Consider the following 57,671-nt stretch of genomic DNA (forward strand, 5'->3'; position numbering starts at 1 on the left):
GGATTCATCAGACCGTAGGGTCGCCATTTATGGCGACCGATTTACGCTTACTTATTGGTCTTGGTGCTATTACTGAACTGCTCGGTGAGATAGTTACTGGTGTTATTCAACACGCTGACCATCTTATCCAGATTGGTGAACTGCTTTTTATACCGCGCGATAGTGTCATCGATACGTTTGCTGGCGGTATTGTACTGATCGGTCAACGTATTCAGTTTTTTACTGATGGTATCCGTCGCGCCCTGCAGCACGCCTTTACTGCTGAGGAATGCGGTGAACGTGGTGTTCAGCACCGTCGAAACGCCGGTTTTCTTGCCATCGCCGGCGAACATATCGCGAATCGCTTCCGGTTTTACCTGCAAGCTGGTGGTTAGTTTGGCGGCATCCAGATTAAGCTTGCCGCTGGTGGGATCGGTAGTCATGCCCGCCTGCGATAACGTTTTATAAACACTGGAACCGGAGCTGTTCGCCAGGATGCTTTTCATCTGCACCTGGATATTACGCAGCGTACCGTCGCCGATCAGCGCCCCATTCTTCCCGTCCGGATCTTTACCCGCATCCACCGGCGTATATTTGGTCAAACTCGCCATCGTATCCTGCAGCGAGTTATAGGCATTCACCCAATCGGTAATGGCGGTTTTCGCCTTGTTGGTATCGCTGCTCACCGTCAGCGTTTGGTTGCCGCTGGTTTCATCGTTTAGCTTCAGCGTGATGCCTTCTACCGCGTCAGCGATCACGTTGCTGCTGCTCTCAATCGCCACATTGTTCACGGTCAGCTTGGCGTTCTGCGCCTCAACGCTTTGCGCCATGCCGCTGCTGGCCGCATCTGACGCATCAAAACCGATAAAATCGTGCAAGGTATCATCGCCGGTCACGCTCAGCGATTTCACCGCATTGGCGGTGCCGGATGCCGATGACGTCAATGACAAACGGTATTCAGTGGCCGACACCTTGATCAAGCTGGCGGTGACGCCAACGTCGGATTTGTTGATGGTGTCGCGAATCGCCGAAAGCGAAGTCTGATCTTTGGTCAGCGTGATGCTCTTCTCTTTACCTTCGGCGTTAATAAATTTCAGGGTTCTGGACGCGGCATCGCTACCAATCGCCGCTTTGATATCGGTTTTAGTATCGCTGGTTAGCGTCTGCGATTGCGCCAGCTTCTGCACGCTAATGGTGTATTTGCCCGCCAGCGCATTGCCGTTGGAATCGGCGCTAAACGCGCTGGAGCTGGATGCAGTGGTGGTCGAGGTATAAAGCGCGGCATCGTTTAATTTATTGTTTGCCGTCTGAAAGGTCTGAATCGCGGTTTTAAGCGTGCCGTAGGCGGACAACTTCGCGGTCGCGGCGGATTGTTGTTTGGAAATCGGGGCCAGCGATTGTTTTTCTGCCACAGTCAGTTTGTCGAGAATGGTGCTTAAACCCAGTCCTGAACCGACGCCTAATGTTGAAATCCCAGTCATGTACGCAACTCCTGTTAAATTAACGTTACGGTACTATCGGCAGCCTTAACGCAAACTTTATAGAAATCTGATCATTTCCTTACGCTATCCTTACAATCGTTAAATTGAGCCTTTGACGCATCTGATTAATTGCGCTGGAAATATGATGCGTTTCACATTTAACTGTCGCTCTGCTTGTCGGGAAGGCACAGCCGATTATGATCTTGCGAGATTGTTACTGCGTTCAGCGCAGGCAAAACCTGACACGCCGTCCTTCCGGTGGGTCAGGTTTTTTATTTTCAGGGCAGATAAAAATGAAAATCGCGAAAATCCTCAACAATAATGTCGCGGTGGTGCTGGGCGACAACGGCAAAGAACAGGTTGTGATGGGACGCGGTTTGGCGTTTCAGAAGCGCGTTGGCGACGAACTGGATGCGCAGCAGATCGAAAAAGTGTTTGCGCTGCAAAGTGATACCTTAACCGGCCGGCTGAGCGAACTGCTGTCGGATATCCCGCTCGAGGTGATCACCACCAGCGAACTGATCATTGCCAATGCGCGTCAGCAGCTGGGCCAGCCGCTGCATGAAAGCCTCTCTATCGCGCTGTGCGATCACTGCCATTTTGCGATTGAACGCCACCAGCAAGGCATCCCGATTCGCAACGTGTTGAAGTGGGAAATCAAAACGCTTTATCCGAAAGAGTTTTCATTGGGTATCGAAGCGCTGGAACTGATTAACAAGCGGCTGGGCGTAGCGTTGCCGGAAGATGAGGCCGGATTTATCGCGCTGCATCTGGTGAATGCGCAGCTTGGTAGCGATTTCGCCGATGTTTCGCACATCACGCAATTTATGCAGGAGATCCTGCATATCGTGAAGTATCGCCTGCAGCTGGATTACCGCACCGAGAGCTTAAGTTACAACCGCTTCGTCAACCACCTGAAGTTCTTTGCGCAACGCATGTTGGGCAAACGCGGCGTGTGGAGCGAGGATGAATCTTTACATGATGTGGTGCGCGACAAATATCCGCTCGCCTATCAATGTGCGGTGAAGATTGACCAGCATATTCAGCAGAAATATCTGTATGAGCTCTCCAGCGAGGAACGCATGTTCCTCACCATTCATATTGAGCGGGTACGCAAAGAGACGCTGGCGTTGCAGGATGATGCGGATGAGGCATGACCAAATTTGTAACGCGCACGTTCCGTAGCGGCGCGATTCATCGCGCATTTCAATGGCGGCACCGTGCCCATCCCGACATTGCGCAATAAATTGCGCCGCTACGATATGTGCGGCGCTTAATTATTCACTGGCTATTTCAACGCCGCACCATGACTACGAATCACGTCCTGATACCAGAAGAAACTCTTCTTACGTGAACGCGCCAACGTGCCGTTACCTGCATCATCACGGTCAACGTAAATAAAGCCATAACGCTTGGAGAACTCGGCTTTTGACGCGCTGACCAAATCGATCGGTCCCCAGCAGGTATAACCCAACACCTCGACACCATCTTCAATCGCTTCACGCACCTGCACCAGATGATCGTTGAGATACTGGATGCGGTAATCGTCGTTAATTTGCCCGTCCGCTTCCACCACATCTTTGGCACCGAGCCCGTTTTCCACGATAAACAGTGGCTTCTGATAGCGGTCATACAGGATGTTAAGCAGAATGCGCAGCCCTTCAGGATCGATCTGCCAGCCCCAATCGGAACTCGGCAGATGCGGGTTCGGCACCATCGAGAGAATGTTGCCGCGCGCTTTCTGGTTCTCCTCTTCATTGGTGGTGACGCAGCCGGTCATGTAGTAACTGAAGGAGATGTAATCGACGGTGTTTTGCAGGTCGCGCTTATCGGCATCGGTGATCTCAATGCTGATGTCACGATCGGCAAAGAAGCGTTTCATATAGGCCGGATACGCGCCCCGCACTTGTACATCGCCAAAGAACAGCCATTCGCGGTTCTGCTGCAAGGTTTCCAGCACGTCCGCCGGACGGCAGCTCAGCGGATAGAGCAGCGCGCCCAGCAGCATGTTGCCGATTTTGCCGTCCTTAACGATTTCGTGGCAGGCTTTCACCGCGCGTCCACTCGCCACCAGCTGATGATGAATCGCCTGATAGATTGCCTGTTGATCGCTCTCTTCCGCCAGACCGACGCCGGTGAACGGCGCATGCAGCGACATATTGATTTCATTGAAGGTCAGCCACAGCTTCACCTTGTGCTGGAAGCGGGTGAACACCGCGCGCGCATAGCGTTCGAAGCAATCAATGGTGATGCGATCGCCCCAGCCGCCATACTTTTTGATCAAGCCGTAGGGCATTTCATAATGTGACAGCGTCACCAGTGGCGTGATGTTATATTTAGCCATCTCATCGAACAGGCGATCGTAATAAGCCAGGCCCGCTTCATTGGGTTCCGCTTCGTCGCCCTGCGGGAAGATGCGCGTCCAGGCAATCGAGGTGCGCAGCACGGTAAAGCCCATTTCGGCGAACAGTTTAATGTCCTCTGGGAAGCAGTTATAGAAATCGATGGCGGTATCTTTGATGCCAAAATCGTCACCGCTGCGCTCGACGCGCGCACCAAATATGCCTTTGGGTTGCAGGTCGGAGGTCGATAAACCTTTGCCGCCTTCCTGATACGCGCCTTCAACCTGGTTAGCGGCAACGGCGCCGCCCCATAAAAATCCGTCCGGGAAACGTTTAGTCATCTGTTTGCTCCTCTATTATTTCAGCACGGCCAACAACGGAGCGCCTTCGCTCACGGCCGTGCGGCTCAGGGTTAACACATCCACAAAGTCATCGCTATTACTCACCAGCACCGGCGTGGTGAGATCAAATCCTGCGGCTTTAATCGCATCAAGATCGAACTCCAGCAGCAGATCGCCCACTTTGACCGGCTGATCGTTCGCTACTTTCGGAGAGAAATATTGTCCATCAAGCTTCACGGTATCGAGCCCGACATGGATCAGCACTTCCGCGCCCTGCGCCGAAGTCAGGCCAATCGCATGGCCGGTGCGAAACATTGACGACACTACACCATCGATCGGCGAAACCACGCGGCCCTGCTGCGGAATAATCGCCGCGCCTTTACCGAGCAATCCGCTGGCAAAGGTTTCGTCTTTAACCTGATCGAGCGGAATGACATCGCCCGCCATCGGGCTGACCACGCTTTCGCGGCGCGTCAGGCTGGTGGGCGGAGCTGCCGCTGCCGGCGGCGCAACCACTTCGGCTGCGGGCTCGGTCAGACCAAACAGATAGGTGCTCACGCAAGCGAAGATCAGCGCCACCGCCGCACCGGCAAACGCCGCCAGCACGCTGGCATCAATGCCGCTGTTCGGCACCACCTGAATAAAGGTGAAAACACTCGGGAAACCAAAGGAGTAAATGGTGGTGTGCCAGAAGCCGAGGATTGCCGCGCCCAGGGCGCCACCGATGCAGCCGAAGATAAACGGACGACGACGCGGCAGCGTCACGCCATATACCGCCGGTTCAGTGATGCCGAAGATGCTGGCGGTAAAGGCCGATCCCGCCATCGCTTTAAGTTTCGCTTCGCGAGTGCGCAGGAAGATGCCGAGCGTTGCGCCCGCCTGGCCCAGCACCGCAGGCATCAGCAATGGCAGCAGCGTGTCGTGACCAAAGTTAGCGAGGTTGTTCAGCATGATTGGCACCAAGCCCCAGTGCAGACCGAAAATCACGCACACTTGCCAAATCGCGCCCATCACCGCACCCGCCATCATTGGGCTCAGGCTGTAAATCCACAGATAGCCTTCGGCCAGCATGCGGCTCAGCCAGGTCGCCGCCGGACCAATCGCCAGGAACGTTAGCGGCACAGTGATCAGCAAGCAGCACAACGGCGTTGTGAAGTTACGCACCGCGACAGGCGAACGCGGATGCACCCAGCGTTCAATCAGGCTGGAAACCCAGGCTGCAAAGATAATCGGAATCACTGATGAGCTGTAGTTCAGCACCTCGAGCGGGATGCCGATGAAGGTCAGCGCATTGCCCTGCTGCTGCTGTTGCAGCACCTCAAGAATCATCGGATGCACCAGCGCAGCGGCAATCGCCATGCTGACAAACGGATTGCCGCCGAATTTTTTACCGGCGCTGTAGCCGAGCAAAATCGGCAGGAAGTAGAACAAACCGTCGCTGGCCACAAACAGCACTTTGTAGCTGCCGCTGTCGGCACTCATCACGCCAAGCACCAGCGCCAACGCCAGCAACCCTTTGATGATGCCGGTGGCGATCATCACGCCGATAAACGGGGTAAAGATGCCGGAAACCAGATCGATAAAGCGTGCAAACAAACCTTGCGGTGCAGCGTTATCTGCGGCCTCGCTCTGATTATCCAGCGCGTGACGTGCCGTGAGTTCGCGATACACTTCCGCCACCTGATTGCCAATCACCACCTGATATTGGCCACCGCTCTCCACCACCATGATCACGCCAGGATTGTTTTTTAATGCCGCCGTTTGCGCTTTCTGACTGTTTTTCAGTTTGAAGCGTAAGCGTGTGGCGCAGTGCATCACGCTGATGATGTTCTCTTTGCCGCCAACACCGGCAACGATGTCATCCGCCAGTTCCTGATATTGCATCACTCTTTCTCCTGAACCATGCCCTGATGCTGATGAGTTGAACACTGCATTCCATCACCGCAGATTCCGTAGCGGCGCGATTTATCGCGCAATAAATTGCGCCGCTACGGAATCTGCGTTCTGAGGTTCGCCCCGAATTTCGTGCAAAAAAAAACCTGAGACGCGCCCTCTTCAACTGAAAAAGGGCGCGTCTCAGGTTTTGCCTGCCGAACAGTAACAATCCTCAACGGGCGCTATCATGCTAACAGCGCGGAAAAAGTGGCAAGCAGTTTTAGCGAACGTTGTGGAAAAGTGTGAAGCCGGTCACCGATTAGATCCGTTTGAGTGCCGCCAAAGCCAGCACGCTGAGCAGCGCACCAATCACCATCAGCAACAGATAACTCATCCACTGCAGCAGCCAAATCCCCAACACACCGCCGCCCAAAAACGCCAGCACGGTGTAAAAATGCAGCTTAAGCCGCTCAATATACAGCGGCGCATCTTTAGGCGATTCTTTGCGGCGCAGCACATCAAACAGCATCGCCAGCTCAATGCCGATATCGGTCGCGGTGCCGGAAACGTGCGTGGTGCGCACGCGGGCGTTGGAGATACGCGTCACGACGGCGTTTTGCAGTCCCATCAAAAAACTCAGGCTGAGCACCAGCAGCACGCCAGAGCCGCTAAAGCGGAACCAGCTTTCAATCACGCCGAGCAGCAGCAACGCGATACCTTCAATCAGGATATTGATGGCGTAAATGCCGCGAATCTGGCGCCGTCTGCCGGAGTTGATAATCAGCGTTGAGACCGACGACCCGGCGATAAACAGCAACACGATAAGCAGAAAAAACAGGCCGACGTGCAGATTGGCTTTCGCCAGATGGTCGGAAAGTGAGGAGACATTGCCGGTCATGTTCGCCGAGAAGAAGCCGACCGTTTCAAACGCTGCGGTGTTGAGTGCGCCCGCAACGGCGGCCAGCGTGCAGGCCAGACGAATGTCGGTATTGAAGGTGCGCGTGTTCTCGGCGGTGATTAGCATGGGAAATCCTGGCCCGGTGAAAGATGCGTATCTTCCTCCCGTGACCAGGAATTCTCAAGCATCGCTACGCGGTCTGCTGATCCTGCTCCTGCTCGCTAAACCGCTCACGCATCTCGTTTTCGATCTCTTCGAGTGATTTGCCTTTGGTCTCCGGCAGCATGGTGATCACGAAGATCAGCGAGCCGACGTTGATGGCCGCAAAGATAAAGAATGCGCCATTGCCGGTGGCGGAGAGCAGCGGCGGGAAAGCAAACGCCACCGCCGCGTTACAGATCCACTGGAACGAAACGGCAGCGCCGGTCAGCACGCCGCGCACTTTCATTGGGAACAGCTCCGACATCAGCAGCCAGTAAACCGGCGAAATGCACATCTGCATAAAGAACAGGAACACCAGAATCGCCGCCAGCGCGAAGATACTTTGCGTCATGTCTTGTGGCATCAACAGCAGCACGCAGCCGAGTGCCAGCTGCATGGCGATCACCACCGTCAAACCGGTCATCAGCATGGTGCGACGTCCAAAACGTCCCACCGCTTTGATGCCCACCATGGTGGCCAGCACTGAGACAATCCCGTTACCGATGGTCGCCGCAATCGAGGCGTTGGTGCCCATGCCGGTGGTTTTCAGAATCACCGGCGTGTAGTACATAAAGGCGTTCACGCCGGTGAACTGGATAACAATGCCGAGCCCCGCGCCCACCAGCAGCAGGCGAAGAATCCATTTCTCTTTCAGCAGCTCACGCGCTGACGGCCCCTGACGCGCCGCCTTCGCGTGCTGGCGCATTTCCGTCATCTCCTTTTTCACTTCGCGCGGCGTTTCACGCAATTTGTGAAGAATACGGCTCGCTTCTTTGATACGCCCTTCTGCCACCATCCAGTGCGGCGACGCCGGCACAAAGAAGGTGCCGATGAACAGTAAAGCGCCCGGAATCATTGCCATCGCCAGCATGTAACGCCACAGATGCGGATCGTTAAGCGTAAAACTCATCACCGCGCTGACCACATAAGCCAGCAGCTGACCGGAAACAATCATCAGCTCGTTGCGGCTTACCAGCGGCGCACGCCGTTTTGGTCCGGCAATTTCGGCAATAAACACCGGCACGGTGGAGGAACCGCCGCCTACCGCAATCCCCAGCAGAAAACGCATCGCCACCATTACGTGCAGGTTCGGCGCTAACGCGGTACCAATCGCGCCCAGTACAAAAATCAGCGCCAGAGAACGCAGCGTGATGCGGCGACCAAAGCGGTCGGAGAAATAACCACTGAGGAAAGCACCCAGCGCGGCACCAAAAATCAGTGATGAAGTGACTAAACCTTCGGTGAACGGCGTGAGATCGAGTCCGCCCTGATCAGGCGGCAAGGTCATGAACGGCAAGGCACCCGAGATAATCCCGGTGTCATAACCAAAGGCCAGCGCGCCCATGGTCGCCACTAACACCACGAAGAAGATGCGCTGTTTGACGGTGAGATTACTTAGCGCTGAATCGTCGTCACTGTTTTGCTGCGATGTGTCCATTCCTGTTCCCTGCATATTGAACGCGCCTTATAGCGCAAAGGTTGAAACCCAAAAGGCAGAAGTATAGTCAGGAATTGTAAAATGTGACGAAGGTCACGGTTAAATCGATAAACATTTAAAAAATTTTTTCATGATCGATTTCAATGATTGTCATTTGCGGCCTGGCTTTACCTAAAAGGCCAACTAAAATTTCAGCGTGACTAGCTAGTCCTCAAATCTAACGGAACATTGATAAGAGGTCTTCCTATGAACAAACAGAGCTACAGAGGCGGCGCAGGGAATTTTGCCAACGATCCAGAACGTGCGAAAGAAGCTGGCAGAGCGGGAGGCAAAGCCAGTGGAGGCAACTTCAGAAACGATCCTGAACGCGCCGTTGAAGCGGGAAGGAAAGGAGGCAAGATAAGTCGTCGTCCTCCAACAAAGTCTGAGTAAGGCGCCTTAGGATTTTGTCTGCCATGGATTGGCTTCACCCCTTTTTTGCATATCCCAGCCTAAAACGGTAACTTATATACATATCACATACGTTTCATATATAGGTTGCACCATGGGCATCGTAAAAATCTCTGACTTAATGCATGAGAATCTGCGCATCGCCAGCACGGCGATGAGCCGTTCCATCAATGCGCAGGCGGAACACTGGATGAAGATCGGCATGCTGGCCGAAATTTATCCGTCACTCAATCATCAGGAATTGACGCGCTTGCTGATGCGCGTTGAACGCGACAGCGGCGCAGATTTAGCGCAGCTGCTCGACCATCCTTTATTTACCTCGCAGGGAATCGCGTAATGAGCATCAAACTGCACACCGCTGAAGAGATCGAACTGGCGCGTGCCGCCGGACACGCCGCCGCTAAAGTGCTGGAGATCATCACGCCGTACGTCAAACCGGGCGTCACCACCGATGAACTGGACGCGATTTGTCATGATTACGTGGTAAACGTGTTGAAAGTCATTCCAGCGAATATCGGCTATCACGGTTACAGCAAAACCACCTGTACGTCAGTGAATCACGTGGTGTGTCACGGCATTCCGGGCGAAAAAAAGCTCAAGGATGGCGACATCGTCAATATTGACGTCGGCATCATCAAAGATGGCTGGTACGGCGACACCAGCCGCATGTATTACGTCGGTCAGCCGTCGGTGCGCGCTAAACGTCTGGTGGATATCACTTACGAATCGATGGTGGCTGGAATCAAAGTGGTAAAACCGGGCGCGACCTTAGGCGACATCGGGGCGGCCATTCAGCAGGTGGCGGAAAAAGCCGGTTTCTCGGTGGTGCGCGAATATTGCGGTCACGGCGTTGGCGAGGTGTATCACGGCGATCCGCAGATTCTGCATTACGGCACGCCGGGCGCGGGACTGGCGTTACAAGCAGGCATGATTTTCACGATCGAACCGATGATCAACGCGGGCAAAGCCGGCACCAGCGTGCTGTCAGATGGCTGGACGGTAGTCACCAAAGACCGCTCTCTATCGGCGCAGTGGGAACACACCATCGCCGTGACCGAAACCGGCTTTGATCTGCTGACGCCGTGGCCAGAAGGTACCGGCGAATATCCAGCAATCTAAAAAAAGATCCAGAACGCGCACATGCCGTTCTGGATCACCCTCGCATTAAGCGGTTTGACGCAGCGTAAACACGCTCACACTATTCACCATATTCGCCGCCTGCTCGCTCAGCATCGCCGACGCCGCCAGCGATTGTTCCACTAGCGACGCATTCTGTTGCGTGGTGATATCAATCTGGCTAATTGCGGTGTTGATTTGGCTGATGCCGTCCGCCTGTTCGGTGCTGGCCTGATTGATCTGCACCAGCAGCTCTTTCATCTCGGCCACGTTCGACATCATGCCGTTCATCAATTTATTGGCATCCGTCACCATATCGCGCCCATCGGCAATACGCGTGGACGACTCCTCAATCAAATTGCGGATCTCATGCGACGAGGTTGCTGTTTTCTGCGCCAGCGCGCGTACTTCCTGCGCCACCACGGCAAAACCGCGGCCATGTTCACCGGCGCGGGCGGCTTCTACCGCAGCATTGAGCGCCAGAATATTGGTCTGGAAAGCAATGGAATCGATCAGGTTGATGATGTCCGCCATACGGCTGGCTGAATCATTGATTTCGGCCATTTTGGTGGCGACGTTGTCCATCATGCTGGCATTGCGTCCCACCGTGGTTTCCGCTTTGGCGGAGAGATCGGCGGCAACATGGGTGTTATTACGCGTGTTGCTAATGGTGGCACTGAATTCCTCCACCGAGGCCGCCGTTTGCTCTACCGAGCTGGCCTGCTCTTCCGTGCGCGCCGCGAGGTCGTTGGTGCCCGACATTATTTCGCTGGCGCCGCCCGATATCTGTTCCGCGCTAATGCGAATATGGCTGACAATATCCGACATCTTTTCCTGCATCTGCTGGATGGCATTAATTAACTGCCCCATTTCATCCTTTCGCTGTTCATGAAAATCAGAGCTGAGATCGCCATCCGCCACTCGCCCAAGAAAGGCGATCACTTTTTTCAATGGCACCGTAATCGAGCGGATAATAATCCAGCCGATAAATGCTGAAAGCAAAATAGCCACCACAAAAATAATCAGCATGGAGATCTTGGTTTTGCTGTATGACGCCATGAAATTATTATAAGAGCCCTTCATTTGCTGCTCTTGCAGGGTAATAAATCCCTCAACCTCATCGATATAATTCCTTTGCGCTGAGGCTAATGAAGAAAAATAGAAATCCACTGCTTTTGTCACATCACTGTTCACTAAATCGAAAAATGTGTTTCGCTCTTTAAGGAACTCCGCTCGCTTCATTTCCACGCGCTTGAGAAAGGCAATTGATTCTTCATCCGTTGCCAGCTCACCTAATTGTTTATAGGTTTCGGTAATTTTCTTCGAGGCATCCTGAAGATTGCTCTGAATCGTTACCCGGCGTTGCGCATCAATCGGGCTCAGCAGCAGCGCCTGCTGCTGCACCGTCACGTTGATCTCATCAATTAATCGGTTGCCCAATGCAATAGTCGGGTAATCGTCTTTCATCATGCCGTTAACGCCGGTTTCAGCTAAGAACAGCGAATTTAGTCCGAGCAACGCCACCAGAAGTAGCATCGCGATATTGAGCACAGAGGATATTGTGAGTTTGGTTCGCAACTTTACATTACGCGAAAATCTTTGAACTACGTCCATTTAGAAACCTCAATGATTTTGATTGAAAAGCAGAGAAGACAACGGTGTTATTTTAAAAAAAGAACAGGCTCCGAAAGTTAATCGGCAGCATCCCTGCTGTTATCGTCAGCTATTTCATTAACATTAGAGGCGAGCGTTGATAGCGGCACATTGCAAATAATATTCGCGGCGTGTTATTTTCCTGAAATCGATTTCATTGATCAGTTTCATTTAATGATAGGAAATAACATACAACCCGCAATTTGGTTTTTTTGCTTAATTTATAATAAAGGTTCTCTCTGACCTTACGGATAGCGAAAGAATGATCTTAATTTTATCATTTGCAGCAATTTGACTCAGAGGAAACAGTTTATTTATCTGCAACGTTTGCAATCCACGCCAAATGTAGCGGTCAGCAGAGCCAGGCTGCTGACCGTTGACACTTATCCATTAAACTGCGGCTGTCGCGCTGTGCAAAATGGCTTCATTCGCCACGTCCGGCAGCTGATGCAGTAACCAATCCGCCATCAGGATTTCATGTTGCAGGATCAGCTGGAAAGTCTTGATGCCTTTGCTGTCCGCCGCCTGCTGCGCTGCAGCCAGCAATGCGGTGTACGTCGCCACTTTGTAGTTACAGAACACGTAGCAGCTTACCGCAATGCGCACGCCCTCTTCATTGCGCAACATATCGCTGGCGGCTTGCCCAACGATCGACAATCGTCCTAACGCGTCTTTAAGCGCTGACCAGTTACTGTCGTAGCGTTTCAAAACCTCTTTCACCCACTGCTGCTGTTCAGCAGTTTGCTGTGCGTATTGCTTCATGCGCGCCTGCAACAATGGGAACTCCTCCAGCCGCAGCGTAGCTGCCTGCAGCAAAGGCTCAGCATGTTTTTCCATCGCATGCGCATCGCGCAGCCAATCCAGATACACAAATTCCTTGGTCATCGATTTGCTCCGGTAGTGAGAAGAACATCGACAGAGCGGTTTTCGCGTAAAACACCGACTGTTAGCTGCCTGATGGGTTAAACATCAGCTCATTTAGGCTAATAAAAGAAAAATAAGCGAAGCGTTAATTTAGGCTAAATAAGAAGATTAATTAAACGTAGCAAGCAAGCGTGAAGCTGCAAGTAATGCGCGCAGGAATTGCGATTAAGGTTATAAGTAAACACGCTTACCGCTTCGCTTATTATCGGGCCCGGGAATCTTTCTTCTTAACGTTAAAAAACCCCACAACATAACTAATGGTAGTTACATTTAGCGACAAACGAAAATTTAACTGGAATTAACACAAGCAAGGCTCTTAGAATTAACACTTAAGATTACTCCAGGCTTGAAACTGGTAAAAATGGCACTACATTTATTTTGCATCAAGTTGGTATTTAAGAGAGAGAGGAGAACCAATGACGGACGCTAAGAAGCAACCCGATGAGGAAGAAAAAAAGACGCAACGTCGTGGTGGTGCTGGCAACTTCGCAGAGAATAAGGAACGCGCGGCAGAAGCCGGGCGCAAAGGTGGTCAGGCTAGCAGCGGCAACTTCAAAAACGACCCGGAGCGTGCCATTGAAGCAGGAAGAAAAGGAGGAAAAATCAGCCGACGCAAATAACATTCTGCCTAAAAGAATAAACGTTTAACGGCATTCTACTTCTGCACAACACTCTCCTGATACTGTATTTACGCTTCGCTTAAATACAGATTAATCCATGTCAGGAGGGTTATTCTTAGCGAAAATTCCGAATAATTGATTATTTCTTGATCAGTCTCAGTTTATTTGCCGCTTCGCTTATCCTGGTTTTCCCCTTCGCTTATTAACCAGAAAATTACATTTGCAGGCTAATAATAAATCCCGGACTTAAGGTTCTATTTGTACACAACTATTAGGATGCATCAGAACTGCATTTCCATAACTCATAATTGTTCTGAATCTCGTAGGGTCGCCATTTATGGTGACCAGGTGTGCATGAATGCGCACCCTACGATGTCAGCACACAGTTGCCTCACCGTTTGATCTCAGAAATTTCACATTTAGTCTTATCAATTATGATTTTGTTGTCGAAGCATCCAGGATTGCAGCACATTCACCTGCTTAAAAAGGATATTTTAATGAAAACTCTCTTTACCTCAGCCAGCGCCATCCTGATTGCTACCAGCCTGTCAGCAGGAGCAGCACAACCGGCAGCACCAAAAAATCCGCTCAGCGTACATGTATTGAACCTGCAGACAGGCTCACCGACAGCGGGTATTGAGGTTGAACTCGATCAGAAACAGAACAATAACTGGGTGAAATTAGCCAGCGGCAAAACCGACAGCAACGGCAGAATCAGCGCGCTGTTCCCGGAAGATAAAACCGCCAGCGCAGGCAGCTATCGCGTGGTGTTCAAAACCGGTGACTATTACAAAATGAACAACCAGAAAACCTTCTTCCCGGAAATTCCGGTCGAGTTCAATATGGAAAGCAACGGCGAGCACTACCATATTCCGCTGCTGTTGAGCCCGTTTGGTTATTCGACTTATCGCGGCAATTAAATTCAAATTGGTCGCCATGAATGGCGTAATGCACGTCAGTTAAGATATGAAAAACCCTAATTACCGAGAGCACATATTGTAGCGGCGCAATTCATTGCGCGATAAATCGCGCCGCTACGGAAGGTGCGGTGATTTGATGCGGCGCTTAACTGATCGGCATTACGCCATGAATGCCTGAAACTATAGCGTTATCCCTCTTTCACTAAATGCTTTGCGCCAGTTGGTCGGCGTGGTATTCAGCCGCTGTCTGAAGTGATGGCGCAAGGTTTCTGGCGAGCCAAATCCCGCCTGCTCGGCAACCTGGTGAATGCTCAGCTTGCCGCTCTCCAGCAGTGCGCAGGCTTTTTCCAGCCGCACGCTCAACATCCATTCTCCCGGCGTGGTGCCGGTGGCGTCATGGAAGCGGCGTAAAAAGGTGCGGCGGCTCATGCCAGCTTGCCGGGCGAGTTGATCAATCACCAGCGGCGTATTGAGGTGATTGCGCAAATCATCGAGCAGCGGCGAAAGATTTTTTGCCGCGCGCTGCGGCACCGGCTGCTGAATCAGCTGCGCCTGATTGCCCTCGCGCAGCGGCGGCGTCACCATGCGGCGCGCGGTGCGGTTTGCCACTTCAATACCATAATCGCGACGAATCAGATGCAGACACAAATCCACGCCCGCTGCGCCGCCCGCTGACGTAATGATGCTGCCCTCATCGACATAAATCATGCCGTGCTCAACCTGCACCTGCGGGAAGCGTTGCGCCAGAATCTCGGTGCTGTTCCAGTGTGCGGTCGCGCGCTTGCCATCCAGCAATCCCGCAGCGCCCAACACGAAACTGCCTGCGCAGATCGAAACAATACGCGTGCCGTTGCGATGGGCTTTTTGTAACGCGGCGATAAGCTGATCCGACGCTGGTTCGTGCACGCTGCGCCAGCCGGGAATCACGATGGTGCCCGCCTCTTCCAGCAGCTCAAGTCCGCCGTCGACCACCAGCCGCACGCCGCCTTGCGCGCCAAATACACCCTCTTCCACCGACGCCACGCTTAAATCATACAAAGGCTGGCCGAACTCCTCGTCGGCGCGTCCGAAGGCCTCAACGGCGATGCCGAATTCAAAAGTACACAGACATTCATACGCCAGCAAAACCAGTCGGCGGTTGAACGGTGCAGGCGAACGGGCATGAAGCGGAGCAATCATTTGCATTAAAGGTCACCGGAGAAATTGGCACGATCTTGACGATATATGGCATGCGGGCAGATTTCCACCTTCACGCCAATCTTTCATGCTGGCACGCTCTTAACGTATCGCAGGGATTGAGTATGAAGAACATGTTGGCGTTGATGGCGGTTTGTCTGGCCGCATTGATGTCGGGACTGGAAATATCCAGCGTACCGGTGATTTTGCCGGTGCTGGAAAGGGAGATGCACGCCAGCTTCCGCGAACTGCAGTGGATCATGAACGCCTACACGCTGGCCTGCACCGCGGTGTTAATGGCCACCGGCACGCTGGCCGACACCTATGGACGCAAGCGCATCTTCATTATCAGCATTATCGCCTTCGGCGTGACATCGGTGATGTGCGGGTTGGCGGGCAATGCGCTGTGGCTGATTGTCGGACGTTTGCTGCAAGGATTAAGCGGTGGCGCGATGTTAACCTGCCTGATTGCCATTCTGTCGTTCCAGTTTCCGCAGGGAAAAGCGCGCAGCCGTGCGTTCGCCGCGTGGGGCATTACTTTTGGCTTTGGGCTGGGATTCGGCCCGATCATCGGCGGGATGCTGGTCGCCTGGTTTAGCTGGCAATGGGTGTTTTTGGTACACGGATTTATCGCGTTGCTGACGCTGATCCTCGCGCTGAAAAATGTGGTGGAATCGCGCGATGCTGAAGCCAAAAAGCTCGATCTCGGCGGACTGATCACCTTATCGCTCAGCGTCGTCGGCGCAACCTACCTCATCACGCAGGGCAGCAGCCTCGGCTGGAACAGCATCGCGGCACAGCTGATTTTGCTGGCTACGCTGCTGAGCACGCTGCTGTTTGTGTGGATTGAGAAGCGCCATCCACATCCAATGTTTGATTTTTCGGTGTTCCGCATCCGCGCCTTTTCTGGCGCATTGATGGGCTCGATTGGCATGAACTTCAGCTTCTGGCCGCTGATGATTTATCTGCCGGTCTATTATCAGAGCGGTCTTGGCTACAGCAGCATGGCAACCGGTCTGGCGCTGCTGGCTTACACTTTGCCGACCTTACTGATGCCGCCGCTTGGCGAGAAACTGGTGGTGCGCTTTGGCGCGGCGCGCATGATTCCGCTGGGATTATTCACCATCGGCGCGGGCTTTATGTTGATGAAGTTCGCCGTCGCGCAGCAGATGAGTTTATTGCCAGGCGCGCTGCTTGCTGGAATAGCGCTCGGACTGACCAACACACCGGTGACCAACACCACAACCGGATCGGTGCCGGGTAATCGCGTCGGCATGGCATCGGGCATTGATATCAGCGCGCGCCTGATTACGCTTGCCATCAATATCGCGCTGATGGGCAGCTTGCTGGTGGCGGGCATCGCGGCGAGTCTGCAACGCATTATGCCGGGACAAAGTGATGTGCATGCGCTGGCCGAGCGCATCGCCGGCGGCGGCGAGGTTTCACTGACCCACGATATTGCCGCGCAGGTGCTGACCGACGGTTTTTCCGGCGTGTTGTTGTATGGCGCAGCAGGCGTTTGGGGATTGGCACTGGCGAGTTTTCTGCTGTTTAACGTCCGTCGCAAGGCGCAGCAACAATGCACGCCATAGCTACGGATGTACCCTTTTGCCGCTGGCAAGCACGCCGTCGGCGGTGTAATTCAGTAATGCTCTTTGATTGTTGTCCCGTGCCAGCAGGCACCAATCCAGTTGGGTAATTCGGATTAGCAAGACGCCGAAATTATCCTCGGCGTTAGCGACATCGTTGGATTGGTGGTCAATGTCACTTCCCGGCGCAGCGCCAGCATAGGTTTGCTGCGTCCGGGGCGATAATCGTTGCCACGCCGCTTCAGCCACTGCACTATGCGCGGCGTGCAGCTTAACCGTTCCCTGCAACCGCAGCTGGGTTTTCGCGCTGTATCCCAAAACCGTGACGTCTGGATTAACCGCCAGCGCCTGCCATTTCGGGCTGCGCATATCGGTGTGAAACTCCAGCGTGCGTTTTTCGCGGTCAATCGCGCGCAGCACCAGCGTCCTCGCCTGCGGCTTGCCTTGTTGATCAACCGAAGCAAGCGTTAAAAAGTGAAAACCGGCATCGGGCTGGTTTGCGCCGGTTTCCAGTTGTTGCCAGCAATCGCTATCAATCTCGCGTAATGACATCTGTTGCTCCTGTTGGCTGGATGAAAGGTTATTGGTGACGCTCCACCAGCGCCAGAATCAGCGCCTGAAGTTCCGCCAATCCTTGTTGCTGACTGATGTCACCGCACACCACCGCATTGGAAATCGCATCGGCGGCGCCTAACATTCCCCACATGCTGGCTTGCGGCAACGAAGCCTCCGCAAACCAGCTGCGGAATTTTTCAATGAAATCGAGCTGGTATTTGCGCTTCACTTCCGCCAGTTCTGGCGTGCTATCAAGTGCCGACAGCACATCCGGGATTTCACGTCCCTGCGTCAATACGCAATCGACATAACTCGACGCCACCACATTAGCGCGCTCAACCAAGCTGGAGCCTGCGGCATGCATCGCCGCCTCGATAATCGTGTTCTGGCGCAGATCAAAATCTTCATACAGCGCCGCAAGCAGGCCGTGGCGCGTGCCAAAATGATCGTAGACCACCGGTTTACTGACGCCCGCCTCTTCCGCCACGCGTCCTAACGTCAGCGCATCGCTGCCCTGCGCGCGCACCAGATTCCACGCCACGCCAATCAGTTGCTGACGACGTGCCTGATGCGTCATGCGCTGGCGAGTGGGTTGATTCATGCCGGTTCCTTAAGGTGAAAAAGTCGCTTTCCAAGTTGGTTTGCCAGCGCAAAGTGTGCGTCGGGATAATTTTCATCGGTTGGCAGCAGTAATTCGCTGGTCACCACCGGCGCGCCGCAGTAGCCAAAAATCCCCTCATCGATCTGCGTGCGCATGCTGCTGAAATAGCCGCGACGCACATAGGTGCGCTGACTCGCCGCGCCCAGCGCCAGCAAATGCACCTGCAAATGGCCGAGCTTTTTCACCACGGTTTGGCCGTCATCATCGTACGCCCAACCTTGGGTGAAAACGCGATCGATCCAGCCTTTGAGCTGCGCCGGAAACGACCACCAATAGATTGGATAAACCAGAATCAACGCATCGGCACGATCCAGCCGCTGCTGCTCGGCTACGACGTCGGCGGGCGACGGTGCGACACTTTTGAACTGATCAAAATCGGCCTGATTAAAGCGCGGATCAAACTGCTCCGCCGCCAGATCGGCAATTTCATAGCTGTGGCCGCCAGCGGCAATACCTTGTGCCACCTGCGAGACGATGTGGTGCGTGTGTGAATGTTGGTCCGGATGAGCAGTAACGATCAGAGCATGCATAGCGTCAACCTCCGCAATAGTTAAGCTACTAGTAGTAACTTACCATTGGTAGGTTGTCAATTTTACCGCGTTCGTAACACGTTAAAAAAGCCCGCCGTCAACTAAACCGGCGGGCTTGTGAGGGTAACCGTTTTATCAAAACACCCAGCGTACGCCTGCGTTGTAATTCCAGCCTTGCACGCCGTTGCCGTCGATCTCTTTGCGGTAATTGGCTTCTGCATACAGCGAGACATTGTTAGTGAAAGCCGCATTGCCGCCGATGCCGGCATCCCACATCTGGCCGAACTTGCCGCTGTTGAAGCTCTCGCTGACCTCGCTGTTACTGGCACCGACATTCACTTTCGCCGTGCCGCCCCAACCGCGATAGTAGTTAGTGCGCAGATACGGCGTATATTGCCCGCTGCCGCTATCGTTCCAGGTCCGCGCCAGACGTGCGCCGACGCGGCCAATGGTTTGGTCATAATCGTCGTAAGAGACTTTGGTTTGATCGTCGTCGGTGAAGTCATCCATCTTCAAATGCAGATGCAGCAGTTGCGCTTGCGGCTCAAGACGAATGCCGTTCGCCAGCTGGAACGGATAACCACTCTCCAGCGATGCGGTCCACCCTTTGCCTTTCAGCTTCGCCACCTCTTTCTGCCGAGCGATATCGGTGTCGCCACGATGCCAATCGAGTGAAAGTGCGCCATCCAGATAGAAGCCACTTTCGCGCTGCCAGGTGCCGTAAATCGCCAGGCTGTCGCTGTCGAAATCGGTTGAGCTGTAACCATCAGCTGCATTCGGTCGGATGCGTGCATTGCCGCGCGTGTAAGCCAGGCCGCCGCGCAGACTATCTTGTTCGCCGTCCAACCGCAGTAGGTTGCCGCCGAACTGCACCGCGCTGTAATCGAGGTCAAAGTCGTAACCATAATGCGCCGTATCAAGGTTAGTTTTGTACTTCTGGTTGGAGCCGGAATAACGGATGAACATCTCCGCTGATCCGTCTGGATTCTGCCTCAATTCGCCCAAGCGTTGATGCAAATCACCAATGGTTGCCAGGGTGTAATAAGCCAATCCGACCGGCGCCGAAATGTACGAAGGAAGCTGTGGAATTAGCGCCGGGCGCACCGCGCCGCTGCCTGCTGTCTGCGGCTGGCAAACGGAACCCTCTTCACAAACGTAGTTATTGGCCAGACGATAATCCCAGGTTGTATTGCCATTCGCGGGAGCAAAGCTGTAAAGCCCGTATTGCCACGGCCCTGCGGCGACATAACCCCGTTGCAGCGCAAAGCTATTGGCGCTGGCGCTACCAGCAACCTGCACCAGAGAAACGCCTTCATTGGCGGAGATCACGCCATCTCGATTGCTATCCGCTAGCGTGGCAGCACTCAGCGCATCATTGATAAAGGTAGTGCCGGTCACGTTGCCGTTAACACGTAAAGTGTCGCTTTGCGCGCCCTGTGTCCGCAACGCCAGCTTGCCGCCCGCCGACGCCAAATCACCGTTAATGGTCAACGTGTTGCCCGCCGCGCCGCTGCCGTTGGTGAGATCCAACGTACCGGCGTTATTCACCACCAGCGAATCATCAGTTTCGCCCGACAACACCGGATTGACCTGATCGCCAACCAACAGCGTTGAGCCGCTATCTACATTGATGGTGCTGTGCGCCAGCTTGAGATTATCGGTAAGGGTAAATTGCGTGTTGTAGAAGTTGATGGTGCTCCAACCCGCGCCGAGGTTGACGCCGCGTGCCAGATCATCGTTGCTGAACGAACCCCCGCGCGCGTTAATCTCACTAAAGTTCAGTGTGCTGCCGCTGCCGCCTGCGGTAGTGATGTGACGCGTGTTTGCCAGACTGACGTTGGCGATTGTAGCCACATTGTTAGCACCGGTTCCCATCGTCACGCTGCCGTCAATGGTTCCACCGATGAGTTCGACCACGTCGGTGCCGTTGCCGGTGTTCACATCGCCCACCACGTTGCCATCGACCAATGCAATCTGATCATTGGTAGCGCCACCCGCGACCACTACCGTTTCCGGGTAAGGCGCGGTGACGTTGCCTTCATTGATAAATACGGAGTTGCCGCCACGCAGATCGATAATGGGCGAAACCAGGCTGAGCGAAACGATGGTGCCACGGTTGATCACCTCGCTGGCGGTGCTGGTCACAATCGCCGAGCCGCCATCGGAACTGTTAACGATGATGTTACCGTTGGCGATCACGCGCCCGGTGGTGTTGGCGCGCACGCCGGTTGCCGGGCCATAGACAAAGAAGCTGTAACCTTGTGGGATGATCAAATCGTTGCTGGTGGTGGATCCATCTTCATTGCTGAACACGTAGCCCGTCGCGCCTGCGCCACTCACCGCACCCAGCATATAACCGTTGGGATCGAATGAGGTCGCGGAGCGAATTAACGTGCCGCCATCGGTGTTCATCCCGACATCTTGCAGCGAAATATTGCTGGTTTCCGCGCGATTGTTCAGTACAGTGCCGCCGCCAGAATTGTAGAGTCCGATGTTGCTGGCGGTTAACGATGCTGCGCCTTTATCCAGCAAGATGGTGTCTGCGCCAGCATTAGCGTTGATGGTGCTGTAGTAAAAATTCGGCCCGGCAGTATCGCCATTAATCGTTAGCCCGCCGTTATTGCCAACGCGCACCGCAGCGATACCACCCGCACTCAATCCGCTGTGATCGGTCCAATAAACGGTATTGCCTTCGGCGGTATCCAGCGCGACACCCGAGGCTATGTTGGTGCTGGACCCATCAAAGATATTTCCACCGCCGCGAATACGCACGCCGATGCTGTTTGGCCCGCTGAGATTTATGGTGCCACGCGGCGTTGACTGATAGATCACACCATCACGGATATCAAAGGCAGTAGCGTTGGCTCCGTTGCCGGTGATCGGCGCCACGTTGGCGAAGAATCCGCCTTGCCCGGTACCCGCAATCGTATTGTTGCCGTTCAGCTCAATCGGGTTGGTGATGGTCACGTCTGCACCCTCCGAGCTCTGAACCGCAATCGCCCCTTCGCCGTTAACGTGATAGCTGTCGGTGCCGTACAAGGTGGTGCCGTAAAGCCGTGAACCGGCACCTGACGCGACGATGCCGCGTGTGTTAGCACCGCTCAACGTCACATCGGCAGCCACCACCGGATTGAAGATCACGCCGTCACTCAGGCGATACAGCGCCGAACCTGGCGTGGCGACATCATAACTGCCGCCATTGCTATCGATGTGTGCATAGTTGGTGGCTTGATAACCGGTTTGATTCGGCGCGTAGAAGTGCAGCGAACTGGCATCGCTGATGGTTAATCTGGCATCGTCACGCACATCAACGCCAACCGCATGTTCGCCGTACAAATTGATTCTGCCATTCTGGGCAAAATTTGCCTGGCTGCCCGAAACGGCAACGCCCGTCGCGCCCTTGCCTTTGACATTGATGGTGCCGTTATTCTCACCGCTGGCATCCTCGAGACGGATACCGGTGCTGTTAATCGCGGTATTGATCACGCCATTATTGGTGAAGCGGCTGCCACCGTTGGCATACACGCCAGTGCCGCCCGCGCCAACCGTCGATAGATCGACGCCGCTGCCATCGGCATTATTGAAAAAGCCGCTGTTGATGACGCCGTTGTTAATGCCGGTGCTGCCGTTCAACAGTTCCAGTGCGTTGCTGCCAACGCTGGCCAGTTTGCCGTCTATCACCGCCGTCGCGCCGTTGCTGGCACGCATCGCCGCACTGCTGGCGTTTACCACTTCCAGAATGCCGCTGCTACCAATGGTTGCCCTGGCATTGGGGCCATCGGCGCTTAACACAATGCGTTCGCCAATCGGCTGCGTCACTTCGTCGTAATATTCGTCGGCATCGATCACATAGGCGATCACATCGCTGCGCAAGGAGAGTGCTTTATTAAACTCGCTGCTGTAGCTATCGGCGGCCAGGTTGCCGTTTTGCAATTGCTCAATCAGCCAATTGTTGTAGCTCTGCAAGCTGCTGACGTTGGAGACGTTGAATGAAGTGGTGGCGTTGTCCAGCGTGGTAACGCTAAACGCGCCGCGCCAGGAGACCACGTTGTCGAACCATTGCCCCAGTTGATAGGTATAGGGCGTATAGGAACCAAAAAAGGAGATGCGATTGGCGGAGTTCCAGTTCATGGTGCCGCTGCCGCTGGCAGTAAACAATTCGCTCTGTTTCGCCGCCATCGACCAGCCGTTGGTGCTGGCGGTGGTTGCTGCGCCCTTTTGCCCGATATCAACATTGATGGTGCCATTGCTGACCTGCGCAACGCGCGCGTTGATATATTGCCCATTATTGACGTTATAAAAATTGGGCAAGGTCGTCGTTTCAATGGCGCTAATCGCGGCGGAATTATACACCTGCACGCTATTATTGCCGCTGCCATTGGCGTCTGGCACGTTAATCACATAATTCTGCGCGCCCAGATCGACGCGACCTGAATCTTGCCAGGAATACGAAATAATTCTGCCGCTGCTGAGCAATTGTCCGATGGATATGGTGCCACCGCCGTCCTGACCGGGCGTAAACCGCTGATTACCACTTAATGTTTGAGTCGAGCCATTGCAAATACAAAACACTCCGGCGCGGTTGTCATTTAATTCCGGCGTAAAAGGCTGAAGCGTCGCCGCCCAAACTGGCGAAGCCGGATTAAACACACCGTAAGCGGCAATAAGGCTAATAAACAGCGGATGCAATCGAAACATCATCGTTCACTCCAGAGAAGCGTACAACGCTGCCGCGATGCGTAAAGACATCGCCAGCAATGGGTTTGGCTAATATTAATTTGTGTAATTGAACGTAAGGAAATTCTGCGTCGCGGCAATAACATCACTTTACGCGGAACAGTTCCAGCGCGACTTAAGCCAAATAGCGATGATTAGATAACTTTAAGAAAAAGTCGGGGAGTGAATACAATTAATCGTGGGACTGAAATAGTGGAAAGGGTGTTGATCGTGTTAACAACAATATAAAAATAAGAAGCCACGATTAAGTGGCTTCTTACGATTTATTAGAAAGGACCCCAATTGATCGCCACACCAATTAATAAGGTGACGACACAAATGACAAACCAAATCGCCACTACCGGCGCAACAAATTTAATCCATTTGCCGAATGAGATATTGGCGGTAGCCAAGGCTGCCATTAACACGCCGGAAGTTGGGCTGATGGAGTTAACGATGCCCTCACCCAGCAACACCGTTTGCACCGTCACCTGACGGGTTAAACCGAGGTTATCGCCTAACGGCGAGAAGATCGGGATCAGCAAAGCGGATTCCCCGGAACCAGATGAAATACCGAAATGCATCAACGCCGCGCTGATGAACATGCCCACCGCCGCAATGGCGGGATGAACCGGCGCCAGTAAATCAGACAGGAAGCCAACAATCGGATCAAGAATATTACCCTGTTGTAGCACCACGGAAATCGCGCCAGCCATACCCACAATGAAGCCGCCTTTTACCAGTTGCGAGCAACCCGTAAGGAAGGTGTTAGCAATGGCAGAACCCGACATGCGACCTATCATGCCGACCATAATCGACAGAATAATAAACATCGCCGACATTTCATTGGTGGCCCAATGCAATTGTACCGTGCCAATCATAAATACAATCAGCGTTGCGGCGCAGGTGATCAGAATTAGTTTATGTCGACCGGTAATCGCCAGCAATTCGTCATTCTGCGCGTTTTGCTCCACACGTACTTCGCCATTATTGCGTGCGCGTTTCACCGAGATAATCAAATAGCTCATCACTGTTAATACGAACAATAAACAGGTAATGCCGCGCAACAACATGCCGGAAAACAGCGGTAACTGCGCCAGATGTTGGGTTAATCCGGTGGTGGCTGGACCTAATACCGCAACGTTAAAACCCGCCGCGCAGGTTAAATACACCAGCGCCATACCAATCATTGGCGATAAACTCAACGATCGCGCCACCAGTAAACCGATCGGCACAAACGCCACCACCGAGTTTTGCACCACGCCAGTCGTGCCGAGAATGGCGAATATCACACCAAAAATAATGATAATACGCGTATCGCTAATTTTGGTACTGCGCGACAGAGAATTAAGCGCCGTAGCAATAGCACCCGTCGATTCGATAACCGCTAATAACCCGCCGGTAAACAGAATCAGGAAAATGATCGGCGCGGCTTTGATGACACCTTGCACAATCGCCATAAAGATTTCGCCGGGATAAACGCCCGAACGCGCAACTTCATGCAAGCTTCCCTTGATGGCGAAAGTAATGCCATTGCGGGTTTCATGATCAAACTTCCCCGCTGGAATAATCCAGGTCGCCACCGCCGCCAGCACCAAAATAATAAACAGCAGCAGATAAGGACTTTGCTCGGTTTTCGCTGCTGGCGGTTGGCGCAGCGTATTTTTCTCCACATTAACCTGAGACATGCGCATCACCTCCGAGGATCAAGCCCGCCACCAACGCCGCGCGCGGAGCAATATCGGCAATAATGATATGTTCATGACGTGCATGAATACCTGCGCCGGTTGCGCCCAAACCATCCAACGTTGGAATTCCCAACGCAGCAGTGAAATTGCCGTCGCTGCCGCCGCCAACCGCTTTGCCTTCCACCTCGAAACCAAGCTGTAAGGCAACCTGCTGCGCACGCTCCATCAACAGCAACGATTCCGTTGTTTGACGCATTGGCGGACGTGATTGTGCGCCGCTAATATCCAGCGTGATGCCGGCTAAATGTGGCGTGATCTGGCTGATTTCGGCGTGGATGCGCTCGGCTTCTGCTTCGCTGGTAACGCGTGTATCAATGCCTAACACCGCTTTATCCGCCACCACATTGATGCGGTTGCCGCCACGCGCGATTCCCACATTGACGGTGGTGCCGCGCTCTGGCGCGTTTAAGCTGTGCAAGAACATGATCTGAAGCGCCATTTCTTGTACCGCGCTGATGCCCTCTTCGGGATTGTTCCCGGCATGCGCCGCTAATCCGTTGAGGGTGATTTCATATTGTCCGGTACCTTTGCGCGCTGTTTTTAGTGCGCCCGATCCCGCCACCGCAGGCTCAACCACCAGCACTTGCGCCGATCCCAGAGCGTGCTGCGATAACCAGGCGCTGGAGCTTGGGCTACCCACTTCTTCATCGCTGCCGCAGAGAAACACGATGCGTTTACCCGCCAGTAAATCGTGCTGTTGCAACGCTCGTACCGCCCAGATGGCTTGCACCAGACCGGCTTTCATATCCAGCACGCCAGGACCGTAAAGCTTGCCGTCTTCTTCACGCATTACCAACTCGCCTTCATCCCAAACGGTATCGAAATGCCCGAGTAACACGGTTTGCTCGTCACCGCTTCCCAGCGTGAACTTCAGATGATTGCCGTACTCCGGCTGCTCATCAATTTCTGCTTCCACGCCCAAACGTTTGGCAAACAGCGATTGTAAGACTTCGCCACAACGATCCACGGCGGCTTTGTTCATTGATGGTGATTCCGCTGCGACCAATTCCTTGATATCCAGAAGAATTTCATCGGAATGTTGTTGCAGGTAATTTTTTATAGTTTTCATTTGTACTGCCCTCGCATAGTGAATCTTCGAGTATGGAGATAAAAATGCGCTTAAAAAATGGAGATAAAAGGCTATTATTGTTGACCTCAGATCAACGGATAAGAAAAACCTATGGCGATGCTGCTCTATCCAGAAAAATCCATAAGGTATCTCTATGAAGTGGGCAATTACGGTGGTATTCGTCGCGCGGCGGAAGCCCTGGATGTTGATCCCGCCGCCATCAGCCGTCAGTTATCGCAACTGGCGCGGGAGATGCAATTGCCGCTGCTGGAGCGACGTGGCCGCAATGTGGTGTTGACCGAAGCCGGGAAGTTATTGGCTGAAGATTACGCGCACACCCATCAACGGCGCAGCCAGTTGGATCGCCAGTTAAAAGATCTGCGCCATAAACGCGGCGGCTCAATCAAATTGCGCGTCGGTCAGGGCATGGTGGATGAAGTCGTCAGGCATGTATTGCAGCCGTTCTCGCAAACTTATCCCGACGTGTTTATCGATATTCTGTCGGGCGATATGCAAACCACCGTGTCGCTGATTGCCAAAGGCGACGTTGATATGGCGGTGGGTTTTGGCCCGATTGGCCCTCCCGGCCTGAAGTGTTTGAGTTTTCACCGCGGACCAATCTGTGCGGTGGTGCACAGCCAACACCCCATCGCGGATTATTCGCAAATCGAGGTGGCCGCACTGGTCAATTATTCATTGATTGGCATGGACAAAAATTTTGGTATTCAAAGTTATATGAATGCCATGTTCAGTCAGGAAGGATTTATATTCAGCCCGGCTTATAGCTGTAATCTGTTTTCCAGCGCCATCGCCTTAAGCCAGGCCGGCATGGGTATCGCGTTTATGACCGCAAAAGTGGTTGAAGACGACCTCATCGCTAAGAACTTAGTCACCGTGCCGATTCACCATCGCATCGCCCGCGAAAGCCAATGCCACTTATTACGCAGCGCCGATCACCGCTTCACGCCCGCAGCGCAGCATTTGTGGCAATTGCTGGTGACGTTTTTTGAAGGTACGGCGGGAGCGGTTTAATTGATGCTTATTTGATTACAAATTTAATAATGGCTTGCGGCTCTCTTTTGCGGGTTCCGGTTTGATATGGGCACCAAAAAATACGGTACCCCCCGGTTTAAGCAGCAAGGCTTATGGAAGAATCCAGACACGCTAATGCGCTATATCCGCCGTTGACACTCATGCCGGTATCATGGTCGACTTCATGCATAATTACGCTCAAATCTAAGAAATTGAGCCTGCAGTTCATCAAATTAAAATGCACACACTGTCGAGGAAAAATTATGGATTCGCATTTCATTAAGTCCAGATTTTTTTACCATCATTAGTTATCCAACAATCCCGGATGGCACTTTGGCTAAAAAATACATGCCAAATTTGTCTAAACCCTACACATTCGGCATGTATAGAGATTCTGACACAAACACCAGATGATTTTTGCTTACTTTGTCTTAGACACTTTCAGTTATCCTCTCTCCGTATTCTAATAGACATAGAATAAATAACTGCTTAGATTAACACCTCGCATTAACAAATCACCTTGTTATATTATTTCCAATAATTTCTGATGAATGCTTTGAGGATCATCAGGCCAACAAGTCCAACAGATTTTACGACGACCATCCTAATAAGAATGGTATCAAATCGATGTTAGCCTATGCTTACCGAGGATTATTAATCCATTTAAAATCTTCATATAGCTCAGATCTAATCTTATCGAACTCTTCATTTTCATCGATGCTGATCTTTCCATTTATACAAATCAATAAATCATTTAGCGACCCCATTCCACCATATAAACTTAAAAAATCTGAACGGACCCGTTCGGGGAAGGATTCGAAATCATTAGCAAGGCTTCTAATGCTTGCCGACCAATCATTATAGCCACCTAATTGCAGCAGTGCGGCCATACGATTCATTTTTTCTATTATCCTGGACTTATCTTCAGACGTCATTTTAGTGGTTTTATCTCTATGATTTCGGTGCCTGTTATAGACCACGGCTTAGGTACGACAATTTGCCGAGTTCCATCCACGTAAAATCCGTTTTGCTTAGATTCAGCTAATAGAAAAGCCTCAATTTCTCGCCACACAGCTTCATTTTTATCTGATGCTGAGACTAACGATTCAATTAATCCGGTTGCCGTCGCGATGGATAACGCTTCGATACCGGATGCCATTCCATTTTCAATATGTTGGGTTTGCCTGATCTCGCTGTGAATACGGTTGCTAAAGCTAGGCATAAAACCCACTGGGATGGACATACAGAACCCGGCAAAGCATACGTACAGGCCGGCACCGGCTGTTGTCAAGGAAAAAGGCGTACCTCAATCAGACAGCTTTGCGAAGTACGCAACGGTTTTTTTAATATTTCTCTGACATCGGTAACCCGCTTCAGTTCTTTGTTAAGTCGGCGGATCTCAGACTGGGCATCAGAGTGAATTTTCTTGGCTGAGGAGTCAGGGCCGTACTTTTTACCCAGGCATAGAGGCTTTGCGTGGTGATATCAAGACGTGTGGCGACACTTGCAATGGAATGGCCGCGCTCAACAACTTGTTTAACCGCTTCAATTTTGAACACTTCAGGATAACGCTTACCGCTCATAAACACCTCTGAGCCATCTTAAATGACTCTGAGGTGTCTGTTAAACCAGTGGCGATTTACTACTTTATGAAGGTCATCTTTACCCGAACAGACACTGTGAAGTACGGGATCCATATCAATGCTGATATTAAACTGCGGAAGATAGGAACCAATTCATCATACCCAATTTTGACGCCAGGAATTAGCGCATAGAGCGTGTAGGTATTAATCGACAATGTTATAATTATAGCGATCAAAAATGAAATATATAAATTAGGGAGCAACCTCTTTCTTTTTAAGAATTGTGATAGCGTGAACGCCGCAAATAAAAACATCACCACATAAATTGTAAGAGAAGAAATAAAAAACACCTTGGCGTTTATATCTATAGATCGATAATTCTCTATAATTGCCTTAAAAACCTCATTTATATTCAAAAAGTACGTGATGGCTGAAATTATCAATCCTACAAGAGGTATGTAAAGAAGGCCGCCAATTTTTCTAAATTGTATTTCTTCACATCCTGTGCAAAACTCCCTGTCCTGCGGTATTTCTTCTCCACACTTAATGCAACCCCATTCCATGATTAAACCTTTAAATATTATTAAATAACAGTGAGATTTGATGAGTGTTTTTAATCGACTTGATCTTTATAGCTAATTCATTAGACTTTGTTGCCAACTTGCATTTTTCAATTAGTATCTTTTTGAGCGTATTTATAAAAACACCAAGCACAATCGGTTGTCACTTTTAAGTTATGACACATACACATAATATCATAATTAATATCAGGATTTTCTTAAAACATTCATAAAAACACCATCATCCTGATTATTTATTTTTAGAAACCAGAAAAAATCTCCCTAACACAAATATCCGGTAATTATAATCGTTGACTCGGCATCAGTTGTTCAAAGGGTCATGGTTGACACGTTTAGTGATTAGAAAAATGGTTATTATTAATCACGATTTTAGCTGTACTGATTAGCAGCGTTCTGGGAGATAAATGAACACTTCAGCAAGATTGTTACATTATAACATACTTTAGGCCCAGCAATGGTTGAACTGATCCCCAAATCCATCCTCTTACTTAGGGCTGTCAATTTACAGGCAAGTGATTTAGTTGTTAATTATAAGAACGAGGAATACATGTTTAAAAAGGGTTGGGTTAAGCAGTTTTATCTACCGGCGTTTATTTCGCTCTACATCGGCGTACTTCTTAACATTCCGATTTTCATCCGTCGCTATACGCAACTGCAGTTTGATAATACCCTATCATTAGTGACTGAAGTCATCGCTGCATTTTGTTTGGTGATGCTGTTAACGTTGTTAACCTCATTAACCGGGAAATATCTGTCGCGCGTATTAATGACCATGCTGGTGATATTCTCCAGCGCTGCCAGTTATTACATGATCTTCTTTAATATTGATATTGGTTATGGAATTATCGCCGCCGTTTTAGCCACCGATTCATTAGATCTTTCTAAGGAATCGGTGGGTTGGCACTTTATGCTGTGGATGGTAATTATTAACCTCATCCCGCTGTGGTTAACCTGGCGCGGAATGCGCAGCAGTTCTGTCGAAAATATCAGCAAAAAACGTTATTGGTCTTATAAATCCATCGCCATTGTTATTGCCGCGTTAGGTTGCTGGTTGCCATTGAATTTAATGGGTAAGGTGCAGGATGAACAGGATAAAAAAAATAATCGCATGATGGCCAGCTACGGCGGCATTGTTGCGGGTACTTATTCGCCGTCTAACTGGTTATCGGGCGTTGGCTTGCTGGCTTATAGCTCATTTAGTCAGGCTGAGGACAACCGTAATCTTTACGATCCCGCTGAACACTTTAAATACGTTCCACCGAAAAATGCGGATAACTTATATATCGTGTTTGTGATTGGTGAAAGTGCCCGCCGCGATCATATGGGTTTATACGGTTACGATCGCGATAACACCCCTTATCTCGATCACGAAAAAAACCTGGTTCACTTGCAGGGTTATTCCTGTGATACCTCAACCAAGCTCTCGCTGCGCTGTATGTTTGTCAGAGAAGGCGGCGCCTCAGAAGCTCCGCAGCGCACGCTGAAAGAGATGAATGTTTTCACAGTGATGAAGAAGCAAGGTTTCTCGGAAGATCTCTATTCCATGCAGAGTGAAGCCTGGTTCTATAACAAAGTCATGGCCGACAGTTATTCAATGCGCGAATCTATTCAGGCGGAGAAGCGCAATGTCGGTAAGCCAGTTGATGATATGGCGTTGATTAATGAATTGCAGGACTCTATTCAGCGTCATCCGCAGGGTAAACACATTGTGATTCTTCACACCAAAGGCTCACATTATATGTACACCGAACGCTATCCACGCGCGTTTGCCCGTTATAAGCCGGAATGTCAGGGCATTGATGATGCCTGTAGCACGCAGGAGATGATCAACTCCTACGATAATAGTCTTTTGTATACCGATTATTTTCTCAAGCAGACGTTCGATAGCTTGAAAGATAAAAATGCCATCGTGTTTTACGCTTCAGATCACGGAGAATCGATTTCCGATAATCTGCATTTCCACGGCACGCCACGCGATCATGCGCCAATGGCGCAGCGCACGGTGCCGATTATGGTTTGGGCATCCGATAAGTTTTTGAGTGACAGTAATAACAAAGCGTCATTCGCCAAACTTCAGCAACTGCAGAACGACAAAACGCCGGTATTCCACGAGAAGTTATTCGACTCGATATTAGGTTGTGCTGGCTTTACCTCACCAGATGGCGGTATTAATTCAATGCGAAACTGGTGCGATCATTCTACTCTTCAGAAGTAAAGTGACGTTTCTTAGGGAGGATTTATGACGCCAGAAATCAAAACGGAACGATTAATCCTGAAGCCACTGGAAAGCGGTGATGGGCAGGCGATGCAAATCGCCTTCCCGCGCTGGGAGATCGTGCGTTATCTCAATGCTGCCGTGCCCTGGCCTTATCCTGAAGGTGCCTCGCAGGATTACGTTGATAACGTGGTGTTGCCCGCCGTCAAGGAAGGTCGCTGCTGGTGCTGGAGTATCAGACGCCAGGAGAAACCAGAGGAATTAATCGGTCTGATCGAACTGCGCGATGGAGAAAATGATAACCGCGGATTTTGGCTGGTACCTGAGTGGCAGCAACGTGGCTACATGAGTGAAGCCTGCAATGCCGTGAATGATTTCTGGTTTAAAACGCTGGGCCGCGAAGTATTACGCGTACCAAAAGCGGCGGTGAATAGTGGCTCAGTGAAGATCTCACGTAAATCCGGCATGCGTCTGATAGAAACCGGTAAAAGAGAGTATGTCGCGGGTGTTCTCGATTATGAATTGTGGGAATTAACCCGCGAAGAGTGGCTCGCAAGAAAAATAAACTGATGAAAATCCAGGTGCGCATTAATGCGCACCCTACGTTGATTTTTCACGGTTTTTGTAGGGTCGCCATTTATGGCGACCAATTCACGCGTATTTCACCGCTGCCCCGCTACACATACCCCATCATCCGCAGCATCGACTGCGCCTGATTCATCGCTTCCGCGCGGTGCGTCACGCCGAGTTTTTGGTACAGATTACGAATATGCGTTTTGATGGTGGTGGCAGCGACATCCAGCTCGCAAGCAATTTGGTCGTTGCTGTATCCCGAATAGATCAGCCCCAAAACCTGCCATTCGCGTTGGGTTAGCGGGCTGGTGCGGATCAGCTCCGGCACATCGGGATGATTAATCAGGCGGCTAACGAAGCCCTCGTCAAAATGGGCAAACTTATGGCGATGATATTTATTAATCTCGCTGAGAATGCGTCTGGCGCGATGATTATCGAGTTCATCCAGCGTGTTGAGCTGAATCAGCTGACGCAGCTGCTGCGCCATCGCTTCACCTTCAATCACAAAATGGCTGACGAAACCGGTGCTGCGAGCCAGTTTTAATGCTTCGGTCAGCGCCTGCTGCGCTTCCGCTTTGCGCTGGGTTTGCCAGTAAATCTGATTTAGCAGCAGCAGATTGCGATTCATGTCGCTCATCAGGTTGAGCGCGCGGGCATTGTCATTCAGCTCATCCAGCACCACTTCGGCCTGGCTCATATTTCCCAGCAAGATCTGCGCACGCGCGACATTGCGCCACTGCCCTTGCAGGAAATGATTGTTGGCAAACTCCGGTTTCGCCGTCTGGCGCATCCAGCTGCTGGCACTTTGGCTGTCGCTGGTCATCTGCCAAAAAATCACCCGCACCTTATCGGCATTGGCGATCCAGTCGCTGTGCAGCGATCCGTTGTTAAGCAAATTCTCCAGCCGACTGAGGTGGCTGCGCGCATTATCCAGATTGCCGCGCGCCAGCGAACACTGCACCAGCAAACCGAGGCACTGAATCTGCTGCTGCGGCTGATAGCCTTTCAGCACTTTTATCCCTTCGCGCGCCGCCTGTTCCGCTTCGTCGAGTCGGCCCCACGCCCATAATAGTTGGGCGCGAATACGCAGCAGGAATTCGTGCATCGGGAACTGCGTCAGATGCTGCTCTTTCACCAATACAAATGCCCGCTCCTGCATCTCATAAGCGGACTGTAAAAATCCCTGCGCGAACAGAATCTCACTCTGCTGTATCAGGCTCCACAGCGCGTAATTCCACGCTTCTTCGCGACGCGCCATCTGCTCGGTCTGGCGCATCAGCTTCAGCGAACTGCTCAGCTCGCCTTTGCAGTGCATCACTTCGCCCAACACCGACGTCGCCACGATGCAGCTGTATTGACGGCTTTCCGGCAGCGCGTCAAGCGCCAGTAACGCCAGCCGCTCGGCTTCTTCGGCGTTACCATCGTTAATCGAAACCTGCGCCAGCAGGGCGTTGAATTCGCCGCGCAGCACATCATCAATCTGTTCGCTGCACGAGTGCTCAAAACGCATCAGCAAACTGCTCACTTCGGAAAAACGGTGCTGGCTTTGCATCAGCCACGCCTGCAATAGCAGCAGCTTTGGATTTTCCAGCAGAATCTCCCACGGCAGCGCCTTGAGAGAATTTTCCAGCAGCGTCAGTTCGCTCTGATTAAACAGCGTCCAGGCGTATTGCAGCAGCACATCGCGCAGCATCAACGCATCACCGGCGGCCAGCGCATGATGGATCGCTTCGCCGGGAAAACCCAGCCGCATCCAGCTTTCAGCCGCCGCGCGATGCAGCGCAGGCAGTTCCGCCGCCAGTTCCCACTGACAGCGCTGACGCAAAAAGCTGCCAAACAGCGGATGATAGCTAAACCACTCGCCCGAGTTATCCATGCGCTGCAAAAACAGGCCCTGACGCTCAATCTCTTCCAGCCGCATCTGCCCTTGTTCTTCGCCGGTTACGCAGGCGATCAGCGTGTCGTTCATCGATCGCAGCAGCGCGCTTTTCAGCAGAAACTGTCGCGTGGCGCTATCGACGTTATTCAGCACTTCCTCAACCAGATAATCGGCCAGATGGCTGGCGTTAATGCCGGAAAGGCGGCGTGCGGAATCCTGGGCGGAGCTGGCACCCTGACGCGTCGAGAGCGCGATCAGCTGCAACGCCGTCGCCCAACCCGCCACGTCATCACACAAACGCCCGCTCTCTTCCGATTCCAGCGGCGTCGTCAGGCGACAATCAAAAAACTGTTTGGCTTCATGATGGGTAAACGCCAGCTGCTGGCTGCCTAATTCAATCAGCTGTTCGCGCACGCGCAGGTTGGCAATGCCGAGCTGTGGCAGATTGCGTGACAGCAAAATCAGCGTCACATTTTCCGGCTGGTTACGTAAAAAGAAGCGCATCGCATCGTGAATTGCGGGATTAGTGATGTGATGGTAATCATCAATGATCAGCCAAATCGGCTGCTGCCACGCCGCCAGCTCACTGAACAACTGGGCGAACAGCGCATTTAGGTTGATGTACTGCCGTTTCTGCGCCAGCGCTTCGCTGGAGGCGCAGCCGCCCTGCGTTGCCTGCTGCAGAGCCGCGATCAAGTAATCAACGAAGCGTTCCGGCTGATTATCGCCCTCATCCAGTGAATACCAGCCCAGATTGGCTTTCCCCGCCGCCCATTGTGAGATCAGCGTGGTTTTGCCATATCCCGCCGGACTGGTCACCAACACCAAACGGTAATTGCCCGCCGCGCCGAGTTTTTGCATCAGGCGCTCGCGCGCAACCGTGTTCTCAAGGCGGACCGGTCGGCTAAGTTTGGAGGGTATTAACATCGGTAAACGCTTCTCCCTAAACGTGGCGCATCATTATTTTACGCTTCGTAATTAATAGTCACATACGTTCAGATATTCGTTTACCTAATGCAAGCTAACCCATTAAGCAGTCTTAACAAAAGCGACGGTTATCACATTCCTGTCACACTTTAAGATTTCCCTCAGCCTCTCCTCCCCGCTCATCCTCCCCGCTGAATTTGGTGCAGGAGGAGGAGCGCGTAATGGCTGACGCGCAGAATGAAGCACATTCACCTCCGCCCTGACAGGACTGATTATGAAATTTGACCGCACCCGTTTTAAACACGCGCTAACCCGCCAATGGCAACGTTTTGGTCTGCACGATGCGCAAGAAATGACGCCAAACCAATGGTGGCAGGCGCTAAGTGGCGCGCTGGCCGACATGCTGGCGGAGATGCCTGCGCCGCCTGCTGCCACGCCGCAGCGTCACGTTAACTACATCTCGATGGAGTTTTTAATTGGTCGTCTAACCGGCAACAATCTGCTCAACCTTGGCTGGTATGACGAGGTGAACGAGGCGCTGGGCGAGTGGAATATCACGCTGAGCGACGTAGAAGCGTGTGAAACCGATCCGGCGCTGGGCAACGGCGGTTTGGGTCGGCTCGCCGCCTGTTTTCTCGATTCGATGGCGACCGTGGGTCAACCCGCCACCGGCTACGGACTCAATTATCAATACGGCCTGTTCCGCCAGCACTTCGTTGATGGCGCGCAGCAGGAGATGCCGGATGACTGGCAGCGCGACAGCTATCCGTGGTTTAACCACAACGCGGCGTTAACCGTGCCGGTGCATCTCGGCGGCAAAGTCATCACGCAAGATGGCGTTGCGCGCTGGGAGCCGGCGGTGCAAATTCTGGGCGAAGCCTGGGATCTGCCGGTAGTCGGTTATCAGAATGGCGTTACCCAGCCGCTGCGTTTGTGGCAGGCGAAGCATGCGCAGCCGTTTAATCTGCAGCGCTTCAATAACGGGGATTTTCTGCGCGCCGAACAGCCGGGCATTGAGGCCGAAAAACTCACCAAAGTGCTCTATCCCAACGACAATCACGACAACGGTAAAAAGCTGCGCCTGATGCAGCAGTATTTCCAGTGCGCCTGCTCGCTGGCGGACATTCTGCGCCGTCATCAGCGCGCCGGACGCAGCATTGCCAGCTTGCCGGATTATGAGGTGATTCAGCTCAACGATACCCATCCAACGCTGGCCATCCCCGAGCTGATGCGCCTGCTGCTGGATGAACACGCGCTGAGCTGGGACGCGGCGTGGCACATTACCCAGCGCACCTTTGCCTATACCAATCACACCTTGATGCCTGAAGCGCTGGAGTGCTGGGATGTGCGCATGGTGCGCGCCCTGCTGCCGCGCCATATGCTGATCATCACCCAGCTCAATGCCCAATTGAAGAAGCAGGTTGAAGCGCGCTGGCCGGGCGACGAAGCGACCTGGGCGAAACTGGCGCTGGTACACAATAACCAGCTGCGCATGGCTAATCTCTGCGTCACCAGCGGCTTTGCGGTGAACGGTGTGGCGGCGCTGCACTCGCAGCTGGTGGTGAAAGATCTGTTCCCGGAGTATCACGCGCTGTGGCCGGAGAAATTCCATAACGTCACCAACGGCATCACGCCGCGCCGCTGGATTAATCAGTGCAACCCGGCGCTGGCGGCGTTGATCAGCCAAACTCTCGATCAGCCGTGGCTCACCGATCTCGATCAGCTGAAAGCGCTAGAAACTTACGCCGATCACGCCGCATTCCAGGCGCAGTATCGCGCCATCAAGCAGCAGAACAAGGTCGCGCTGACGCATTGGATTGCAGAACGCACCGGCATCCAGGTAAATCCTGAGGCGATGTTTGATGTGCAGATCAAGCGCCTGCACGAGTACAAGCGTCAGCATCTGGCGCTGCTGCACATTATTGCGCTGTGGCAAACGCTGGTGAGCGATCCGCAGGCCAACCTGACGCCGCGCGTGGTGCTGTTTGGTGCCAAGGCCGCGCCGGGTTATGTGCTGGCTAAAAACATCATCTACGCGATCAACAAAGTAGCGGCCACCATCAACAACGATCCGCGCATTGGCGATCGCCTGAAAGTGGTGTTTGTGCCTGATTACAACGTTACGGTTGCCGAGCGGCTGATTCCGGCGGCGGATCTCTCCGAGCAGATTTCAACCGCGGGCAAAGAGGCATCCGGCACCGGCAACATGAAGCTGGCGCTGAACGGAGCCTTAACCATTGGCACGCTGGATGGCGCCAATGTGGAGATCGCCGAACAGGTTGGGCGCGACAATATCTTTATCTTTGGTCATACCGTTGATCAGGTCAGCGCGTTGAAAGCGGAAGGTTACTCGCCTGACGCGTGGCGCAAAAAAGATGCGCAGCTGGATCGGGTATTGAAAGCGTTAGAGGACGGCACCTTCAGCGACGGCGACGTCACCGCATTCGAGCCGTTGCTGCACAGCCTGAGCGCCAAAGGCGGCGATCCTTATCTGGTGCTGGCCGATTTTCGTCACTACCTCAACGCGCAGGCGCAGGCTGAAACCTTGTGGGCCGATCAGCATGGCTGGACGCGCGCCGCAATTCTCAACACCGCGCGCTGCGGCATGTTCAGCGCCGACCGCGCCATCCGCGACTATCAGCAACGCATCTGGCAGGCCGCGCGATGAACAGCACTATCACGCCAACCGCCGAAATCGCCAGCGAATACATCGACGCGCACGGCCAGCTGCAATCGGTCTCTGCCATTACCCGCCAGCGTTTGCTGGCGGCGATGCATCCCGCGCAACCGCACGCTTCACCGCTGCCGCCGGTGCTGATTGTGCAGGGAGAACACGCGGAGATTGTGCTGCCTGCGCCCGGCATGGCAGGCGAATGGCAGCTGATCGCGGAACAGGGCGAACGCTGGCAAGGGCGCAGTATCGCCAACCAGCCGATCGCTTTGCCTGCGCTGCCTTTGGGTTATCACCAGCTCAGTTTCAGCGCGCAGCAGCAAGCGTTTCACTGCCGGATTATTGTCGCGCCCGTGCGCTGTTACGAGCCGCCCGCCATCCAGCAAGGGCAATCGCTGTGGGGTGCGTGCATTCAGCTGTATACGCTGCGAACGGCGTCCAACTGGGGAATCGGGGACTTCAGCGACTTAAAGCAGATGCTGGTCGAGGTCGCGCAGCGCGGTGGTGCCTGCATTGGCTTGAACCCGCTGCATGCGCTGTTCCCGGCGACGCCGGAAAGCGCCAGTCCGTACAGCCCTTCATCGCGGCGCTGGCTCAACATGCTGTATATCGATGTCGCCGCCGTTGAGGATTTTACGCTGAGTGAAGAGGCGCAGCGCTGGTGGCAAGCGGCCAGTACGCAGCAGGCGTTTCAGGCGGCGCGAAACGCTGAGTGGGTCGATTATTCGGCGGTCACTGCGCTCAAACTGCAGGCGCTGCGCTTTGCCTGGCAGCAGTTTAGGCAGCGCGGCGCAGAAGATGACTTGGTTGTCGCCTTTGAAAGCTTTATGCAGCAAGGCGGTGAAAGTTTGCTGCATCAGGGCGTGTTTGATGCACTGCACGCCGCGCAGATCGCCGAAGACCCTCAGCGTTACGACTGGACAACCTGGCCTGCGGCGTTGCAGTCGCCCAACAGCGCAGCGGTGCGCGCATTCCGCATCGAACACACCTATGAAGTGCGCTTTTATCTGTGGCTGCAATGGCTGGCCGCGCGCCAGTTCGCCGACTGCTGGGCGGTGTGCCAGCAGCAGGCGATGCCAATTGGCTTATATCGCGATTTGGCGGTGGGCGTGGCGCAGGGCGGCGCGGAAACCTGGAGCGATCGCGAGCTTTACTGCTTGCAGGCCAGCGTTGGCGCGCCGCCAGATATCCTCGGCCCGTTGGGCCAGAACTGGGGATTGCCGCCGATGGATCCGCAGATTATGCAGGCGCGCGCCTACCAGCCGTGGATTGATCTGCTGCGCGCCAACATGCACGATTGCGGCGCGCTGCGCATCGATCACGTGATGGCGCTGCTGCGGCTGTGGTGGATCCCCCAGGGCGAAAGCGCGGCGGAAGGTGCGTATGTGCATTATCCCATCGACGATCTGCTGGCGATTCTGGCGCTGGAGAGTCAGCGTCATCACTGCATGGTGATTGGTGAGGATTTGGGTACGGTGCCGGAGAAGATCATCGGCAAGCTCTTCCAGGCGGGCGTTTACTCTTACAAAGTGCTCTATTTTGAGCAGACGTCCAAAGTGGCGTTTCGCGCGCCTGCCCGCTGGCCACGTCAGGCGATGGCGGTCGCCACCACCCACGATATGCCAACCCTGCGCGGCTGGTGGCAAAGCGACGATTTGCGGCTGGGCAGCGAGTTGGGGCTTTATCCTGATAAGCAGATCCTTGCCGGGCTGAATAAGTCACGACTGGCAGCACGGCGCGCGCTGTTTAAAAGTTTGCAACGCAGCGGTTGTCTGCCCGAACAGGCCGAACCGCAGGTGATGGATCGCGGGTTAAGTGCGGCGATGCAGCGTTATCTGGCCGACAGCAATAGCGCGCTGCTGGGCCTGCAACCCGAAGAGTGGCTTGATATGGCTTCCCCAGTGAATATTCCCGGCACCACCAGCCAATATCCCAACTGGCGGCGTAAACTCAGCGCCTCGCTGGAGGAGATGTTTGCCAATCCGCAGATTAATGCGTTGTTGGCTGATATCGATCAACGGCGAAAGCGGGTTTGATTTTGTAGGACACTTGTATTGAGTCGAGCCTCTGTCCGTGCTGGCTGTCCCCCAACCCGGCCTTCCCCCGCTTGCGGGGGAAGGAGACGCTGCCACATGCTGTTTCAGAGTTGGCATATGGCAGCATCTTCCTCCCCCATTTATGGGGGAGGACCGAGGAGGGGGACAGCCAGCTCCTGGCAAAAAAAGGTGCGCCGAAGCGCACCAGATGGGACAAATCAGCACTGCCGGGGCGGATTACCCCTTGCCTTTAACACTGCTGATAAACACGTGTCTGGCCGACGTGGAGCCCAAACGCTCGGCCTCATCCAACAGCTTCAACGCCTTATCGATATTGCCCTTCTCAACGGCCTCGCGGATGTTCTGATTAAAGTAGCCTTCGGTATCCGTCATGATCGGTTTAGGTTTTGCATCCGAAACCTGGGCAGCACGATAAGTCGCCGGCGCAACCGGCTGCGTATTGCCCACCGTTACCGGCGCAGGACTCGATGATCCAAACAGCGGCCCAACCAGAATGGATGAACCTGAACTGGTTTTCATTTTGAGTTTCAACGTGCCATCACGGCTGTGCTGCGCAATTGGATCGGGAATATCCGGCACCGCATTGCCGGTGCCGCGGGCGTAGGCTTTGGCCGGATCCAGTAAGGTGGTGGTTTCGGTCAAATCCTTCTCGGTGGTGAATACCAGCAAGTAGATCTTTTGCTGACCCAGCGCAGGCGTCAGTTTCATCACGCCTTCCAGCCGATCCGCCGCCATCACGCCCGGCTGCTGATAGGTGAAAAAGCGCGCCGGGAACCAGGCCGCCGGGCGCATGTTCTCATCCAGCACCAGCACGTTCGGTGCGAACACCTGATTTTGCTTCACTTCACTGCTCAGCGTAATGGTGAGTTCACCGATATTGGCTGGCAAGCTGTAGGCCGCCACCGAACCCGTCACGCCCGCGGCGTTCAGGTTGGTGTGGCTCTCACTCAGCGTGGTGACCTGGGTACGGGAAGTATCTACCGGCAGCCAGCTCAGCGTTTGCAGGCTGGCGGCGGGGAATGTAGGCGCGGCAGAGAGATCCTGTGGCACCAGATTGACATCAGCGAGCGCCGGTAAACTTTGACCGGCCAGCAGCGCGGCGCTCAGGCAGAGCGCAAAAACCGTTTTTTTCATTCTCATTGTATAACCTCAAAAAACTGTCAGGCGGCGGCGCGAACCAGGCAATGGCGCGCCGCGCCGAAAAGAGATCGTCTCAGTTAAGCCACATGCGGGAGCATTACCACCAAATCTCCATCTGCGCCCCGAATGTCACCTCATCGTTGTTGCCACGGCTGTTGGTCAGAATGCCGTTGCCGCTGCTGTCGTTAGAGGCAAAGGAGGTCAAATCACCTGAGCTGTCTTTGCTGTAGCCCCATTTCTCATCCCACTTGGCGTAGGTCGCGAACAGACGCAGTGCCGGACGCGACCAGATGCTGTCGCCCGCCTGCCACTGTTGCGCCAGCGTCACTTTGTACTGGCCGTTGCGCTCGTTCACCTGCTGCGACTTCACGTTGTCGTAGCCCACTTCAAGCAGCGTGCTCATGATCGGCGTCCATTTGTACATGGGGCGCACGCCCACGGTGTACCACTCGGTGCCACGGTTGTTATCGAGATCGGTGTTCTGGTACATGGCGACGTACATCAGATCCCAGCGATCGGCGAGGCTAATTGCACCGTGATCGAGTACGCGATACATGCTGCCGCTGTTGTTGATATTGGTGCCCTGCGGCAGCCCTTTGCCCTGCGACGTCAACGCATCGGTGGCGTACTGCAGCACGAATTTGTTGTAGCCCTTCAGCATGCTCTGCGTATGTTCTGCGGTGAACATCCAGCCATCTTTGGAGGCGTTATCTTCGAGGCGATAACCATCACGCGCGTTGGCGCGGCCATAATCGACGCCCAGCTCCAGCACGCCGTTCGGGTTGGTTTCAAGACCTGCCAGGCGCACATCAAACACGTCGTTGGCGGTGCTGGTGGCGTAATCTCGGATCTGATCGCTGGAGAAGGTGTAAGAGCCGCCCGCTTCGGAGGAGCGCGTGGCGGCAAAGGAGAGTTTGCCGAAGCCGAGATCGACATCTTCCAGACCGGCACCGGGACCAGAAATATCCCAGTAGTAGAAGTCGATCATATGCACGTCATGACGCTGGTAGAAACGCTTACCGGCCCAGATGGTGGAACCCGGCAGCGATTCGATCAGGTTTTTGCCCTTGACGTTGGCTTCGCGGAACGCGGGCGAGGTCGCTTCCCAGTCATTCTGCTGAGAAACCGAATAGGCGACGTTGGTATCGAAATAGAAGCTCTTATCGCCCTCTTTCCACACTTCCTGGCCCAGCTTCAGCTCAGCGTAGGTTTCACATTCGTTGCCCAGACGGTATTTACTTTGAGCGCCGGTGGCCTGAAAACATTGCTGTTCCCCGCCGCTGCCGGTCCAGCCGATGCCGGAACGGGCATAGCCGGTAAAATCGACTGCCATCGACGGGGCAGCGAGCGTACCTGCCGCGATAGCAACCGCGATAGGGAGTTTGCGCAGAGTTAACATTTTCTATCTCCTGAGGTCATTGCTTTTATTGTTTTGCAGGGCTAAACACCGGGTTCCTGATGTAGCCGGCGACAGGCGCTGCCATCTTCACGGAAAAGATGGCAACGCTCAGGCGGCAGGCCGATGCCCATCAGGGCGCCCTCTTCTACCAGCACGACGTCCTCCTGGCGGTAAACCAGGCTTTGACGAATGGCGGGAATCTGGATGTGAATTTGCGTTTCGTATCCCAACTGCTCCACCACCGTCACTTCGCCTTCGAGGGTGACGTCAGCGATATCGCTGGAGAGCAGATGTTCGGGACGAATGCCTAACGACATGTTGCTGCCCACCTGCACACCCGCGCTGTCGACCGGCAGCCACACCAGTTGGGTATTCGGTAAACGCACCTGAACCTGATCGATGGCGGTGGCGGTGACTTTTACCGGTAAGAAATTCATGCGCGGTGAGCCGATAAAACCGGCAACAAAACGATTGGCGGGATAGTGATACAGCTCGAGCGGCTTGCCGACCTGGGCAACGTGGCCGCCATCCAGCACCACGATCTTGTCCGCCAGCGTCATCGCTTCGGTCTGATCGTGGGTGACGTAAATCATGGTGCGCTTCAAACGCTTATGCAGGCGCGATATCTCGATGCGCATCTGCACGCGCAACGCGGCATCAAGGTTGGAGAGCGGCTCATCGAGTAAAAACACGCGCGGTTCCGCCACCAGCGTGCGGCCAATCGCCACGCGCTGACGCTGTCCGCCCGACAACGCTTTCGGACGGCGCTCCAGCAGATGCGCCAGCTGTAGCACTTCCGCCACCTGATTGACGCGCTGCTGGATCTCCGCTTTGCGCGTGCCAGCCAGCTTCAGGCCGAACGACATGTTCTCAGCCACCGAAAGATGGGGATAAAGCGCGTAGGACTGAAACACCATGCCGATGCCGCGCTCGGCGGGTGGCACCTCATTCATGCGTTTGTCGCCAATAAACAGATCGCCGCTGGTGATGGTTTCCAGTCCGGCAATCATGCGCAGCAGCGTCGATTTGCCACAGCCTGAAGGTCCGACAAAAACCACGAACTCTCCTTCGGCGATCTCAAGGCTGATGTTTTTCGACACCTCGGTTTCGCCCCACACCTTGGAGACACTGCGCAACGTAACGCTCGACATGATGCTTTCCTCTCAGCTTGCTATTCCTTGTCCGCAAGTCGGCGGACAGACCCCGGCGACCACTATGGGCAAGGAGATAACCGTCGACATCCTCCACCGCAGGGCGTCAGCGTGGGGGAGGAGACGGGAGGAGGAGATCGCGCAGACCTGTCTGATAAAACGCGGCAGGCAACCATTTTTGTGAGCTATGACGCAGAGCAGAGCGGCGATTGTGTGCGCCAGTCCGTGATAACCGGGTGGTTTTGCAACGCAGATCACATCAGGTGATAAGCAGGCGTAGAGCCGGGGAGGATGAGAAGCGGCGGCAGATACTCACAATGTGGCAGGTAAAACGATTTCCGTTTCCGCTAACAGGATGGAGTTATGACAATGAAAACCGGTGCACGCATTCTTGCCCTTTCCGCCCTGACGGCCGTGCTGTTTTCAGCCTCTGCCGTTGCAAAGATTGAAGAGGGAAAGCTGGTCATCTGGATCAACGGCGACAAGGGCTACAACGGCCTGGCTGAGGTGGGTAAAAAGTTTGAGCAGGAAACCGGCATCAAAGTGACGGTTGAGCATCCGGACAAAATGGAAGAGAAGTATCCGCAGGTGGCCGCCACCGGCGACGGCCCGGACATCATCTTCTGGGCGCACGATCGCTTCGGCGGCTATGCGCAGTCAGGCTTGTTAGCGGAGATCTCCCCGGACGCGCGCTTCCAGGAGAAAATCTTCCCCTTCACCTGGGATGCGGTGCGCTTCAACGGCAAGCTGATCGGTTATCCGATTTCGGTTGAATCCTTGTCACTCATCTACAACAAAGATCTGCTGCCTGAGCCGCCAAAAACCTGGGAAGAGATCGCCGCCATCGATAAGAAAATGCGCGCGCAGGGCAAGAGTGCCATGATGTTTAACCTGCAGGAGCCGTACTTCACCTGGCCGCTGCTGGCGGCGGGCGGCGCTTATGCCTTTAAGCTCAACGATGGCCGTTACGACGTGAAAGATACCGGCGTGGATAACGCCGGTGCCAAAGCGGGCATGAACTTCCTTGTCGATCAGGTGAAGGCCAAAACGCTGAATGCCGATACCGATTACTCCATCGCCGAAGCCGCCTTTAACAAGGGGCAAACCGCCATGACCATCAACGGGCCGTGGGCATGGAGCAACATTGATAAGAGCAAAATCAACTACGGCGTCACGCTGCTGCCCACGCTGCATGGCAAAAATTCCAAAACCTTCGTCGGCGTGCTGAGTGCTGGGATCAATGCCGCCAGCCCGAACAAAGAGCTGGCCAAAGAGTTCCTGGAGAATTACCTGCTGACCGACGCCGGTCTTGATGCGGTTAACAAAGACAAACCGCTCGGCGCGGTGGCGCTGAAATCGTTCCAGCAGACGCTGGAGAAGGATGAGCGTATCGCCGCCACCATGACCAACGCGCGCAACGGCGACATCATGCCGAACATTCCGCAAATGGCTGCCTTCTGGTACGCGATGCGCACCGCCACGCTGAATGCGCTGAGTGGACGTCAAAGCGTTGATGCGGCGCTGAAAGATGCGCAGGCACGACTCAACAAGTAATCCTCTCTACCAGAGCCGGCGCAATCCGGCTCGTTACTGGCTGTTAAGGAAAACCGCATCATGTCAGGAAAACCGAAAACAGCACGGTTCAGCGCCGTGCTGAAGGCTCTTTTTCTCGGTATCTGCTGTCTGCTGGTCGGCTATCTGCTCGTGCTGATGTATGCAAAAGGTGAATATCTGTTTGCGCTGGTGACGCTGATTATCAGCGCCGTCGGCCTGTGGATTTATGCCAATCGTCGCGCTTATGCCTGGCGCTATGTCTATCCCGGACTCGCAGGCATGGCGCTGTTCGTACTGTTTCCCCTCGCCTGTACCGTGGCGATTGCCTTTACTAACTACAGCAGCACCAACCAGCTGACGCTGGAACGTGCGCAACAGGTGTTGCTGAGCCGTCAATATCAGGATGGTTCAGCGCTGAACTTCTCGCTGATCCCGGCGGGCGATCGCTGGCAGCTGGTGCTGACCGAAGCGGCCAACGGGCAAACCTTCGTTTCGCCGGCGTTTGCCTTTGGCGGAGCGCAAAAGCTGAAACTCACCAGCGCCCCGCCACCGCCGGGTGAACGCGCCACGCTGCGCATCGTCACCACCAATCGTCAGGCGCTGAACCAGATTCAGGCCGAACTGCCGGATGGTCGTCAGGTGGTGATGAGCTCGCTACGGCAGTTCTCCGGCACGCGCCCGTTGTATGTACTGCAAGCCAACGGCGACCTGAAAAATCAGCAAAGCGGCGCGCTGTATCAGGCCAATCGTGAGAGCGGTTTCTATCAGAACAGCAGCGGCGAAGCGCTGAGTCCGGGCTTCACGGTGAATACCGGCTGGAAGAATTTCATTCGCGTATTTACCGATGAAGGGATTCAAAAACCGTTTCTGGCAATCTTTGGCTGGACGCTGCTATTTTCTTTCGTGACGGTGATTCTCACCGTGGCGGTCGGCATGGTGCTGGCTTGCCTGGTGCAGTGGGAAGCGCTGAAAGGCAAAGCGGTGTATCGCGTGATGCTGATTTTGCCCTACGCCGTGCCCGCGTTTATCTCGATTCTGATCTTCAAAGGGCTGTTCAATCAGAGCTTTGGTGAAATCAACGTGATGCTAAACGCGCTGTTTGGTTTCCAGCCCGCGTGGTTTAGCGATCCGACGCTGGCGCGCACCATGCTGGTGATGGTGAACACCTGGCTTGGCTATCCCTACATGATGATTTTGTGCATGGGGCTGCTAAAAGCCATTCCGGACGACCTCTATGAGGCTTCCGCGATGGACGGTGCCGGGCCGCTGCAAAACTTCTTCCTGATCACCTTGCCGCTGCTGTTGAAACCGCTGATGCCGCTGATGATCGCCAGTTTTGCCTTTAACTTTAATAACTTTGTACTGGTGCAGCTGCTGACCAACGGCGGGCCGGATCGTATCGGCACCACCACGCCAGCGGGTTATACCGATTTGCTGGTGAATTACACCTGGCGCATTGCTTTTGAAGGCGGCGGCGGGCAGGACTTTGGTCTGGCGGCGGCCATCGCCACGCTGATTTTCCTGCTGGTGGGTGCGCTGGCGGTAATCAATCTTAAAGCTGTACGAATGAAATTCGATTAAGGAGGCGTTATGGCTATGGTGCAACCCAAATCGCAAAAGTTGCGTTTGTTGATGACGCATCTGCTGCTGTTAGTTTTTATTGCCGGAATACTTTTTCCGCTGCTGATGGTGCTCGCCATCTCATTGCGCGCCGGCAACTTCGCCACCGGCTCACTGATTCCGGAACAGATTTCCTGGGAACACTGGCAGCTGGCGCTCGGCTTCAGCGTCGAGCACGCCGACGGCCGCGTGACGCCGCCGCCATTCCCGGTGCTGCTGTGGCTGTGGAACTCGGTGAAAATCGCCGCCATCAGCGCCATCGGCATTGTTGCGCTTTCCACCACCTGCGCTTATGCCTTTGCGCGCATGCGGTTTGCTGGTCGCGCCACGTTATTAAAAGGCATGCTGATTTTCCAGATGTTCCCTGCGGTGTTGTCGCTGGTAGCGCTTTATGCGTTGTTTGACCGCCTGGGACAATATCTGCCGTTTATCGGCCTGAATACGCATGGCGGCGTGATCTTTGCTTATCTCGGCGGCATTGCCCTGCACGTCTGGACCATTAAAGGCTATTTCGAAACCATCGACGGTTCGCTGGAAGAAGCCGCCGCGCTGGATGGCGCCACGCCGTGGCAGGCATTCCGACTGGTGCTGCTGCCGCTTTCGGTGCCGATTCTGGCGGTGGTGTTTATTCTGGCGTTTATCGCCGCTGTCACCGAAGTGCCGGTCGCGTCACTGCTGCTGCGCGATGTGAATAGCTACACGCTGGCGGTCGGCATGCAGCAATATTTGAACCCGCAAAACTATCTGTGGGGCGACTTTGCCGCGGCGGCGGTGCTCTCTGCGATTCCGATTACGCTGGTGTTCCTGCTGGCCCAACGCTGGCTGGTCAGCGGCCTGACGGCCGGCAGCGTGAAAGGCTAACCCGTTTGTTATCCTCCTTCCTCAATGTTCACTGCAGTTGAGGGTTTTGGCGGCCTTAGGGCCGCTTTTTTTATGGGTGTGGAGTAAAAAACATGTGGGGATATTACCCCATCGTTAAATCATAAAATTGAAGAAAATTAACAAGCTAACTTATTATATATATTGCCCCAACACGCTGACATAATGCTTATGTTATAAATTATTTTTGTGCACTAAATCTCACCGGGTTATTTTTAAAAAAGCCGTAGAGCACTAAATTTTGTTAACTATTAACATAGTTTAAAGTGGTACTTGTCAAGCTTGGTGGCGCAGCCCATTATGACTGGCAGTAAAACAAGGTTAAATTTAATATTTTGTGAAATAAACACTCAATTAAATATCATGCACTTACAATGAAAAACACTCAATATAGTTTAAAAAATAAAGAAAATTTATGAAAAGTAATTTACTAGCAATTTAAAATAACACATGAAATAATTTTAACTATGATATCAAACCATTTCCCGACTCAGTGATAAATGTCATCGAATTTAATATGGTATACTGCTTGTGGAGAAAATATCTTAGGTACGAATGGTCTAAGTTTATTTCATGGCGTTATAAAGAAATTATTAATATGAGTGAAAATTGAAGTTACATATTACAAAAATAATACACCACATACCTGCTACAGTGGCATGTGGCGATTAAATATTAAGAAATATGTTTATATTTATTACTGTTTATATATGAGTTGAGGGCTGACATAAAAATATTTTTAGTTGTCTTGTCATTAATTCCATTTATCTCATAGCTCAATTCCTTGAGATAATTTTCAGATAAATAGCTTAAAACCAAGTCTCTCACTCCCGAAAGCTCAGGGTAAAGTTGAACAATTTTATCTAAATTGCCAAATATTTCTCGTGCACGAGAAGGATTTTGTATAACCAAATCAGCAATAGATCGAATTAACTGCTTGTCTTGTAGAGATTTATTATCGTACATAATTCCCTCCCGCCTCAAGTGCTGTTGTGATCATACGTTTTAAATTTCTAATGCTTCTATTCTTAAACTCTAGCTCTAGAGTAGTATGCATCTTCTTACGTAGTATAGGCTTGATTTCATTTCGACCGTCTAAAGACCACATATTTGTTGTTTCTAAATCTAATTCTATCACTAATGCGCCCGAAGTTGAAGAAACCTGTAAAGTCTCTGATGGCTTACCGGGTTCACTCCATAATGCTACATCTTTACTTGGAGCATGACCTAAACCTGTTGCTCTCAAAGTCATTCCTAATGCTGTAACTGATAGTACTGAACATCCAGGATCATCTGATAAAACAGCAGCGTATTTTCCTGGCCAGCGAGGTGCAATTTGTGGCCCGTCAAGTAAGAGGCTTATAACAAGATTCGGACCAATTGCCCTAACTGCTTGGGCAACAGGCTCCTGACGAGCTAGATCTTCACAGACTAATGGACATAGAATTACACCTTCAGCAGTCTCTAAAGTTGTTAAATTTCTTCTACCGACACTGATATTTTCCCACCATTTTTTTCCTGGATTCAATGAAGCAGAAAGATTGTAATTACGCAGCTGGTTTCTATCAAGGAACCAGCGATGGTGTTTTTCCTGTACGATAGTATTGAAGGAAAGTAAATCTTCATCCACAAAGCCTAAAACAGCAGCATTTTTCCCATTGATCCCATCTGTACCATATACTCCAGAAAGTAATGATGGTGCATCTTTATCAAAAATTTCGTAAAGTAACTTAGTCAACTTTTTAAACTGTATCTCTGATAATGAACACTCTGGAAAAACGATCAGATCAATAACACCAACTCTTTTGATGGCAGAAAGTAAAAAAGACAGGAAATGGCTTTCCTCAAAATCATCCTTAGGATGATAATCGAAAAAGTCAAAATACTCATCCATATGATTCTTGATGTTTTTTGAAGCAGTAAAATACTCATCTTTCACATCAAAAGGCCAAGGTATCATTAAAATATTAAAGCTACTTTTAGAATAAGTTGACTTTTCAACCTTATTTATATGGTGTGTATATTTAACAGCTGGCCGGATAAATGTCAGATTTTGCGTTAAATTATTTATTGTTAATCCAGACTGTGGGGTGTTAAATTTTCTTGTAATAATTCCATACTTAGGATCGTTATCAGAAAGATTAGTCAGTGAAGAATCAAAGCTCGGATTGTCATTAGCATATATTTTATAGTTAATATCCCTTGCAATCATCGCAGCATAAATTTCATCATGCAAATATGTACCAGAAAATTTAGAGAAAAGTTTATCAATTGATATCAGCAATGAAAAAAGAGATTCACAAAAAACATTTTCATTCATCAAATCATATACACACTTATGCATATTCCTTTGATTAAATATACTATTAATATGATTTTTTAGTATAAAGTCTACATCTATAAATGACCCTTTACTCGAAACAGTATTATCTAGATAACTTTTCCATGATTTAACTAGTTCATCACATACCAAATTACTTTCCAACCCCCAATTAATATGGCTTTGAGGGGATACGAGCAACCTGTACTTATCGGTATAATCTATCACTGAATGCAATATTAAGAAAATATTTGGAGGCCAAGATAACACCTGACTAAATGACTGATTATCTGGACTAATAAAATCTCTCACGTAGTCATATTCTATATGACTTCCAGCATTAACATTAGGAAAGTAATTTTCAATAAACCTCTTAAATTCCATATATTTTCCTTTTAAAAAATGCTTAGTTTTAGAAACCAAAACTAACCAATATTTATAATCGAATGCGAAAGTTAGAAAATTAATCTCTATTACCAATTATTAATAACGACCTTATATTGTTTCTGTCGATATATAATAACAGCCCTCTTGAACACAAATTTATGAGGACTGTTATTTTATTGAAATTAATCTTTTGGGGCATCTAATAACGGTGGGTTCGGCGAACTGTTCTCTGTTAAACCATACAAATTTAATGTCTTAGATATAACATCTGGAAATTCTTCAATTCCTCCAAAGCGTTTGAGAAGTTCCATAGTCTCAATCCCACCAAAATCACTAATTTGCTGGAGTCTGATATCATTCGCTTGGGGATCCGAAGCTGTTAAAAGTGACTTGAGATATGCCACATGCAAATTTCTTGCCTCAAGAAGCACTTCGTTCCATGTTCTTACTTGGATCCTATTGTCGAATTCATAAAAACCACCTTTATCATGTCCGACAAGAACACCACTTATTTTAATATCAGGCCCAGTATATATTTCACTAATTATTTGAATATAATCATGCAATTGCTTGTATTCAATTGGTAATAGAGTTTTACCAACTTCAGGTCCCTTTAATTCGAAAACAATAAATTCTTTTTCTTTGCCAGAATCAGTTAGAAATACAAAATCAGGTTTTAAAGATCCCTCAATTTTACCTAAAGACCATCCACCAGCATCTTCATTGGGTTTATGTGCTTTTTCCACCAGAGTACGAATTGATTGATTGGCAGTAAGTCTTTCCCATTGAGGTCCTAGTAGCCAAGGAAAATTTTCAATTAATCTTTGCAGATGTGTTTCTGTGCGACTATCTTCGATCATTTTAGTCATTACAGTAATAGCTGCAACTCTTTGTGCCATTGTTACGGCTAATCCCATAGCCTCTGGAACCATGCTCTTACGTAATCCATCAACTAGCTTAGTGAAAACTGTTGTATCAGAATTAATAGAAGAAAATATTTTCTCCCATAAATCCTGCGTTATTTTTCTGGTAGGAGCATGGACCCAAGCATTAGTGAAACTTTCTGTAGCTCGATCTTTTGCTTCCTCATCGTCCCCTAGATTATCTAAAACCTCACTCAAAAGTTCAGCAAGGGCTTCTTCTTCAGGACCACTAAGAGAGATGTTAATTGAACGAATTCTTCTTAACGTATCAGTTTTCGGCTTCGTAGCTCGCCACTTTCTAAATGCATCTAGCCAACTATTTAACTTTGCCGCTCCCCATTCATGAAGTGGTTGCGTTTCGGAAGTATCCCAATCAATAGAGCGTCGATCAGTTGAAACCACGTCATCGGGGAGCTCATCGAGCCAGTCAGCTTCTACAACTCCATATAAGTAACGACTTAATATTTCTTTACCCTTAACATCAAAAAAAAACGGTCTATCTTGAGCTATTTTACCATGCGTATAGATACCAATACCGGCGTTTTCAATTGACCATTCCGCGCCTTGTAAATCAACAAACCGAACCCAATATTTTAGTTCTCTTTTTACACCATTTATAATAAGTGATTCAGTTAAAGGGCTGTCCCATTTACCAAATCCAAAGTCATGCATGGCTGGAAGGGCATCTCCAGGAGAAATCTCTTTATTATTGATAAAAACCTTAAAATCAGGATGTAGCATAGATACAGTGAATCTTCTACCCATCGATTTTAGAATCATGTCGGTGTTAAGCGATTTTTTTAAATTGGTGTCACTAAGTATGACACATACGCCGCCTTCATTATTTTTAAGATTAGCGACTAAATTCGATAACTGCTCTTCGCGTGCAGCGTATTCTGGTAATAAATTAAAACTTTCTAACGAAAGGCCATCTGCTAAAACTTCAGGTTCATAAATATTATTAAGAGACATATTAGCCTTGGCTAACAGATCATCAAGGTTAAATCTCAACCAAAAAATCTCTCTTACACTAGTGTCATTACGAGAATTGATATTGGGTGAAGAAATAACATCAACTGTTTGTGCTATACCGAAGCCAGCAAGTTTACCGATTCCTTTTCTTCCCATAGGCAACCTTCCGCCTGCAGTTCTAATTGATGGTGAATTTCCTCGTCTGTTTCTGCCAATAATTAAAAACTCATCAGTCAATTCATCCCGGTTCATCCCTCTACCATTATCTGTAATAATAACTTCAGGAGTTCTTTCATTTGTTGATGCCTTTAGATCAATATTTACCTTTTGAGCATCAGCATCCCAACTGTTTGATAAAAATTCGGCTATTACATTTGTTGGTTTATTTTGGTAAAGCTTTATACCCAAATGCTCAATAACTCTGTTAGAAAACTCCAGTTTAAATTCTTTTTTACTTTCCATTTTCGACCTCCTTGAGTAAAATATGAAAGCATTGCTCTGCCATAATAGTTGCAAATAATGGTGGTAAAGCATTTCCAATTATCAAACATGCACGATCTACAAAATCGGTTTTAATTTTAAAATCGTCTGGAAATGTTTGTAAACGCGCGGCTTCTCTCACAGAAATAGTTCGTATATCTTCAGGATGCCCAAACCGGCCTTTGCTAGGGGTTGTACATCCACCTGTAATAGTTGGAGATGGCTTATCCCAAGCCATTCTGCCATAAACATTTGTAAACCCTACGTTATCGATGTGGCATTTGGGCCGAAGATAAGGAGGTATTTCTGTTCTGTCAGCACCTTCTTTAAGATGTGCAAGACGTTCTTTATTTATCGGACTTATATCTCTTATGATATTCCAATTGAAATACTGTGGCCCACCTACCATTTTAGATTGACTCAATAAAATAGGTTCTGGCAAACCACTTAATGCTTCTCTAACAGTTATCCAAGGAAGAGTATTTTTATCGTCTTTCGACTCCGAGTGCGTTTTATTCGGTATTTTAACTGAACTATTTAACGATCCTAAAACTACTAACCTTTTTCTTCTTTGAGGAACGCCATAATCAGCCACTTCTAATACTTTATAATCTATATCGTAACCAATTTTCTTAAATTCTTTTATTACAGGATTAAATAATTTAGAACCTTTTTTTATTAGACCAGGAACATTTTCCATCATAATAACACTTGGCCGAATCTCTCTAACAAGCCTAGCAAATTCGTTGATTAATTCATCGCGATTATCTTTTCTTTTATATTTTGCAGTTAAAGAGCTAAAGCTTTGACAAGGAGGGCATGCCGCGATCATGTCAATTTTACCTGTGGGGGACGTAGCTAAAAGTTCCTCACTAGAAACATGTCTAATGTCTTTTGAAAAAAGCACTGTGTTAGGGTTATTAGCATGGTAAGTTTCAGAAGCGATCGAATCCAACTCTACGGCCGCCGAAACGATAAAACCTGCATTTTTGAGCCCTAACGTTAAGCCACCACCACCAGAAAATAAATCCACAGCAACAAAACCTTGATTTTTAAGTGTTTTTTTCATTGGAAATTAATTTTTAACTTTGATTTTTGCTATAGTAAAAAAAAAAATGAACAAAATCTAGTGATTATTCTTTTCGACTATCTATGTTTTATAATCGATTACTTTGTAAACATCATTCATTATTGAAATCATAATAACTTAACCATCGGTTGACAGGAAATATTCACATTAATAGCTAGCTGTGTTTAATTACTTATTTCATCTCACGCTAAAATTTGTCACTTTACGTTTAGTTCAGTTATTTAAAATTATATTTATAACCTTTACCATTGATCTAAAATCTATCGAAGAACGCTGATTTTTTAAAAAATATAAGTTCGAATACTAATCCGCGTTAATGAAATGAGCCGTGTGAACTCATACGACTATCACTAAATGACGACATTGGTAACATCCTCATTAACCTTCCTACCCCAACCGGAAATACCGCGCACTTTTCGTACGTCTGTTCATTGTCCGTCTTAACACCCACCTAACATAACCTAACTCAACTTCACCAGCCCAATCGTTTTCTCAATTACCATTAAAATCAGCACCGCGAAGATAATAAAGATCACCGAAATCGCATTCACCATAGGATCGAAAGTCTGATCGACGTAGTTAAATACCCGAACCGGCACGGTGATGGTGTCTGGCGCGCTGAGAAACAGGCTCACGGAGACTTCACCAAAAGAGGTCACCGCCGCAAATACCGCACCGGCCAGAATGCCAGGCTTAATGAGCGGCAGCGTGACGTGGCGAAACGTATACCAGCGCCCCGCGCCCAAACTCATCGATACCGCTTCAAGCCGCTTATCCATCGCTGCCAGACTCACGCTAACGGTGCGCACCACATACGGCAGCGCCACCACCACATGACCAATCACCAGCCCGCTGATCATCCCGGCGATACCCGCCGCCGTCAGCACATAAAGCAGCGCAATGCCCAGCACCACTTGCGGGATCATTAGCGGCGACAGAATAAAAGCCTGCAAAGCTTCGCGATAGCGGAACTCCAGCCGCGCCAGTGACCAGGCGGCAAACGTACCCAGCACCACGGTGATCGGCGTGACGATCACCAGCAGCAAGGCGCTGATCCACAGCGAGGCGATCCAGCCCTCATCCTGTAAAAGCGCGCTAAACCAGCGCAGCGAGAATCCCTGCGGCGGAAACTGCGGATACGGTTCCGGGCTAAACGCCGAGAGCACAATCACCAGCACCGGCAGCGCTAAAAAGGCGTAAATCACGATGCCCGCCAGCGTCACGCCGAACTGCGTCAGCCGCTGCGCCAGGCTTTGCGTGTTATCCATTATTTTTATTCTCCCAGCGTTTCAGGAACGCGCCCGCAATCCCGGCGATAATCAAGGTCATCACCAGCAACGTCAACAACAGCGCCGCCGCCAGCGGCAGGTTAGCGATCTGCATCGCCTGCTGATAAATGGCAATCGGCAGCAGCGGCTGTAAGCGCCCACCAATCAGCAACGGCGTGATGTAGCTGCCCGCCGCGAGGGAAAAGACGATGATGAAACCGGTCAGCATGCCGGGCAGCGTCAACGGCAGCACCACGCGGCGGAAGGTCATCGCTGGCGTAGCGCCCAAACTCATCGCCGCCAATCGCAGCGAGGGCGCGATTTCATTCAGCGAGGTAATTAGCGGCAACACGGCAAACGGCAGCATCACCTGCACATAGGCGATGATCACCGCATTCATGTTCCACAACAGGCTGAGCGGCTGCGGAATCAGGCCGGTGAACAGCAGGAAGCCGTTGATCAAACCGTTCTGCGCCAGCAGCACAATCCACGCGAAGGTGCGGATCACCACGCTGGTGAGCAGCGGAGAAATCAGAATCACATACAGCAGCGTGCGCCAGCCGCGCCGCTGCGTCGTTACCAGCAGCCACGCCGCTGGCCACGCTAGCAGCACGGTAATCGCAGCGGTAAGCAGCGACACCCACAGCGTGGTCCAGAGCGCGTGCAGATATTGCGGATCGGCAAACACCGTCACATATTGCGCCAGGCTGTAACCGGGCAGCGGATTGAGCAGGCTATCAACGTTGGTCAGGCTTTGGTCGAACAGCAGCAGCAGCGGCACCAGCAAAAACAGCAGCAGAAAAAGTAGCGATGGCGTCAGCAGCAGCCAGGGAAACAGATTACGCGTGGCGATCTTCATCAGGCGCGCTCCTGCGCGGGCAGCACAATGACATCCGCCGCTTGCCAGTGCAGATAGCAGCGATCGCCCGGCGCGGGCAGCTGTGAAAAATGCGCTTCTGCGGGCTGCACGCGGATCTCGCCGCCGCCCGGCAGCTGGCACACCAGCCGCAAGGTCGCACCGGCAAAACTCACTTCTTTCACACTCGCGACGCTGCCGTTGCTGGCAAATTGCTGCGGCTCGGTGGAGAACTGCACGCGCTCGGGACGCACAATCAGCAACGACGAGGCACCTGCCGGTTGCGCGGCGTTGAGTTGCAGCGCGGCTCCGGCGGCAACAAAGTGATCGCGCGCCTGATAAAGCCCGTTTTGTGCAGAGGCATGGAACAGATTGGCCTGTCCGACAAACTCAGCGACAAATCGATTCGCCGGCTGGCGATAGAGCGCGGCGGGTGCGCCAATTTGCTGCAGCTCGCCCTGGCCGAGAATGCCAATGCGGTCCGACAGCGTCAGCGCCTCTTCCTGATCGTGCGTCACCAGCACCGTGGTGATGCCGACGCGCTGCTGCAACGCGCGCAGTTCGTCCTGCATATCCTTGCGCAGGCGCGCATCGAGGTTCGACAGCGGTTCATCCAGCAGCAGCACCTGCGGTTCAATCGCCAGCGCGCGCGCAATCGCCACGCGTTGCTGCTGTCCGCCGGAAAGCTGGTGCGGCATGCGCTGCGCCAGCCCTTCCAGTCGCACCTGCTTCAGCGCTTCGGTGACGCGACGCTGCTGTTCGCTGCGCGACACTTTACGCACCTTCAGCCCGAACGCCACGTTATCGCCCACGCTCAGATGCGGAAACAGCGCGTAGTTCTGGAACACCATGCCGATGTGGCGCTGATACGGCGGCAGCGCGGTGACATCCTTGCCGCCAATCAACACGCGTCCGTTATTCGGCGACAAGAATCCGGCGATGATATTCAGCAGCGTGGTTTTGCCGCAGCCGCTCGGCCCGAGCAGGGAGAAAAACTCACCCTGCTCGATGGTGATGCTGACGTCATTCAGCGCGCGGTGGTTATCAAACTGCCGCGCTACGCCGTCAATGACGACTGAACTCATTTCGCGCCACCCAGCGCCTGGCTCCAGCGACGCGTCCAGTCCGCCAGTTGCGGCGTGGCGGTGCTGTAATCAATCCAGATCAGTTTACTGTAGGCCTCTTCGCCCACCTTCACCTGCTTCTTCAGGTTGTCGCTGTACTGCACGTCTTTGTTGGTCATGCCATACAGTGATTTATCCGAGAAGGCTTTCTGCACGTCAGGCGCAGACATGGCGTTAACCACTTTGTAGGCGTTGGCGAGGTTCGGCGCGCCCTTTGGAATCACCCAGTTCGCGGCACCGACAACCGGGCCATCGGACGGATAGACGAAATCAACTTTCATGCCTTGCTGCTTCAGCGCAAACACGCGGCCATCCCAGTACGGCACCACCCACGCATCGCCGCGCTCCAGCAGGGTTTGAATCGCGCCCGGACTGTCCGGGAACGCCACCGCGTTGCCGCGCAGTTCCGCCAGTTTGGTGAAGGCTTTATCCACGGCGGCAGGCTGATTAAGCTCGCCGCCCAACGCGTGCACTAAGCCCGCGAAGAACTGCAAACCCGCGGCGTAAGTCGGCGATGAAATCGCAACGTGGCCTTTGTATTCCGGATTCCACAAGTCGAGCCAGCTTTTCGGCGGGGTTTTCACCAGATCGCTGCGATAAGCGAGTCCGAGTTGCCCGAGGCTGAAGGCGGCGGCGTAGGTTTGATTGTCATACACAAAGCGCGACTGCACGCTCTTATACAGATTATTCAGGTTGGGAATATCTTTG

General features: G+C 51.9%; 45 protein-coding genes (1 of these 45 running past the window's edge). 15 read left to right on the forward strand and 30 right to left on the reverse strand.

Features of this window, described 5'->3' with window-relative positions; all coding sequences use genetic code 11:
- Positions 1-47: 47 nt before the first annotated feature.
- Positions 48-1,460, reverse strand: a complete 1,413-nt coding sequence (fliD, locus tag HX773_RS18210; protein ID WP_176972694.1) for a flagellar filament capping protein FliD — start codon at positions 1,458-1,460, stop codon at positions 48-50.
- A 293-nt stretch (positions 1,461-1,753) separates the two neighbouring features.
- Between fliD and licT the strand changes: the two genes are divergently transcribed.
- Positions 1,754-2,617, forward strand: coding sequence for a BglG family transcription antiterminator LicT (gene licT, locus HX773_RS18215; protein WP_176972695.1), 864 nt, complete (start codon positions 1,754-1,756; stop codon positions 2,615-2,617).
- Positions 2,618-2,748: 131 nt separating this feature from the next.
- Here the strand turns inward: licT and HX773_RS18220 are convergent, their stop codons facing one another.
- From HX773_RS18220 to HX773_RS18235, 4 genes are all read right to left on the reverse strand, one after another.
- Positions 2,749-4,143, reverse strand: coding sequence for a glycoside hydrolase family 1 protein (locus tag HX773_RS18220; protein WP_176972696.1), 1,395 nt, complete (start codon positions 4,141-4,143; stop codon positions 2,749-2,751).
- A 15-nt stretch (positions 4,144-4,158) separates the two neighbouring features.
- Positions 4,159-6,027: a PTS beta-glucoside transporter subunit IIABC gene (gene bglF, locus HX773_RS18225; RefSeq protein ID WP_176972768.1), complete on the reverse strand. Its 1,869-nt coding sequence runs from the start codon at positions 6,025-6,027 to the stop codon at positions 4,159-4,161.
- A 310-nt stretch (positions 6,028-6,337) separates the two neighbouring features.
- A complete protein-coding gene (locus HX773_RS18230) occupies positions 6,338-7,042 on the reverse strand; it encodes a YoaK family protein (RefSeq protein ID WP_110867163.1) in 705 nt (234 codons plus the stop codon).
- A 64-nt stretch (positions 7,043-7,106) separates the two neighbouring features.
- Entirely contained in the window at positions 7,107-8,555 is a 1,449-nt protein-coding gene (locus HX773_RS18235) for a sugar porter family MFS transporter (protein ID WP_176972697.1), read from the reverse strand.
- Between the two features lie 246 nt (positions 8,556-8,801).
- On the opposite strand from HX773_RS18235, the gene HX773_RS18240 reads away from it, so the two are divergent.
- The 3 genes from HX773_RS18240 to map all read left to right on the forward strand — a co-directional run bounded on the left by HX773_RS18240 (position 8,802) and on the right by map (position 10,124).
- Positions 8,802-8,987, forward strand: coding sequence for a general stress protein (locus HX773_RS18240; RefSeq protein WP_176972698.1), 186 nt, complete (start codon positions 8,802-8,804; stop codon positions 8,985-8,987).
- A 112-nt stretch (positions 8,988-9,099) separates the two neighbouring features.
- Positions 9,100-9,342, forward strand: coding sequence for a ParD-like family protein (locus HX773_RS18245; protein WP_008106304.1), 243 nt, complete (start codon positions 9,100-9,102; stop codon positions 9,340-9,342).
- Complete coding sequence (gene map, locus HX773_RS18250) at positions 9,342-10,124, forward strand: type I methionyl aminopeptidase (RefSeq protein WP_176972699.1); 783 nt, start codon at positions 9,342-9,344, stop codon at positions 10,122-10,124. The genes HX773_RS18245 and map overlap by 1 nt, the downstream gene beginning before the upstream one ends.
- A gap of 45 nt (positions 10,125-10,169) precedes the next feature.
- Here the strand turns inward: map and HX773_RS18255 are convergent, their stop codons facing one another.
- Both HX773_RS18255 and HX773_RS18260 read right to left on the reverse strand, forming a co-directional pair.
- Entirely contained in the window at positions 10,170-11,735 is a 1,566-nt protein-coding gene (locus HX773_RS18255; protein WP_176972700.1) for a methyl-accepting chemotaxis protein, read from the reverse strand.
- 429 nt (positions 11,736-12,164) lie between these two features.
- Entirely contained in the window at positions 12,165-12,659 is a 495-nt protein-coding gene (locus HX773_RS18260) for a DUF892 family protein (RefSeq protein WP_176972701.1), read from the reverse strand.
- Positions 12,660-13,114: 455 nt separating this feature from the next.
- On the opposite strand from HX773_RS18260, the gene HX773_RS18265 reads away from it, so the two are divergent.
- Together HX773_RS18265 and uraH are read left to right on the forward strand one after the other, a co-directional pair.
- Complete coding sequence (locus HX773_RS18265; RefSeq protein WP_176972702.1) at positions 13,115-13,318, forward strand: general stress protein; 204 nt, start codon at positions 13,115-13,117, stop codon at positions 13,316-13,318.
- A gap of 497 nt (positions 13,319-13,815) precedes the next feature.
- Positions 13,816-14,238: a hydroxyisourate hydrolase gene (gene uraH, locus HX773_RS18270; RefSeq protein WP_110867159.1), complete on the forward strand. Its 423-nt coding sequence runs from the start codon at positions 13,816-13,818 to the stop codon at positions 14,236-14,238.
- 180 nt (positions 14,239-14,418) lie between these two features.
- Here uraH and ftrA read toward each other — a convergent pair whose 3' ends face one another.
- Positions 14,419-15,423: a transcriptional regulator FtrA gene (gene ftrA, locus HX773_RS18275; RefSeq protein ID WP_176972703.1), complete on the reverse strand. Its 1,005-nt coding sequence runs from the start codon at positions 15,421-15,423 to the stop codon at positions 14,419-14,421.
- 116 nt (positions 15,424-15,539) lie between these two features.
- Between ftrA and HX773_RS18280 the strand changes: the two genes are divergently transcribed.
- Positions 15,540-17,006 (forward strand): MFS transporter, encoded by a 1,467-nt coding sequence (locus HX773_RS18280; protein ID WP_176972704.1) that lies wholly within the window; start codon positions 15,540-15,542, stop codon positions 17,004-17,006.
- Here the strand turns inward: HX773_RS18280 and HX773_RS18285 are convergent, their stop codons facing one another.
- From HX773_RS18285 to HX773_RS18310, 6 genes are all read right to left on the reverse strand, one after another.
- The gene (locus HX773_RS18285; RefSeq protein WP_176972705.1) at positions 17,007-17,555 is read right to left on the reverse strand and encodes a pyridoxamine 5'-phosphate oxidase family protein; all 549 of its coding nucleotides are present in this window, start codon (positions 17,553-17,555) and stop codon (positions 17,007-17,009) included. It lies immediately after the preceding gene.
- 28 nt (positions 17,556-17,583) lie between these two features.
- Positions 17,584-18,159 (reverse strand): TetR/AcrR family transcriptional regulator, encoded by a 576-nt coding sequence (locus tag HX773_RS18290; protein WP_176972706.1) that lies wholly within the window; start codon positions 18,157-18,159, stop codon positions 17,584-17,586.
- The gene (locus HX773_RS18295; protein WP_176972707.1) at positions 18,156-18,749 is read right to left on the reverse strand and encodes an NAD(P)H-dependent oxidoreductase; all 594 of its coding nucleotides are present in this window, start codon (positions 18,747-18,749) and stop codon (positions 18,156-18,158) included. The genes HX773_RS18290 and HX773_RS18295 overlap by 4 nt, the downstream gene beginning before the upstream one ends.
- A gap of 135 nt (positions 18,750-18,884) precedes the next feature.
- On the reverse strand, positions 18,885-23,450 hold the full coding sequence (locus tag HX773_RS18300; RefSeq protein WP_255433259.1) for an autotransporter outer membrane beta-barrel domain-containing protein: 4,566 nt from the start codon (positions 23,448-23,450) through the stop codon (positions 18,885-18,887).
- A gap of 302 nt (positions 23,451-23,752) precedes the next feature.
- Positions 23,753-25,153 (reverse strand): YfcC family protein, encoded by a 1,401-nt coding sequence (locus HX773_RS18305; protein WP_176972708.1) that lies wholly within the window; start codon positions 25,151-25,153, stop codon positions 23,753-23,755.
- Entirely contained in the window at positions 25,140-26,282 is a 1,143-nt protein-coding gene (locus HX773_RS18310; protein WP_176972709.1) for a M20 family metallopeptidase, read from the reverse strand. Before HX773_RS18310 ends, HX773_RS18305 begins: the two co-directional genes overlap by 14 nt.
- A gap of 111 nt (positions 26,283-26,393) precedes the next feature.
- Here HX773_RS18310 and HX773_RS18315 point away from each other — a divergent pair, with 111 nt between their 5' ends.
- Entirely contained in the window at positions 26,394-27,314 is a 921-nt protein-coding gene (locus HX773_RS18315) for a LysR family transcriptional regulator (RefSeq protein ID WP_176972710.1), read from the forward strand.
- Positions 27,315-27,955: 641 nt separating this feature from the next.
- Here HX773_RS18315 and HX773_RS18320 read toward each other — a convergent pair.
- The 4 genes from HX773_RS18320 to HX773_RS18335 all read right to left on the reverse strand — a co-directional run bounded on the left by HX773_RS18320 (position 27,956) and on the right by HX773_RS18335 (position 29,460).
- The gene (locus tag HX773_RS18320; RefSeq protein WP_176972711.1) at positions 27,956-28,213 is read right to left on the reverse strand and encodes a hypothetical protein; all 258 of its coding nucleotides are present in this window, start codon (positions 28,211-28,213) and stop codon (positions 27,956-27,958) included.
- Between the two features lie 32 nt (positions 28,214-28,245).
- Entirely contained in the window at positions 28,246-28,557 is a 312-nt protein-coding gene (locus HX773_RS18325; protein WP_176972712.1) for a hypothetical protein, read from the reverse strand.
- Between the two features lie 130 nt (positions 28,558-28,687).
- Entirely contained in the window at positions 28,688-28,897 is a 210-nt protein-coding gene (locus HX773_RS25970) for a transposase (RefSeq protein ID WP_255433260.1), read from the reverse strand.
- 59 nt (positions 28,898-28,956) lie between these two features.
- Positions 28,957-29,460: a DUF2569 family protein gene (locus tag HX773_RS18335; protein WP_176972713.1), complete on the reverse strand. Its 504-nt coding sequence runs from the start codon at positions 29,458-29,460 to the stop codon at positions 28,957-28,959.
- A gap of 565 nt (positions 29,461-30,025) precedes the next feature.
- On the opposite strand from HX773_RS18335, the gene eptB reads away from it, so the two are divergent.
- Positions 30,026-31,693, forward strand: coding sequence for a kdo(2)-lipid A phosphoethanolamine 7''-transferase (gene eptB, locus HX773_RS18340; protein ID WP_176972714.1), 1,668 nt, complete (start codon positions 30,026-30,028; stop codon positions 31,691-31,693).
- Between the two features lie 24 nt (positions 31,694-31,717).
- Positions 31,718-32,263, forward strand: coding sequence for a GNAT family N-acetyltransferase (locus HX773_RS18345; RefSeq protein ID WP_176972715.1), 546 nt, complete (start codon positions 31,718-31,720; stop codon positions 32,261-32,263).
- 106 nt (positions 32,264-32,369) lie between these two features.
- Here the strand turns inward: HX773_RS18345 and malT are convergent, their stop codons facing one another.
- Positions 32,370-35,072, reverse strand: a complete 2,703-nt coding sequence (gene malT / locus HX773_RS18350; RefSeq protein ID WP_176972716.1) for an HTH-type transcriptional regulator MalT — start codon at positions 35,070-35,072, stop codon at positions 32,370-32,372.
- Between the two features lie 274 nt (positions 35,073-35,346).
- On the opposite strand from malT, the gene malP reads away from it, so the two are divergent.
- Positions 35,347-37,740, forward strand: a complete 2,394-nt coding sequence (gene malP / locus HX773_RS18355) for a maltodextrin phosphorylase (protein ID WP_176972717.1) — start codon at positions 35,347-35,349, stop codon at positions 37,738-37,740.
- Positions 37,737-39,779, forward strand: a complete 2,043-nt coding sequence (malQ, locus tag HX773_RS18360) for a 4-alpha-glucanotransferase (protein WP_176972718.1) — start codon at positions 37,737-37,739, stop codon at positions 39,777-39,779. The genes malP and malQ overlap by 4 nt, the downstream gene beginning before the upstream one ends.
- Before the next feature lie 237 nt (positions 39,780-40,016).
- On the opposite strand, the gene malM is transcribed toward malQ, so the two are convergent.
- The 3 genes from malM to malK form a co-directional block, all read right to left on the reverse strand.
- Positions 40,017-40,940 carry a maltose operon protein MalM gene (gene malM, locus HX773_RS18365; RefSeq protein ID WP_176972719.1) on the reverse strand — a complete coding sequence of 308 codons (924 nt, stop codon included), beginning with the start codon at positions 40,938-40,940 and terminating at the stop codon, positions 40,017-40,019.
- 97 nt (positions 40,941-41,037) lie between these two features.
- A complete protein-coding gene (locus tag HX773_RS18370; RefSeq protein WP_110867145.1) occupies positions 41,038-42,339 on the reverse strand; it encodes a maltoporin in 1,302 nt (433 codons plus the stop codon).
- Between the two features lie 41 nt (positions 42,340-42,380).
- Entirely contained in the window at positions 42,381-43,490 is a 1,110-nt protein-coding gene (gene malK, locus HX773_RS18375) for a maltose/maltodextrin ABC transporter ATP-binding protein MalK (RefSeq protein WP_176972720.1), read from the reverse strand.
- Positions 43,491-43,853: 363 nt separating this feature from the next.
- Between malK and malE the strand changes: the two genes are divergently transcribed.
- The 3 genes from malE to malG are packed head-to-tail and all read left to right on the forward strand — an operon-like array spanning position 43,854 to position 47,525.
- Positions 43,854-45,044, forward strand: coding sequence for a maltose/maltodextrin ABC transporter substrate-binding protein MalE (gene malE, locus HX773_RS18380; protein WP_176972721.1), 1,191 nt, complete (start codon positions 43,854-43,856; stop codon positions 45,042-45,044).
- Positions 45,045-45,104: 60 nt separating this feature from the next.
- A complete protein-coding gene (gene malF / locus HX773_RS18385) occupies positions 45,105-46,625 on the forward strand; it encodes a maltose ABC transporter permease MalF (RefSeq protein ID WP_176972722.1) in 1,521 nt (506 codons plus the stop codon).
- A 9-nt stretch (positions 46,626-46,634) separates the two neighbouring features.
- A complete protein-coding gene (gene malG, locus HX773_RS18390) occupies positions 46,635-47,525 on the forward strand; it encodes a maltose ABC transporter permease MalG (RefSeq protein WP_176972723.1) in 891 nt (296 codons plus the stop codon).
- Between the two features lie 693 nt (positions 47,526-48,218).
- Here malG and HX773_RS18395 read toward each other — a convergent pair.
- The 8 genes from HX773_RS18395 to HX773_RS18430 form a co-directional block, all read right to left on the reverse strand.
- On the reverse strand, positions 48,219-48,509 hold the full coding sequence (locus HX773_RS18395; RefSeq protein ID WP_176972724.1) for a helicase: 291 nt from the start codon (positions 48,507-48,509) through the stop codon (positions 48,219-48,221).
- Positions 48,499-50,247 carry a hypothetical protein gene (locus tag HX773_RS18400; RefSeq protein WP_176972725.1) on the reverse strand — a complete coding sequence of 583 codons (1,749 nt, stop codon included), beginning with the start codon at positions 50,245-50,247 and terminating at the stop codon, positions 48,499-48,501. The genes HX773_RS18395 and HX773_RS18400 overlap by 11 nt, the downstream gene beginning before the upstream one ends.
- Positions 50,248-50,432: 185 nt before the next feature.
- Positions 50,433-52,607 carry an ATP-binding protein gene (locus HX773_RS18405; RefSeq protein ID WP_176972726.1) on the reverse strand — a complete coding sequence of 725 codons (2,175 nt, stop codon included), beginning with the start codon at positions 52,605-52,607 and terminating at the stop codon, positions 50,433-50,435.
- Positions 52,597-53,694: a DNA cytosine methyltransferase gene (locus tag HX773_RS18410; RefSeq protein WP_176972727.1), complete on the reverse strand. Its 1,098-nt coding sequence runs from the start codon at positions 53,692-53,694 to the stop codon at positions 52,597-52,599. The genes HX773_RS18405 and HX773_RS18410 overlap by 11 nt, the downstream gene beginning before the upstream one ends.
- A gap of 482 nt (positions 53,695-54,176) precedes the next feature.
- The gene (locus HX773_RS18415) at positions 54,177-54,983 is read right to left on the reverse strand and encodes an ABC transporter permease (RefSeq protein ID WP_176972728.1); all 807 of its coding nucleotides are present in this window, start codon (positions 54,981-54,983) and stop codon (positions 54,177-54,179) included.
- Positions 54,976-55,842 carry an ABC transporter permease gene (locus HX773_RS18420; protein WP_176972729.1) on the reverse strand — a complete coding sequence of 289 codons (867 nt, stop codon included), beginning with the start codon at positions 55,840-55,842 and terminating at the stop codon, positions 54,976-54,978. Before HX773_RS18420 ends, HX773_RS18415 begins: the two co-directional genes overlap by 8 nt.
- Positions 55,842-56,924 carry an ABC transporter ATP-binding protein gene (locus tag HX773_RS18425; protein ID WP_061720429.1) on the reverse strand — a complete coding sequence of 361 codons (1,083 nt, stop codon included), beginning with the start codon at positions 56,922-56,924 and terminating at the stop codon, positions 55,842-55,844. The genes HX773_RS18420 and HX773_RS18425 overlap by 1 nt, the downstream gene beginning before the upstream one ends.
- Positions 56,921-57,671, reverse strand: partial view of a PotD/PotF family extracellular solute-binding protein gene (locus tag HX773_RS18430; protein WP_081113234.1) — the 3' portion only. It continues 326 nt past the right edge of the window; 751 of the gene's 1,077 nt are visible here — the last part of the coding sequence; its start codon lies off the right edge, out of view; the stop codon is at positions 56,921-56,923. Before HX773_RS18430 ends, HX773_RS18425 begins: the two co-directional genes overlap by 4 nt.

It is taken from the genome of Pantoea sp. B9002 (assembly GCF_013385945.1).
GTDB lineage: Bacteria > Pseudomonadota > Gammaproteobacteria > Enterobacterales > Enterobacteriaceae > Pantoea.

What these genes read in the sequence shown, in the direction of transcription:
- HX773_RS18325 (WP_176972712.1), bottom strand. Translation starts at nt 28,557, where the DNA reads ATGTCCATCCCAGTGGGTTTTATGCCTAGCTTTAGCAACCGTATTCAC.
- HX773_RS18305 (WP_176972708.1), bottom strand. Translation starts at nt 25,153, where the DNA reads ATGTCTCAGGTTAATGTGGAGAAAAATACGCTGCGCCAACCGCCAGCA.
- HX773_RS18335 (WP_176972713.1), bottom strand. Translation starts at nt 29,460, where the DNA reads ATGGAATGGGGTTGCATTAAGTGTGGAGAAGAAATACCGCAGGACAGG.
- map (WP_176972699.1), top strand. Translation starts at nt 9,342, where the DNA reads ATGAGCATCAAACTGCACACCGCTGAAGAGATCGAACTGGCGCGTGCC.
- HX773_RS25970 (WP_255433260.1), bottom strand. Translation starts at nt 28,897, where the DNA reads ATGAGCGGTAAGCGTTATCCTGAAGTGTTCAAAATTGAAGCGGTTAAA.
- malM (WP_176972719.1), bottom strand. Translation starts at nt 40,940, where the DNA reads ATGAGAATGAAAAAAACGGTTTTTGCGCTCTGCCTGAGCGCCGCGCTG.
- malF (WP_176972722.1), top strand. Translation starts at nt 45,105, where the DNA reads ATGTCAGGAAAACCGAAAACAGCACGGTTCAGCGCCGTGCTGAAGGCT.
- HX773_RS18400 (WP_176972725.1), bottom strand. Translation starts at nt 50,247, where the DNA reads ATGGAATTTAAGAGGTTTATTGAAAATTACTTTCCTAATGTTAATGCT.
- HX773_RS18280 (WP_176972704.1), top strand. Translation starts at nt 15,540, where the DNA reads ATGAAGAACATGTTGGCGTTGATGGCGGTTTGTCTGGCCGCATTGATG.
- HX773_RS18405 (WP_176972726.1), bottom strand. Translation starts at nt 52,607, where the DNA reads ATGGAAAGTAAAAAAGAATTTAAACTGGAGTTTTCTAACAGAGTTATT.
- fliD (WP_176972694.1), bottom strand. Translation starts at nt 1,460, where the DNA reads ATGACTGGGATTTCAACATTAGGCGTCGGTTCAGGACTGGGTTTAAGC.
- eptB (WP_176972714.1), top strand. Translation starts at nt 30,026, where the DNA reads ATGTTTAAAAAGGGTTGGGTTAAGCAGTTTTATCTACCGGCGTTTATT.
- HX773_RS18320 (WP_176972711.1), bottom strand. Translation starts at nt 28,213, where the DNA reads ATGAATCGTATGGCCGCACTGCTGCAATTAGGTGGCTATAATGATTGG.
- HX773_RS18220 (WP_176972696.1), bottom strand. Translation starts at nt 4,143, where the DNA reads ATGACTAAACGTTTCCCGGACGGATTTTTATGGGGCGGCGCCGTTGCC.
- malT (WP_176972716.1), bottom strand. Translation starts at nt 35,072, where the DNA reads ATGTTAATACCCTCCAAACTTAGCCGACCGGTCCGCCTTGAGAACACG.
- HX773_RS18425 (WP_061720429.1), bottom strand. Translation starts at nt 56,924, where the DNA reads ATGAGTTCAGTCGTCATTGACGGCGTAGCGCGGCAGTTTGATAACCAC.
- HX773_RS18410 (WP_176972727.1), bottom strand. Translation starts at nt 53,694, where the DNA reads ATGAAAAAAACACTTAAAAATCAAGGTTTTGTTGCTGTGGATTTATTT.
- HX773_RS18290 (WP_176972706.1), bottom strand. Translation starts at nt 18,159, where the DNA reads ATGAATCAACCCACTCGCCAGCGCATGACGCATCAGGCACGTCGTCAG.
- HX773_RS18295 (WP_176972707.1), bottom strand. Translation starts at nt 18,749, where the DNA reads ATGCATGCTCTGATCGTTACTGCTCATCCGGACCAACATTCACACACG.
- HX773_RS18415 (WP_176972728.1), bottom strand. Translation starts at nt 54,983, where the DNA reads ATGGATAACACGCAAAGCCTGGCGCAGCGGCTGACGCAGTTCGGCGTG.
- HX773_RS18245 (WP_008106304.1), top strand. Translation starts at nt 9,100, where the DNA reads ATGGGCATCGTAAAAATCTCTGACTTAATGCATGAGAATCTGCGCATC.
- malE (WP_176972721.1), top strand. Translation starts at nt 43,854, where the DNA reads ATGACAATGAAAACCGGTGCACGCATTCTTGCCCTTTCCGCCCTGACG.
- HX773_RS18310 (WP_176972709.1), bottom strand. Translation starts at nt 26,282, where the DNA reads ATGAAAACTATAAAAAATTACCTGCAACAACATTCCGATGAAATTCTT.
- bglF (WP_176972768.1), bottom strand. Translation starts at nt 6,027, where the DNA reads ATGCAATATCAGGAACTGGCGGATGACATCGTTGCCGGTGTTGGCGGC.
- HX773_RS18260 (WP_176972701.1), bottom strand. Translation starts at nt 12,659, where the DNA reads ATGACCAAGGAATTTGTGTATCTGGATTGGCTGCGCGATGCGCATGCG.
- licT (WP_176972695.1), top strand. Translation starts at nt 1,754, where the DNA reads ATGAAAATCGCGAAAATCCTCAACAATAATGTCGCGGTGGTGCTGGGC.
- HX773_RS18420 (WP_176972729.1), bottom strand. Translation starts at nt 55,842, where the DNA reads ATGAAGATCGCCACGCGTAATCTGTTTCCCTGGCTGCTGCTGACGCCA.
- HX773_RS18285 (WP_176972705.1), bottom strand. Translation starts at nt 17,555, where the DNA reads ATGTCATTACGCGAGATTGATAGCGATTGCTGGCAACAACTGGAAACC.
- HX773_RS18345 (WP_176972715.1), top strand. Translation starts at nt 31,718, where the DNA reads ATGACGCCAGAAATCAAAACGGAACGATTAATCCTGAAGCCACTGGAA.
- HX773_RS18370 (WP_110867145.1), bottom strand. Translation starts at nt 42,339, where the DNA reads ATGTTAACTCTGCGCAAACTCCCTATCGCGGTTGCTATCGCGGCAGGT.
- HX773_RS18265 (WP_176972702.1), top strand. Translation starts at nt 13,115, where the DNA reads ATGACGGACGCTAAGAAGCAACCCGATGAGGAAGAAAAAAAGACGCAA.
- HX773_RS18230 (WP_110867163.1), bottom strand. Translation starts at nt 7,042, where the DNA reads ATGCTAATCACCGCCGAGAACACGCGCACCTTCAATACCGACATTCGT.
- ftrA (WP_176972703.1), bottom strand. Translation starts at nt 15,423, where the DNA reads ATGCAAATGATTGCTCCGCTTCATGCCCGTTCGCCTGCACCGTTCAAC.
- malP (WP_176972717.1), top strand. Translation starts at nt 35,347, where the DNA reads ATGAAATTTGACCGCACCCGTTTTAAACACGCGCTAACCCGCCAATGG.
- HX773_RS18235 (WP_176972697.1), bottom strand. Translation starts at nt 8,555, where the DNA reads ATGGACACATCGCAGCAAAACAGTGACGACGATTCAGCGCTAAGTAAT.
- malG (WP_176972723.1), top strand. Translation starts at nt 46,635, where the DNA reads ATGGCTATGGTGCAACCCAAATCGCAAAAGTTGCGTTTGTTGATGACG.
- HX773_RS18255 (WP_176972700.1), bottom strand. Translation starts at nt 11,735, where the DNA reads ATGGACGTAGTTCAAAGATTTTCGCGTAATGTAAAGTTGCGAACCAAA.
- uraH (WP_110867159.1), top strand. Translation starts at nt 13,816, where the DNA reads ATGAAAACTCTCTTTACCTCAGCCAGCGCCATCCTGATTGCTACCAGC.
- HX773_RS18240 (WP_176972698.1), top strand. Translation starts at nt 8,802, where the DNA reads ATGAACAAACAGAGCTACAGAGGCGGCGCAGGGAATTTTGCCAACGAT.
- HX773_RS18300 (WP_255433259.1), bottom strand. Translation starts at nt 23,450, where the DNA reads ATGATGTTTCGATTGCATCCGCTGTTTATTAGCCTTATTGCCGCTTAC.
- malQ (WP_176972718.1), top strand. Translation starts at nt 37,737, where the DNA reads ATGAACAGCACTATCACGCCAACCGCCGAAATCGCCAGCGAATACATC.
- malK (WP_176972720.1), bottom strand. Translation starts at nt 43,490, where the DNA reads ATGTCGAGCGTTACGTTGCGCAGTGTCTCCAAGGTGTGGGGCGAAACC.
- HX773_RS18315 (WP_176972710.1), top strand. Translation starts at nt 26,394, where the DNA reads ATGGCGATGCTGCTCTATCCAGAAAAATCCATAAGGTATCTCTATGAA.
- HX773_RS18395 (WP_176972724.1), bottom strand. Translation starts at nt 48,509, where the DNA reads ATGTACGATAATAAATCTCTACAAGACAAGCAGTTAATTCGATCTATT.